This window comes from Paenarthrobacter sp. NPDC056912 (genome assembly GCF_042786555.1).
Lineage (GTDB): Bacteria > Actinomycetota > Actinomycetes > Actinomycetales > Micrococcaceae > Arthrobacter.
On sequence record NZ_JBHUCD010000003.1, the window covers coordinates 57672 to 114078 of the forward strand.

At 61.0% G+C, this 56407-nt stretch carries 56 protein-coding genes and 1 pseudogene (2 of these 57 only partly in view); 22 read left to right on the forward strand and 35 right to left on the reverse strand.

The features are described from left to right. The 3 genes from ACFRJ9_RS04280 to ACFRJ9_RS04290 form a co-directional block, all read right to left on the reverse strand. Positions 1-150: the 5' end (the start) of an SPFH domain-containing protein gene (locus ACFRJ9_RS04280; protein ID WP_377664793.1), read on the reverse strand. The gene continues 831 nt to the left of window position 1, outside the view; the window shows 150 of its 981 coding nt (coding positions 1-150); its start codon is at positions 148-150; its stop codon lies beyond the left edge, outside the window. Positions 151-243: 93 nt separating this feature from the next. Further along, positions 244-705, reverse strand: a complete 462-nt coding sequence (locus ACFRJ9_RS04285) for an NfeD family protein (protein ID WP_377665226.1) — start codon at positions 703-705, stop codon at positions 244-246. 102 nt (positions 706-807) lie between these two features. Continuing rightward, positions 808-1662, reverse strand: coding sequence for a methyltransferase domain-containing protein (locus tag ACFRJ9_RS04290; RefSeq protein ID WP_377664795.1), 855 nt, complete (start codon positions 1660-1662; stop codon positions 808-810). A 69-nt stretch (positions 1663-1731) separates the two neighbouring features. Between ACFRJ9_RS04290 and ACFRJ9_RS04295 the strand changes: the two genes are divergently transcribed. After that, complete coding sequence (locus ACFRJ9_RS04295; protein WP_377664797.1) at positions 1732-3747, forward strand: S9 family peptidase; 2016 nt, start codon at positions 1732-1734, stop codon at positions 3745-3747. Between the two features lie 25 nt (positions 3748-3772). Here ACFRJ9_RS04295 and ACFRJ9_RS04300 read toward each other — a convergent pair whose 3' ends face one another. After that, on the reverse strand, positions 3773-4447 hold the full coding sequence (locus ACFRJ9_RS04300; protein ID WP_377664798.1) for a peptide deformylase: 675 nt from the start codon (positions 4445-4447) through the stop codon (positions 3773-3775). A 51-nt stretch (positions 4448-4498) separates the two neighbouring features. Between ACFRJ9_RS04300 and ACFRJ9_RS04305 the strand changes: the two genes are divergently transcribed. After that, on the forward strand, positions 4499-4906 hold the full coding sequence (locus ACFRJ9_RS04305) for a nuclear transport factor 2 family protein (protein WP_377664800.1): 408 nt from the start codon (positions 4499-4501) through the stop codon (positions 4904-4906). On the opposite strand, the gene ACFRJ9_RS04310 is transcribed toward ACFRJ9_RS04305, so the two are convergent. The 3 genes from ACFRJ9_RS04310 to ACFRJ9_RS04320 are packed head-to-tail and all read right to left on the reverse strand — an operon-like array spanning position 4907 to position 7900. Continuing rightward, positions 4907-6037 carry an FAD-dependent oxidoreductase gene (locus tag ACFRJ9_RS04310; RefSeq protein ID WP_377665229.1) on the reverse strand — a complete coding sequence of 377 codons (1131 nt, stop codon included), beginning with the start codon at positions 6035-6037 and terminating at the stop codon, positions 4907-4909. Next, positions 6030-6716, reverse strand: a complete 687-nt coding sequence (locus tag ACFRJ9_RS04315; protein ID WP_377664801.1) for a class I SAM-dependent methyltransferase — start codon at positions 6714-6716, stop codon at positions 6030-6032. The genes ACFRJ9_RS04310 and ACFRJ9_RS04315 overlap by 8 nt, the downstream gene beginning before the upstream one ends. 47 nt (positions 6717-6763) lie before the next feature. Then, a complete protein-coding gene (locus tag ACFRJ9_RS04320) occupies positions 6764-7900 on the reverse strand; it encodes a type III polyketide synthase (protein ID WP_377664803.1) in 1137 nt (378 codons plus the stop codon). Positions 7901-8031: 131 nt separating this feature from the next. Here ACFRJ9_RS04320 and ACFRJ9_RS04325 point away from each other — a divergent pair, with 131 nt between their 5' ends. Beyond that, complete coding sequence (locus tag ACFRJ9_RS04325) at positions 8032-10425, forward strand: ATP-binding cassette domain-containing protein (RefSeq protein WP_377664805.1); 2394 nt, start codon at positions 8032-8034, stop codon at positions 10423-10425. Here ACFRJ9_RS04325 and ACFRJ9_RS04330 read toward each other — a convergent pair. Next, positions 10410-10748, reverse strand: coding sequence for a hypothetical protein (locus ACFRJ9_RS04330; protein WP_377664807.1), 339 nt, complete (start codon positions 10746-10748; stop codon positions 10410-10412). The genes ACFRJ9_RS04325 and ACFRJ9_RS04330 overlap by 16 nt on opposite strands. A 927-nt stretch (positions 10749-11675) precedes the next feature. Between ACFRJ9_RS04330 and ACFRJ9_RS04335 the strand changes: the two genes are divergently transcribed. Continuing rightward, positions 11676-11906, forward strand: a complete 231-nt coding sequence (locus ACFRJ9_RS04335; RefSeq protein WP_193590569.1) for a hypothetical protein — start codon at positions 11676-11678, stop codon at positions 11904-11906. 80 nt (positions 11907-11986) lie between these two features. Here the strand turns inward: ACFRJ9_RS04335 and ACFRJ9_RS04340 are convergent, their stop codons facing one another. Both ACFRJ9_RS04340 and ACFRJ9_RS04345 read right to left on the reverse strand, forming a co-directional pair. Beyond that, complete coding sequence (locus tag ACFRJ9_RS04340) at positions 11987-12226, reverse strand: hypothetical protein (RefSeq protein WP_377665252.1); 240 nt, start codon at positions 12224-12226, stop codon at positions 11987-11989. 126 nt (positions 12227-12352) lie between these two features. Next, a pseudogene (locus tag ACFRJ9_RS04345) lies at positions 12353-12595 on the reverse strand (DUF4304 domain-containing protein); the annotation flags it as partial. Here ACFRJ9_RS04345 and ACFRJ9_RS04350 point away from each other — a divergent pair. Next, entirely contained in the window at positions 12587-13081 is a 495-nt protein-coding gene (locus ACFRJ9_RS04350) for a hypothetical protein (protein ID WP_377664809.1), read from the forward strand. The pseudogene ACFRJ9_RS04345 and the gene ACFRJ9_RS04350 sit on opposite strands and share 9 nt — an antisense overlap. A gap of 702 nt (positions 13082-13783) precedes the next feature. Here the strand turns inward: ACFRJ9_RS04350 and ACFRJ9_RS04355 are convergent. The 3 genes from ACFRJ9_RS04355 to ACFRJ9_RS04365 all read right to left on the reverse strand — a co-directional run bounded on the left by ACFRJ9_RS04355 (position 13784) and on the right by ACFRJ9_RS04365 (position 15208). Continuing rightward, positions 13784-14212 (reverse strand): VOC family protein, encoded by a 429-nt coding sequence (locus ACFRJ9_RS04355; RefSeq protein WP_377664811.1) that lies wholly within the window; start codon positions 14210-14212, stop codon positions 13784-13786. Between the two features lie 89 nt (positions 14213-14301). Then, positions 14302-14757: a VOC family protein gene (locus ACFRJ9_RS04360; RefSeq protein WP_377664813.1), complete on the reverse strand. Its 456-nt coding sequence runs from the start codon at positions 14755-14757 to the stop codon at positions 14302-14304. A 73-nt stretch (positions 14758-14830) separates the two neighbouring features. Then, on the reverse strand, positions 14831-15208 hold the full coding sequence (locus ACFRJ9_RS04365; RefSeq protein ID WP_377664815.1) for a VOC family protein: 378 nt from the start codon (positions 15206-15208) through the stop codon (positions 14831-14833). Between the two features lie 119 nt (positions 15209-15327). Here ACFRJ9_RS04365 and ACFRJ9_RS04370 point away from each other — a divergent pair, with 119 nt between their 5' ends. After that, positions 15328-15717 (forward strand): DUF3054 domain-containing protein, encoded by a 390-nt coding sequence (locus tag ACFRJ9_RS04370; RefSeq protein ID WP_377664816.1) that lies wholly within the window; start codon positions 15328-15330, stop codon positions 15715-15717. 71 nt (positions 15718-15788) lie between these two features. Further along, complete coding sequence (locus ACFRJ9_RS04375; protein ID WP_377664818.1) at positions 15789-16070, forward strand: Lrp/AsnC family transcriptional regulator; 282 nt, start codon at positions 15789-15791, stop codon at positions 16068-16070. Positions 16071-16172: 102 nt separating this feature from the next. Here the strand turns inward: ACFRJ9_RS04375 and trpD are convergent, their stop codons facing one another. Next, on the reverse strand, positions 16173-17231 hold the full coding sequence (gene trpD / locus ACFRJ9_RS04380) for an anthranilate phosphoribosyltransferase (protein ID WP_377664820.1): 1059 nt from the start codon (positions 17229-17231) through the stop codon (positions 16173-16175). Positions 17232-17379: 148 nt separating this feature from the next. Here trpD and ACFRJ9_RS04385 point away from each other — a divergent pair, with 148 nt between their 5' ends. The 4 genes from ACFRJ9_RS04385 to ACFRJ9_RS04400 all read left to right on the forward strand — a co-directional run bounded on the left by ACFRJ9_RS04385 (position 17380) and on the right by ACFRJ9_RS04400 (position 21715). Then, on the forward strand, positions 17380-18018 hold the full coding sequence (locus ACFRJ9_RS04385) for a heme-copper oxidase subunit III (protein ID WP_377664822.1): 639 nt from the start codon (positions 17380-17382) through the stop codon (positions 18016-18018). An 88-nt stretch (positions 18019-18106) separates the two neighbouring features. Next, positions 18107-18895 (forward strand): c-type cytochrome, encoded by a 789-nt coding sequence (locus ACFRJ9_RS04390; RefSeq protein WP_377664824.1) that lies wholly within the window; start codon positions 18107-18109, stop codon positions 18893-18895. A 98-nt stretch (positions 18896-18993) separates the two neighbouring features. Continuing rightward, a complete protein-coding gene (locus tag ACFRJ9_RS04395; protein WP_377664826.1) occupies positions 18994-20064 on the forward strand; it encodes a Rieske 2Fe-2S domain-containing protein in 1071 nt (356 codons plus the stop codon). Then, positions 20042-21715, forward strand: coding sequence for a cytochrome bc complex cytochrome b subunit (locus ACFRJ9_RS04400; protein WP_377664828.1), 1674 nt, complete (start codon positions 20042-20044; stop codon positions 21713-21715). Before ACFRJ9_RS04395 ends, ACFRJ9_RS04400 begins: the two co-directional genes overlap by 23 nt. Positions 21716-21821: 106 nt before the next feature. Here the strand turns inward: ACFRJ9_RS04400 and ACFRJ9_RS04405 are convergent, their stop codons facing one another. Further along, positions 21822-22610 (reverse strand): GntR family transcriptional regulator, encoded by a 789-nt coding sequence (locus ACFRJ9_RS04405; protein WP_377664830.1) that lies wholly within the window; start codon positions 22608-22610, stop codon positions 21822-21824. 162 nt (positions 22611-22772) lie between these two features. Between ACFRJ9_RS04405 and ACFRJ9_RS04410 the strand changes: the two genes are divergently transcribed. Next, positions 22773-23066: an HPr family phosphocarrier protein gene (locus ACFRJ9_RS04410; RefSeq protein ID WP_377664832.1), complete on the forward strand. Its 294-nt coding sequence runs from the start codon at positions 22773-22775 to the stop codon at positions 23064-23066. Between the two features lie 114 nt (positions 23067-23180). Here the strand turns inward: ACFRJ9_RS04410 and ACFRJ9_RS04415 are convergent, their stop codons facing one another. The 5 genes from ACFRJ9_RS04415 to ACFRJ9_RS04435 all read right to left on the reverse strand — a co-directional run bounded on the left by ACFRJ9_RS04415 (position 23181) and on the right by ACFRJ9_RS04435 (position 28371). Further along, positions 23181-23582, reverse strand: a complete 402-nt coding sequence (locus ACFRJ9_RS04415; protein WP_377664834.1) for a cytochrome c oxidase subunit 4 — start codon at positions 23580-23582, stop codon at positions 23181-23183. After that, positions 23579-25300, reverse strand: a complete 1722-nt coding sequence (ctaD, locus tag ACFRJ9_RS04420) for a cytochrome c oxidase subunit I (RefSeq protein ID WP_377664836.1) — start codon at positions 25298-25300, stop codon at positions 23579-23581. The genes ACFRJ9_RS04415 and ctaD overlap by 4 nt, the downstream gene beginning before the upstream one ends. A 10-nt stretch (positions 25301-25310) precedes the next feature. Next, the gene (gene coxB, locus ACFRJ9_RS04425) at positions 25311-26183 is read right to left on the reverse strand and encodes a cytochrome c oxidase subunit II (RefSeq protein ID WP_377664839.1); all 873 of its coding nucleotides are present in this window, start codon (positions 26181-26183) and stop codon (positions 25311-25313) included. Between the two features lie 183 nt (positions 26184-26366). Then, positions 26367-26756: a HesB/IscA family protein gene (locus ACFRJ9_RS04430; protein WP_377664841.1), complete on the reverse strand. Its 390-nt coding sequence runs from the start codon at positions 26754-26756 to the stop codon at positions 26367-26369. 175 nt (positions 26757-26931) lie between these two features. After that, positions 26932-28371, reverse strand: a complete 1440-nt coding sequence (locus tag ACFRJ9_RS04435) for a dipeptidase (RefSeq protein WP_377664843.1) — start codon at positions 28369-28371, stop codon at positions 26932-26934. A 117-nt stretch (positions 28372-28488) separates the two neighbouring features. On the opposite strand from ACFRJ9_RS04435, the gene ACFRJ9_RS04440 reads away from it, so the two are divergent. Then, complete coding sequence (locus ACFRJ9_RS04440; RefSeq protein ID WP_377664845.1) at positions 28489-29082, forward strand: DUF3043 domain-containing protein; 594 nt, start codon at positions 28489-28491, stop codon at positions 29080-29082. A 72-nt stretch (positions 29083-29154) separates the two neighbouring features. Here ACFRJ9_RS04440 and ACFRJ9_RS04445 read toward each other — a convergent pair whose 3' ends face one another. Beyond that, on the reverse strand, positions 29155-30234 hold the full coding sequence (locus ACFRJ9_RS04445) for a quinone-dependent dihydroorotate dehydrogenase (protein ID WP_377664847.1): 1080 nt from the start codon (positions 30232-30234) through the stop codon (positions 29155-29157). A 68-nt stretch (positions 30235-30302) separates the two neighbouring features. Here ACFRJ9_RS04445 and ACFRJ9_RS04450 point away from each other — a divergent pair, with 68 nt between their 5' ends. From ACFRJ9_RS04450 to ACFRJ9_RS04460, 3 genes are read left to right on the forward strand one after another with little or no spacing between them, the layout of a single operon-like run. Then, complete coding sequence (locus ACFRJ9_RS04450) at positions 30303-31985, forward strand: FAD-binding dehydrogenase (protein WP_377664849.1); 1683 nt, start codon at positions 30303-30305, stop codon at positions 31983-31985. Between the two features lie 9 nt (positions 31986-31994). Then, positions 31995-33017, forward strand: a complete 1023-nt coding sequence (locus ACFRJ9_RS04455; RefSeq protein WP_377664852.1) for an alpha/beta hydrolase — start codon at positions 31995-31997, stop codon at positions 33015-33017. Continuing rightward, complete coding sequence (locus ACFRJ9_RS04460) at positions 33014-34087, forward strand: alpha/beta hydrolase (protein ID WP_377664854.1); 1074 nt, start codon at positions 33014-33016, stop codon at positions 34085-34087. Before ACFRJ9_RS04455 ends, ACFRJ9_RS04460 begins: the two co-directional genes overlap by 4 nt. Positions 34088-34102: 15 nt before the next feature. Here ACFRJ9_RS04460 and ACFRJ9_RS04465 read toward each other — a convergent pair whose 3' ends face one another. The 3 genes from ACFRJ9_RS04465 to leuA all read right to left on the reverse strand — a co-directional run bounded on the left by ACFRJ9_RS04465 (position 34103) and on the right by leuA (position 37506). After that, positions 34103-34927: an isoprenyl transferase gene (locus tag ACFRJ9_RS04465; protein WP_377664856.1), complete on the reverse strand. Its 825-nt coding sequence runs from the start codon at positions 34925-34927 to the stop codon at positions 34103-34105. Positions 34928-34929: 2 nt separating this feature from the next. After that, entirely contained in the window at positions 34930-35682 is a 753-nt protein-coding gene (gene recO, locus ACFRJ9_RS04470; RefSeq protein WP_377664858.1) for a DNA repair protein RecO, read from the reverse strand. 84 nt (positions 35683-35766) lie between these two features. After that, positions 35767-37506 (reverse strand): 2-isopropylmalate synthase, encoded by a 1740-nt coding sequence (gene leuA / locus ACFRJ9_RS04475; RefSeq protein WP_377664861.1) that lies wholly within the window; start codon positions 37504-37506, stop codon positions 35767-35769. Positions 37507-37755: 249 nt separating this feature from the next. Here leuA and ACFRJ9_RS04480 point away from each other — a divergent pair, with 249 nt between their 5' ends. Further along, on the forward strand, positions 37756-39708 hold the full coding sequence (locus ACFRJ9_RS04480; RefSeq protein ID WP_377664863.1) for a M13 family metallopeptidase: 1953 nt from the start codon (positions 37756-37758) through the stop codon (positions 39706-39708). A gap of 85 nt (positions 39709-39793) precedes the next feature. Here the strand turns inward: ACFRJ9_RS04480 and ACFRJ9_RS04485 are convergent, their stop codons facing one another. From ACFRJ9_RS04485 to ACFRJ9_RS04505, 5 genes are all read right to left on the reverse strand, one after another. After that, entirely contained in the window at positions 39794-41353 is a 1560-nt protein-coding gene (locus ACFRJ9_RS04485; RefSeq protein WP_377664865.1) for an LCP family protein, read from the reverse strand. Between the two features lie 105 nt (positions 41354-41458). Beyond that, positions 41459-42454, reverse strand: coding sequence for a GTPase Era (gene era / locus ACFRJ9_RS04490; RefSeq protein WP_377664867.1), 996 nt, complete (start codon positions 42452-42454; stop codon positions 41459-41461). After that, positions 42405-43739, reverse strand: a complete 1335-nt coding sequence (locus tag ACFRJ9_RS04495) for a hemolysin family protein (RefSeq protein ID WP_377664869.1) — start codon at positions 43737-43739, stop codon at positions 42405-42407. The genes era and ACFRJ9_RS04495 overlap by 50 nt, the downstream gene beginning before the upstream one ends. Then, positions 43736-44209, reverse strand: coding sequence for an rRNA maturation RNase YbeY (ybeY, locus tag ACFRJ9_RS04500; RefSeq protein WP_377664871.1), 474 nt, complete (start codon positions 44207-44209; stop codon positions 43736-43738). Before ybeY ends, ACFRJ9_RS04495 begins: the two co-directional genes overlap by 4 nt. Then, complete coding sequence (locus ACFRJ9_RS04505; RefSeq protein WP_377664873.1) at positions 44206-45285, reverse strand: PhoH family protein; 1080 nt, start codon at positions 45283-45285, stop codon at positions 44206-44208. Before ACFRJ9_RS04505 ends, ybeY begins: the two co-directional genes overlap by 4 nt. A 422-nt stretch (positions 45286-45707) precedes the next feature. Here ACFRJ9_RS04505 and ACFRJ9_RS04510 point away from each other — a divergent pair, with 422 nt between their 5' ends. Then, positions 45708-46580 carry a GerMN domain-containing protein gene (locus tag ACFRJ9_RS04510; RefSeq protein WP_377665231.1) on the forward strand — a complete coding sequence of 291 codons (873 nt, stop codon included), beginning with the start codon at positions 45708-45710 and terminating at the stop codon, positions 46578-46580. Between the two features lie 18 nt (positions 46581-46598). On the opposite strand, the gene ACFRJ9_RS04515 is transcribed toward ACFRJ9_RS04510, so the two are convergent. The 3 genes from ACFRJ9_RS04515 to hrcA are packed head-to-tail and all read right to left on the reverse strand — an operon-like array spanning position 46599 to position 49560. Beyond that, on the reverse strand, positions 46599-47372 hold the full coding sequence (locus ACFRJ9_RS04515; protein ID WP_377664875.1) for a 16S rRNA (uracil(1498)-N(3))-methyltransferase: 774 nt from the start codon (positions 47370-47372) through the stop codon (positions 46599-46601). A gap of 2 nt (positions 47373-47374) precedes the next feature. Further along, positions 47375-48502, reverse strand: a complete 1128-nt coding sequence (gene dnaJ, locus ACFRJ9_RS04520; protein ID WP_377664877.1) for a molecular chaperone DnaJ — start codon at positions 48500-48502, stop codon at positions 47375-47377. A gap of 50 nt (positions 48503-48552) precedes the next feature. Continuing rightward, complete coding sequence (gene hrcA, locus ACFRJ9_RS04525; RefSeq protein ID WP_377664879.1) at positions 48553-49560, reverse strand: heat-inducible transcriptional repressor HrcA; 1008 nt, start codon at positions 49558-49560, stop codon at positions 48553-48555. Between the two features lie 225 nt (positions 49561-49785). On the opposite strand from hrcA, the gene ACFRJ9_RS04530 reads away from it, so the two are divergent. After that, entirely contained in the window at positions 49786-50637 is an 852-nt protein-coding gene (locus ACFRJ9_RS04530) for a DUF3097 family protein (RefSeq protein ID WP_377664881.1), read from the forward strand. A 134-nt stretch (positions 50638-50771) separates the two neighbouring features. Next, positions 50772-51185, forward strand: a complete 414-nt coding sequence (locus tag ACFRJ9_RS04535) for a DUF4870 domain-containing protein (RefSeq protein ID WP_377664883.1) — start codon at positions 50772-50774, stop codon at positions 51183-51185. 30 nt (positions 51186-51215) lie between these two features. Here the strand turns inward: ACFRJ9_RS04535 and hemW are convergent, their stop codons facing one another. Together hemW and lepA are read right to left on the reverse strand one after the other, a co-directional pair. Beyond that, a complete protein-coding gene (gene hemW / locus ACFRJ9_RS04540) occupies positions 51216-52445 on the reverse strand; it encodes a radical SAM family heme chaperone HemW (RefSeq protein ID WP_377664885.1) in 1230 nt (409 codons plus the stop codon). Then, entirely contained in the window at positions 52446-54299 is a 1854-nt protein-coding gene (gene lepA, locus ACFRJ9_RS04545; protein WP_377664887.1) for a translation elongation factor 4, read from the reverse strand. A gap of 202 nt (positions 54300-54501) precedes the next feature. On the opposite strand from lepA, the gene ACFRJ9_RS04550 reads away from it, so the two are divergent. Further along, on the forward strand, positions 54502-55038 hold the full coding sequence (locus ACFRJ9_RS04550) for a type II toxin-antitoxin system PemK/MazF family toxin (protein WP_377664889.1): 537 nt from the start codon (positions 54502-54504) through the stop codon (positions 55036-55038). Between the two features lie 168 nt (positions 55039-55206). Further along, positions 55207-55467, forward strand: a complete 261-nt coding sequence (rpsT, locus tag ACFRJ9_RS04555; RefSeq protein WP_231342946.1) for a 30S ribosomal protein S20 — start codon at positions 55207-55209, stop codon at positions 55465-55467. Positions 55468-55563: 96 nt separating this feature from the next. Here rpsT and holA read toward each other — a convergent pair whose 3' ends face one another. Then, positions 55564-56407, reverse strand: the 3' portion of a protein-coding gene (gene holA, locus ACFRJ9_RS04560; RefSeq protein WP_377664892.1) for a DNA polymerase III subunit delta. The gene runs 173 nt beyond the window's last position; only the last 844 of its 1017 coding nucleotides appear in the window; its start codon lies off the right edge, out of view; it ends in the stop codon at positions 55564-55566.

Consider the following 56407-nt stretch of genomic DNA (forward strand, 5'->3'; position numbering starts at 1 on the left):
GTTGAGCGTGCGCTGGTACTTGCCGAGCCGTTCAACGACGCCGGCACGTGCCTGCGGGATGATCCTTACCGAGCGGACCAGCACGATGATGACAAAAATGACGAGAACAATCAGCACAATTGCTGCTGCTGTTCCTCCTAAGCCGTCCATACATCTCCTTCGTTCCCCAATTGCGTGGTTTGATGCGGTCTTGCACGGGCAGGCTGCCCACCCGGCAACCGCAGAAATCCTGTGGTGTGTTTCTTAGTGCGGGCTGTTGTCGGCAGACGAGGCAACTACCGCCGTCGCGCCGTCTATTTTGGTGACCTCGACCGTGGCACCGGCGTCGATGACTCCCGCGGTGCTTCGCGCGGTCCAAACGTCGCCGCCGATTTTTACCAGGCCGCTGGTGCTGCTCACGGCTTCGATGACGAGAGCGGGCTGACCTATCAGGCGGTCTATGTTGGAGCGCTGTTCCTCGGGTCCCTTGTGCAGGTGCTTCAGGGCAACTGGCCGGACGAAGGCGATCATCAGGAGGGAAACCACGCAGAAAATGACGATTTGAAGCCAAAAATCGGCGCCGGCAAAGTCGGCCACCAGTCCGGCCAGGGCACCGCCGCCCAGCATGATGAAGAAGAGATCCAGAGTGAGCATCTCCACCACTGCGAACGCGAGGAAGACCGTGAGCCAGAGGGCCCACCAGTTCTCGCCGAGCCATTCAAACATCGTTTCCCCCTTGGTCCCGGATCCCGCGAGCGGGATCACAGTCACTGTTCCTCCATCCTAGCCCGACGCACCGCCCCACGTCAGGACGCGATTTCAAGGCCGTCAGGACGTGGCGGGCGGGGCGTTGAACACGCTGATCTGGAACTTCGCAGTGGTGGCAACGGTCCCGCTGTTCTCAGCAACCCCGGCCAATTGCCCAGGCTTGAGGTGATGACCTGCCGGCCCCATGAAAGCGAGGTCTGCCACCTCTTGTCCGCTCAGCTCCAGGGCAAAGTCCATTTCCGCGCTGGTGGTCGAATCGAAGTGCTTGCCCATGGTGTCAGCGAGGCGCTCGGCTTTGCCTTCTTCAATGGCGAGCATGCCCGTCCGAGAAGCGATTTCCGCGAGGTGGCCTGGCCGTGGCGTCACCACGATCAAGGTTCCGCCAGGGCGAAGCACACGCGCGAACTCAGCAGGGTTTCGCGGAGCAAACACCACCATCACCGCGTCCACACTCTTCTCTGCCATCGGCAGTGGACGCCAGATGTCCCAGACAATGTTGGCGGCCTCCGGGTTTAGCCGGGCAGCCCTTCGAAGGGCGAACTTGGAAATGTCCAATCCAACAGCTGACGCCGGGAACTTTTCCAATACCGCCCGCAGGTAGTGCCCCGTGCCGGTACCGGCGTCGAGCACCACCGCTCCGGGCGACTGCAATGAGACAGCGGCCAGCCGGGCGATTTCCGCTGACAAGGTGTCGTAGTGTCCGGCGGCGAGGAAGCGGTGTCGTGCTGCCACCATCTCGGCCGAATCAGCCTCGAAGGCAGTGCCCTTACCTGTCAGCAGGTTGAAGTATCCCTGCCTGGCCGCATCAAAGACATGTCCTTCATCGCACACCAGAATACGCCGAGGATCTTCCTTGAGGGACAACGCGGTGTGGCATACAGGACAGCGGAGGACAGCGACGGCGTCGGACAACATGGCTTCAATCCTACGGTGGGGCGGAGTGTCAGATGCTGCTGTACCGGCGGCCGGGCTAGGCTCACCAAGGTGAAACCCGAGCAACTGACTTTGCTGAACTCCGTGTCCACCCCGGCCATGCATCCCGATGGCACCAAGGCTGTGGTATCCGTCGTTAGGCCGGACTTTGACGCTGACAATTACGTCGGCCAGCTGTGGAGCGTTCCTTTGGATTCCACCAAGCAGCCACGCCGCATTACGCGAGGCTTCAGGGACACCTCGCCAGCGTTTTCGCCGGACGGCCTTGTCCTGGCTTTCCTCCGGAGCGACCCCGACGGCAAGGCCCAGGTCTTCGTCGTGGAGGCAGCTGGCGGCGAGCCGCAACAGATCACTGATCAGCATTCCGGCGTGAACGGTTTCGTGTGGGCACCGGATTCCCACAGGCTTGCCGTTGCTGCCCGGGTGCCGGAACGCGGCCGCTACGGCACGGTGGACGGCGTGTCGCCCGGCAGTGAGGATGCGCGCCTTATCAGCGCCAACCAGTATCGGATGAACGGCGTCGGCTACACGAGTGACCAGCACCAGCAGTTGTTCGTGGTCGAGGTCCCCGAACTAGGTGGCGAACCTGCGGTTGTTCCGCGCGGCCGCGCCGCCCACGAACAGCCAGGCCGAAAAGGCATCGGCATTCCCGTCGCCCGGCAGCTGACCTTCGGCAGTTCGGACCATGAGTCGCCCTGCTTTTCATCCGACAGCGCCCACCTTTACTTCGTGGCCGCGCTCCATGACGGACACGACGACGACCTTGTCACCTCTGTGTATAGGGTCGACGTCCATGGCGGCGAGCCAGTTCCCGTCGGCCCTTCCAACCGCCCCTTGCAAACTGTCACCGACGTGCGCCTTTCCACGGATGGACGCTGGCTGTTTTACGTTGCCCGGGATTTGGGCGCGTCGGGCACCGACTTCGTCGCCCGCAACGGTGTCCTCCATGTCATGCCTATCGACGGGGGAGAGGCATCGGCCCTCACCGACATCGAGCATCTGGACGTCTCCGGGCCGCTTGAGCCGAGCGGTCCGGCCAGCGTGCTGGTGCTTAACACAGCTCTAGGCAGCGTTGAACTTCTGGACGTTTCCGCTGATGGTGCGATTACACCCCTCGTGCACGGTGCCAGGGTGGTCACTGGCGCAACAGTGGCCGCCAACGGGGAGATCGCCGTCAGCTATTCGGATGCCGCAACGGCAGGCGACCTGGCCTCACTGGACCGCGGGGAACTCCGCCTGTTGACGGACTTCTCAGCGGAGCTGCGGAACAATTCACGGGTCAGCGAACCTCTGGAATTCAAGGCAAACTCCGCGGACGGCCACCCCGTCCAGGGTTGGTTGGTGCTGCCCGACGGGCCGGGACCGCACCCTGTCTTGCTGACTATCCACGGCGGACCGTTCTCCCAGTACACCGGAGCCTACTTCGATGAAGCACAGGCCTATGCCGCAGCCGGGTACGCAGTAGTGATGTGCAATCCACGGGGCTCCTCCGGCTACGGCCAAGCCCACGGACGTGCCATCAAGGAACGCTTGGGCACAGTAGACATGCAGGACGTGCTTGCCTTCCTGGATGCCGCCGTGACGGCCTTTGATGCTTTGGATCAGGACCGGGTGGGGATCATGGGTGGATCGTACGGTGGCTACCTGACTGCCTGGACCATTGCTCACGACCACCGGTTCAAGGGGGCGATCGTCGAGCGTGGTTTCCTGGACCCGGTCAGCTTCGCGGGTTCGGCTGATATCGGCTGGTTCTTCGGAGGAGAGTACACCGGCGGCAGCCTGGAACAGATGGTGGCCCAAAGTCCCATGGCCGTGGCCGGTTCAGTCACCACACCAACTTTGGTGGTCCACAGCGAAAATGATCTTCGCTGCCCCCTGGAACAAGGGCAGCGCTACTACTCACAGCTCAAGGCCCAAGGAGTAGAGACTGCCCTCCTGGTCTTCCCCGGTGAGGACCACGAGCTGTCCCGCTCCGGAACCCCGCACCACCGCAAGCAGAGGTTCCAACACATTCTTGCCTGGTGGGCAAAGTACCTTCCGACGGCGTCGAACCGACCGAAGGAGTGACGGCCAGTCCGGCTCTCACGGTTTATCAGGGGAGGAAACCCAAGGTCCTCCGCGCCTCGTCAATGTCGGGCCCAGCCCATCGAGCGGAATGCTCGGCGTTCGTGGCCAACGATCGCAGTTCGGCCCGGTCCAGGTACAAGGTTCCGTGAAGGTGATCGGTTTCGTGCTGCACAATGCGGGCCTGCCATCCCGAGAACCACTCTTCTACGGGTGCTCCAGCCGGAGTGGTGTACCGGAGCTCGACATTCCGCTGCCGGGTCACCACGGCCTGATAGCCGCTGACCGAGAGGCATCCCTCATAGAAACCGGCCGTTTCCGTCCCTAAAGGACGGTAGCGCGGATTAATGATGGCGAAGAATTCGAGTGGCTCCCTGTGCCGGGCCGCCGCCGACGCCGGATCAACCTCATACTTGTCCTCCAGGACAGCCAACTGCAGGGGTATACCCAGCTGGGGAGCAGCCAGCCCCACGCCCGGCGCGTCATGCATTACCTGGCGCATCCGATCAATAAAGGCAGCCAACTCGAGATCGTCCAGTTGGCCGTCGTAGGGCGCAGCCAGCTGGCGCAGTACTGGGTGGCCGGCCTGCACAATGGACGGCAATTCTTCCTGATCGAGAAGTCGGCGGACAGCATCCCGGATCTGGAGGGGATTGAAATCCGTGGCACGGCTCGCGGCCCCGGAATGAGGGTGAAGGGTCATGTCTTGAGCCTAGCGCCACAAGCGTTCCTGCCCCTGGGCTAGGCTCGACGGATGAGCGATTCCACCCCTTTGGATTGTGTACTTGGGTTCGTCCGAACCGTTGAGGCCGGAGGCGGAGCGGCCGAGCTTCGCCCTTACCTGGCAGAGGACTTCAAACTCACAGAGTGGCCACATGCTTTATCCAAGTCGGGTTCCACACGGAACCTGGCTGAAACCCTGGCCGGCGCCGACCAAAGCAAGGACATCGTTGCCGATCAACGCTTTGAGGTTGTCCGCACCACCACCGAGGGCAACCGTGTGGTGCTCGAGATGAACTGGTCGGCCACGCTGCTGCTCGACCTTCCACATTGGGATCGTGGCGACACCATCCGCGCCCGGAGCACAGCGGTCTTCGAGCTGAGGGAGGGACGCATCGTCAGCCAGGACACATACGACTGCTATTACACAGCGCCCGGGTAACTACCGCATCGTAAAACGCCGCTCCACCAAGGCAGCGACCCCGGGAACCAGCAATGTACGGGCAAACAGCGAATTCCTGGCCGAGAGAACCAGAGGCTGCAGCGGCCTGCCCAAGGCCATGTTCAAGCCCGCCTGCCGTGACGCCCTGGATGCTGCCAGGCGACGGGATTTCTCGAACTCCTGAAGTTGTCTCCCCACATGGTTTCCGTCCAGGAAAGCTCCGATGATCGGCGCCAGGGCTTGTGCGTCCAGCCACCCGAGATTCATGCCCTGTCCGCCAATCGGACTGATCTCGTGGGCAGCATCACCAAGAAGAATCACCCTGCCATGCACCATTCGCTTTACCAACCGGGCCTGGACGTCGAAGGCACTCAGCATCGTGTTGGTCCCCGGATTCAGGACCTCACCGGTCCTGGCCCCAACCAAGGCAGCCAACCGGGCCGCCGTCGAACCCCGGTCCGGCTCTCCGAGCCTCACTACCCAACGACGGACACCACCGGGGAGAGGAAACGACTCCACAATCCCCTCGGTCTCCAGATACAGCACAGCGTCATTGCCATGTCCGGTGCCATCCGCAAAGTCGCCCATCAGATAGCTGTCCGGATAGGCGCGTGACGTGACGTCGGGATCAAGGCCTTGCCTGACCCTTGAGTGGGCACCGTCGGCCGCCACCGCCAAACGGGCCGTGAACTCGAGGCCCCCGGACGGCCCCGTGGCCAAAACGCGGACGGATCCACCGTCGTCGTCGATTTCCTGAACCTCGGCTCCACGGACGATCGCCCCGGCATCGAAGGTCCGTACCGTCTCTTCAAGAATCCTCTCAGTCACTGTCTGCGGTACTGCCAGGATGAACGGATGGGCGGGGTCACCCGTGAACGGGAGTTCCGCGACCTTTTGCCCTTTGCTGTAGGCAACGCCACGCCGGATCCGGACACCCTCCGAGATCAGCCGCGCGGCCACACCGGCGTCCTCCAGTGCCGCCAAAGCGGGAGGGTGGATCCCGATGGCCCGTGAACGCATACTTCTTGCAGTCCGGCGCTCCAGGATACGGACGGAGCAGCCGCGTTGCAGCAACAATGCTCCCATGAACAGTCCCACTGGACCGGCGCCAACAATGACAACGTCAGGCACCGTCACCCCGGTGGTGCAAAGACGTAGCGGGCTCATGATCATGGACCAGGAGGTGGTGCCAGGGGCCATTCCTTTCCACACGCCAAGGCCATGGCACAGCGGCTTCCAGTTCTGTTCGGGTGTAACTGCGCTTGATGGACACCAGGCCGTCACCGCAAATATATGAACCCAAGCCCAGGGGCCAGAAGCCGGCAAGGAACAAAACGTAGGAGGCGTTGCTGCGCTTCAGATCGTTGTGGAGGGCAACTCCCCGGCAGAGCAACTCCGAATCGCGCAGGACGCCGTTCAGTTGGGCGGGTTCCAAGTGGTGAACAATGTGGTTGGACATCACGACGTCGTAGCTGAGTCCCTCCGAAACCAGCTCCGAACTGTGCGCCCGGCGGTAGGTAACCCCATCGATCGCTGGTGCCCGGGCGGCGAAGGCGTAGGCTCTCTCGTCCGGGTCGATCGCCGTCACCGCGAGGAAGAAGCCGTCCGCCCGCGCCCAACGCGCCAAACTCCTGGCCACATCCCCGCTCCCGCAGCCGATATCCAGCAAGCTTGCCGTGCCCGTTTCAGCCAGCAGAGGCCGGATCCGCACCCGGTAGGTCCGGCGCCACCCCGACAGAAGCCTGTTCACTACTGGAAAGCGGGCATAGGTCTTGTTGAGTCGTTGCAAGTCACAATCAGGCCGGTCCATGTCTTCAACGCTCAGCAGGTCCCTGTTCCTAAGCGGTCCCCACGGACTCACAGGTCCGGTGACACCAGCGTAAAGAGTCCTGTTTCCACGGTCAGCCCCGGGCCGAACGCCATGGAGCAGATCCGCTCCTCAGGTTCACTTGCAGCTTGGCCCAGCATGTACTTGAGGACAAAGAGCACTGTTGCGCTGCTCATATTGCCGTATTCGCGGAGCGTTTCCCGTGCCGGAACCAACTGTTCCTGCGTCAGTTCCAGCTTGGACTCGACTTTGTCCAGGATGCTGCGGCCGCCCGGATGGATGGCCCAATGCCTGATATCCCGGTAGGGGAGTCCGGCCAGTTCCGGCTCTTTGGCGAGCAGGGGTTCAAGGGCCCCGGTGATGTGTTCCTCAATAATGTGGGGCACATACGAACCCAACACCATTTCGAAACCCTCGTCGCCGATATTCCAGGCCATGGCTTCTTCGCCCACAGGTGTCAGCACAGTTTCGAAATGGTCCAGCCTGATGATGGGCTCCGGCCCGTGCGGTTCACGGGCGGTCACCACGGCGGCAGCAGCGCCATCGCCGAAAATGGCAGAACCCATGATCGTGTCTGGATCGTTGGAGGTTCTGACATGCAGAGAGCAGAGTTCCACACAGATCACCAGGACCACGGCCTCGGGATCGGCCAGGCAGAACTGTTTGGCAGCTTTGAGGGCCGGAAAAGCTGCGTAGCACCCCATGAACCCCAGGTGATAGCGCTGGACGGCCGGGTTGAGTCCGAGGGCCCTGACCACCTTGTAGTCGGGGCCAGGATTGAAGAATCCTGTGCAGGAGACGGTGATGACATGCGTGATGTCGTCCAAATGGATACCGGACGCCGAAGCGACCGCGGCCTTTCCCGCTTCGACAAAGAGCTTGGTGGCTTCGGTGGCGAATATCTCGTTCCGCACCTTGGTGCTGGGGCTAAGGACCCTGTTCGTTTCCAGGTCGAAGAATTGGGGATTCTCTGGATGGGCGTCAAGACTGAGCTCCGCCACGGCCGTATAGCGGGTGTCTATGGCGGCTGAGTCAAAACAGGTAGTGACCAGCCGCGTTCCCAGCCGAGTGAGGCCAGGTTGGGAGGCAAAAACTTCACGAGCCTGCTGCTGGACGAGGATGGTTGGCGGAACTGCGGTTTCAAGGGACCTCATGTATACCGGCATGCTTCATTCTTAGTGAGTAAAGCCGGGAAGACAATGGCAGAATCGATCGTACTGACCGAGGTTGGTCAATGAGAACCAGGCGACGCCGACGGGGGACTGTTGGGCAGCGCCGCCTAACAGATGGAGAAATCATGACTATTGCCGCGAACACGGACACGCAGTCTCCGGCCTCCCACGTTGCGGACACGCACGATCTGATCCGGGTTCAAGGAGCGCGCGAGAACAACTTGAAGGACATCAGCATCGAGATCCCGAAGCGCAGGCTGACGGTCTTCACTGGCGTTTCAGGCTCAGGCAAGAGCTCGCTGGTCTTCGGAACCATCGCCGCAGAGTCGCAGCGGATGATCAATGAGACCTACAGTGCGTTTGTGCAAGGCTTCATGCCGTCCCTGGCCCGTCCTGACGTGGACATGCTTGAAGGACTTACCACTGCGATCATTGTGGACCAGGAGCGAATGGGCTCGAACCCGCGCTCCACTGTTGGAACGGCTACCGACGCCAACGCAATGCTTCGCATCCTCTTCAGCCGGCTTGGACAACCTCACATCGGGTCACCCAACGCGTACTCCTTCAACGTTCCTACCGTGAAGGCCAGCGGGGCCATCACCGTGGAACGCGGCGAGGGCAAAACCAAGACTGAGAAAGCGACGTTCAACCGGCTGGGCGGCATGTGCTCGCGCTGTGAGGGCATGGGATCCGTCAACGACTTCGACCTCACAGCCCTTTACGACGACACCAAGTCACTGGCCGAGGGCGCCCTGACTATCCCCGGCTACACGATGGACGGCTGGTATGGCCGCATCTTCAGCGGTTCCGGCTTCTTCAATATGGACAAGCCGATCGCCAAGTTCACCAAGAAGGAACTACACGATCTGCTCTACCGGGAACCGACCAAGATCAAGGTGGAGGGCATCAATCTCACCTACGAAGGCGTCATCCCCAAGATCCAGAAATCGATGCTCAGCAAGGACGTGGATTCCCTCCAGCCCCACATCCGGGCGTTCGTGGAGCGTGCCATCACCTTCACCACTTGTCCGGAGTGCGAGGGCACCAGGCTCAGCCCTGAGGCCCGGTCATCCAAGATCGACGGCAAGAGCATTGCCGACGTTTGCACCATGCAAATCAGCGATCTCGCTGCCTGGATCCGCACCCTTGAGGAGCCATCCGTGGCTCCCTTGCTCAAGGGACTGCAGCACCTGCTTGACTCCTTCGCGGAGATCGGCCTGGGCTATCTCTCCCTCGACCGTCCGGCCGGGACTTTGTCCGGGGGAGAGGCCCAACGTACCAAGATGATCCGCCACCTCGGTTCGTCGCTGACGGATGTGACGTACGTGTTCGATGAGCCCACCATTGGCTTGCATCCACACGACATCGAACGCATGAACCAGCTTCTGCTCCAACTGCGCGACAAAGGCAACACTGTTCTTGTCGTGGAGCACAAACCCGAGACGATCGCGATTGCCGATCACGTTGTTGACCTTGGCCCCGGCGCCGGAACCGGCGGAGGCACTGTTTGCTTCGAAGGCGATTTGGAATCGCTGCGGGGGAGCGACACCATCACGGGGCGCCACTTGGACGATCGTGCCAGCATCAAGGAAAGCGTGCGATCCGCCTCCGGCCAACTTGAGGTCCGCGGCGCGTCAACCAACAACCTGAAGGACGTCGACGTCGACATTCCGCTGGGCGTCCTATGCGTCCTTACCGGTGTGGCGGGATCGGGAAAGAGCTCGCTGATCCACGGCTCAGTGGCGAGCAGAGACGGTGTGGTGGTGATCGACCAGGGCGCCATCCGTGGCTCCCGAAGGAGCAACCCAGCCACCTACACAGGACTGTTGGAGCCGATCCGGAAAGCATTCGCCAAGTCCAACGGAGTCAAGCCGGCACTGTTCAGCTCCAACTCCGAGGGCGCCTGCCCCACGTGCAATGGCGCCGGAGTTATCTACACGGACCTGGGCGTCATGGCCACTGTGGAGTCCACTTGCGAAGAATGCGACGGCAAGCGCTTTCAGGCGTCCGTTCTGGAGTACAGGCTCGGCGGACGCAATATTGCAGAAGTGCTTGCAATGTCCGTCAACGACGCCGTGGTCTTCTTTGACGAAGGCGAGGCACGCACACCTGCAGCCCACAAGATCCTGGACCGACTGGCCGATGTTGGACTGGGCTACCTGACGCTGGGACAGCCGTTGACCACATTGTCCGGCGGCGAACGCCAGCGGCTCAAACTCGCTACCCAGATGTCCGACAAAGGTGACACCTACATCCTCGATGAGCCAACCACCGGCCTGCACCTGGCCGATGTCCAGAACCTTCTTGGAATGCTGGACCGCCTGGTCGAATCAGGCAAGTCGGTCATAGTGATCGAACACCACCAGGCCGTCATGGCTCACGCCGACTGGATTATCGACCTCGGGCCTGGTGCCGGGCACGACGGCGGCAAGATTGTCTTCTCGGGAACGCCAGCAGACCTCGTGGCTGACCGCTCGACGCTTACGGGAAAGCATTTGTCGGCCTACGTAGGCGCCTGAGCTGGCGCCCTGGCCTCAGCGGGGGATTTTGTTGCGGTTTCGCAGCCCGGGCCAAGGCCTACTCGGGCCAGGTCATGGAGCAACTGGTGATACCCGGAGAGGGCGAGGGGTGGCACTTGATGGAGGGAAGCAATGGTCGCGTGTCGGCGGTCCACGCGGTAGAGGGCGAGTATGGCCCTGTCCTCCTGTGCGTCGTCCAAAGGTCGGTACGTATCGATCGGACCGCTAGCGGTCAGCGCCTCTGCGTAAAGGTTGAGGCGCTCGACCGGCGTCAGGTTCCCGGCTCTGTGCCAAGCGTGGACGACGTCCGTGCTATTTATCATGACCATCGACTCCTTGCTTGACTTCCTGATTGGTTCGGGAGCACCCCTTACCTCGGTCACTTGAGTCTAGACCTTTAATGTTAAATGTCAACGAACATTGAGGGTTAAAGGTTTGGCAACGCGTGCATTGCGTGGGCTCGAGGCGGCGGGCGGCAGCACCGACATGCGCACAATTGGCAAGCGGCAGTCGGCTGAAGTTGCCGCGACGGACGGACTTCGGCCTGGGTTGGCTCTCCGTCGTCGATGGCCTTTCGCGGTTGGTCGATGTCATCAACTGCAGGGTCGAGGAGACGCCACTCAGGGTCACGGACGGCGGCAACATACTGGGCGTAGGCGGCGGCTGAGCCTCTGGCGTGGCGTAGCGGCAGATCACGTCAAGGTATTGGGGTCGCTGACGCGTTCCAGGGCTTGGGTGGCCCAGTTGTCGTAGCGCGTCAGGAATGCATTTCGTTGGGCCGTAGTCGTCGACGTGCAGGTTCGGGCCGAAATCTTCCAGGTCCAGCATGGTCATTTCGCGGCGGCGAAGCCCGGAGGCATAGCAGACCGAAAACGTCGGATTCGTTGATGCACGGGAGTTCTCGCAGCTCCTTCTACTCCCGTTAGTTTAACGCCGATAATCTACATTATGTAAAGTAGTTCTCTGCGTATCTCATCAGATGAATCCATTCGCCGGTCCCCTGATCCTGCCGAAACGGCCGAACGAGCAACAAACCACCTACGCGCCCTGCTTTGCGTGGCGCCCGAAATACCGCCCTCGATGAGCTCCTCACGATCACACCGCCACCGCTGGTCGCCGACGCTCTGGGTTACAGTCACCAAGTAGCATTCATCCACGTCGACAACGCCGGCGACGCATGGACCGCTACATCAGCCGGCGGACGAACCACACTCCGGAAAAGCTGAGAGACAACAAGCGAAAGGACCGGAATGGGAAAGCGTAAACCCGCCGCTTGGGGCATAGTCGTGCGCCTGGACACGGGACAGACGTTCTATTACTACCTGCATCCCAACCGGCCCGGCGACGAATGGACCCCCAGAGAAAACCAGGCACTACGGTTCAATTCCGAAGAAGAAGCCCAGTCCCGGTGCCGCACCTTCGTGACAAACAGGAAAGCAAAGGAATACTACGTCGTGCCGCTGCCCCTGCTGAGGGTCTAGGCCTTTGGCACCACGGCTCTCGCCGTTAATCGAGTTGTGGACGACCACGATTTCTGGTTGCCATGGGATCCAGCCGTGTCCTAGCGCTGGGGCAGCTCATATCCTCGGCGGCTAAGTTCTTCCCGCACCGGAACGAAAGCGAACTGAGGCTTGGCAGAAAGCAGCGGAACCAGATCGACCACAGACGGGGTACTGTCCATAAAATCTGCGACCGGGTTGATGACAACGTCAGTGAGCTGTTTGAGGAACGCATCCTCGGGGATGCGACCACCCATTTCGGCGTCGAGCAGGATGGTTCCCGGAAGGTCTCGTGCAACCAAGCCATCAGGTCGAGCAAAATCAATCGGCGGGATTACGTCAGTTGTTTCGGCTCGAAGGCTCAGGAGGCAGAAGTTTTCTGAACGGAACTCCCCACTAGGGACCGATGGGTCCCAACCAAGGTTCAGATAGTAGTCTCCGCTCCCCCACGGGGACTTCTGAAGGTTAACCACCTGATACTCGCCGGCTGATGTCGTTCGGAACCAGTTCCGGCCCCGTTTCCGGAACCCGCGCAACTTGAAAGCGCCAGCGAAGGCCGACTCGACCAATTTCGTTCTATCCACACGGGATATTCTCCAGCATGGAGGCGTCCGCATTGACGAATGTTTCGACGCAGTCGTGCCCTCTGCGAAACTCGTCCTATGACGCATACAAACGATCTCCGCGTGCTTGCCATCCGGGAAGCCCTATACGAGGAAATTGTGGGCGCCGACCTGTTGATTGCAACAGCTCTCAACGCTGTGTTGGATGGCGTAGATTCGCCATCGCTGCCGCTCCTAGCCGGTCTTACGCGACGGGAAGAGGGCGACGCGCATGATCTATTCAACGCAGTCGTAAACGAGTTGAACATTGCGCCGCCGACGCCCGCGAAGACGACGCCCAAACGCTGGAACTTGGTCAGATGGCTCTGCCAGGCGCTGGTAGACGGGGAACTAAAGCCCGACTATGCGGGTCGCCTCATCTGGTGGGAGGGGTGGGACAAACTCGCATATCCCGAATCACTCAGACCACTTGTCGGCCAAGTGAGCGAGTGGGACGATTGGACACCATCTTGGACCATTGACCGACACCAAATCGCTCAGCTGATTGTCGAAGAAGCAAAGAAGCTCCTCAACGGGCCCTGGCCGCCGAAGTAGCCGAACGGTTCATCTCACAACGAGGAATACGTCCACATCCAATCCGCAGGGACGCCACTAAGCGTTGAGAGGGGCTCTCCCTGTAGAGCTAAGCACGCACTCTCAATGGCATCCGTTTCATTCCAGAGTGAACCTCGCGAAGACCGGTCCAGCTGCCCTGCCACGCACTGCATCGCGCACGAACTTGCCAAAGTTGCTGGTGAAGTCGACGCATTTATCCGAAGTGGCATGCGTTACATGCTTTTGCAGATATGCCTGACGCAGGCCTTCCTTCGCCCTGATCCGCAACGAAGATACTCAGTTTGGGCTCAGGGCTAGATACCGGGCCGCTGCGGCAGGTTTCATCCCCTCAACCTCAATACACCAGAGAACCACCTGCCAACGCTCCGGCAGGGACCGAAAGGCCCGCAACAAGCCGGTCGCCTCGAAAGCCTTCAGGTACAAATCCCACTCCAGGACAAGCCGGCCCGCTCCCCCGGCCTGCTGGCTGCATGGCTTCGCCGCGTTGAGGACATGACCTTGTTGGAACGGCAGCTTGGCGAACGCCTGCCCTACGCCGAGATCATGGACCGTTCAATAGTCCTTCGCACGCCCAAACACATGGGCAAGCGTCTCGCCTCTGACGGCACGAGAATAGTGTCAACACAGAATGCCCCGTCCCAGTGGCCGGGGCGGGGCATTCCTTAGTAAGGTTCCGGAATTCTATTGCTCCTGCTGTTCACCGGCGATGTTCACGAGCCATGCGATGCCGAACCTATCCACGCACATTCCAAAGACGTCGCCCCACGGCGCGCTTTCGAGGGGCATCGTAACCGTGCCGCCGTCGACGAGTTTGTCCCAGTAACCACGCAGCTCGGCTTCATCGGCTGAATCGCCGCTCAGGGAAACAGATATGTTGTCACCCGGGTTGAAGTCCATCCCAGCGGGTGTGTCGGCGGCCATCAGCGTCAGGCCGCCAGGCGTATTCAATTGGGAGTGCATGACTTTGTCAGCCTCCGCAGGGTCCTGGCTCGCCTGGTAGTCGCCGAAAGTACTGATCGTCAGTTCTCCACCGAAGACGGACTCGTAGAAGTTGATCGCATCCCGCGCATTGTCGCGGAACGAAATGTATGGGTTGAGGCGGGTTGTCATTAGTCGGTTCTCCTCATTGTTGTGATCGGTGCGCTCGTCACCGTGCGGTCATGCTAGCAGCGCCCCAAGGCGGCTGTCCCCCAAAACTTTCAGTCGCCGTCGTACGCCCTCTGTAGAACGTTGATGTCCAGCTTCCGCATCTTCAGCATCGCTTCCATGGCCCTTTGGGATCCTGCCGGGTCAGCGCCGTTCAGTAGATCCACGAATCCTCTCGGGATGATCTGCCACGACACGCCGAACTTGTCCTTCAACCAACCGCATTGGCTCTCCACTCCCCCGTCAAGGAGCGCATCCCAGTAGCGGTCAACCTCCTCCTGCGAATCGCAGTTGACTACAAGCGACACGGCTTCGGTGAAGTTGCGCGCCGGTCCTCCATTCAAAGCCATGAACTGACGGCCTTCAATCTGAAAATCCGCCGTCATGACCTTTCCATCGGGTCCAGCCATCGACGGCCCCAGGGAAGAATCGTCAAAGACGGATGTGTAGAACTCTGCCGCCTCAGCGGCCTGGTCCTCGAACCATAAACACGTAGAAATCTTCTGCACTCTGCCGCCCTCCAAGATTGGGGAACAAATCGTCCCCCACCGAGGCTAGGCCCGTGAGTTCAGCCACACAACCCTAATCCCCCGGCGGCCTGGTGCGACTGACAAGCCCAACGGTATTCCCCTCGCTGTCTTCGATGAATGCCATCCATTCTTCGGATTCGGCCGGGCCCAGGAGGTCGTCAGTGTGCGCAAAGATCATGTGCGGATCGGCCAGTATCCTGACGCCGCGTTCCCGAAGGGTTGCCACAGTGCCATGGAGGTCTGCGACCTCAAAGTAGAGCAAAGATGTCGGCGCTCCCCTATCCAACAGCAAACGCACCGCACCGACATCAAAGAACAAGAGCCCCGGCGGATCGAACAGCGCCTTCGGATCAGCGCCTAGCAGCGATGTGTAAAAAGCTGCTGCCCTTTCAAGGTCCTCAGCATGTTGTGCCACTTGGATCAAATGCATATCGCCCTCCATGTACCTGCTGACTGGTCCCGTCCGATGCCTGCAATCGTGGCTCCCCGGGTCGCTCCACGCAAGGGCGGACTTCGCGCTCGGATACCTCCGCCGATATTGTCGGAAACATGTCATCACCAAAGTGGTCCCTAGCCTTGGCAGTTGTTGCCGATCTTGTCCTGATACTTCTCTTCGCTGCCATCGGGCGGGATGCACACGCCCGCGGGGACATCATCTCGGGCGTCTTCACGACAGCGTGGCCGTTCCTCGCAGGCGCCGCCGTTGGCTGGGTGGCCCTTCGAGTCTGGCGCGCGCCCCTGAACCTCTGGCCGGCGGGCGTGTCCGTATGGATTTGTGCCGTGCTTGTTGGGATGCTCCTGAGGGCCGTTACGGGCCAAACAGTGGTGCTGCCGTTTGTCGTGGTGGCACTGATCAGCCTCGGCGTCTTCCTCCTTGGATACCGGGCATTGACGGCCCTGGTTCGTCGCATTATGGACAAGCGACAACACCCGGCGTGATCGGTTGAGCGCCGTCACAAATGCACTAGGCTGGAACGGTCCGCAACGCCGCATTTCCGGAAAGGTCCCACGTGATCACCGCTTTCGTCCTGATAAAGACAGACGCCTCACGAATCCCGGAAACCGCCGAGCAAATTTCGGCCATACAGGGCATCAGCGAGGTCTACTCGGTCACTGGCGAGTGGGACCTCATTGCGGTGGCACGGGTCGCAAAGCACGAGGAACTGGCTGACGTCATTGCGGACCGCCTGTCCAAAGTCGCGTCAGTGGTCCACACGACCACGCATATCGCTTTCCGCGCCTATTCCCAGCACGACCTGGACGCGGCCTTCGCCTTGGGTTTCGAACAATAGCCGTGACAATGGCCACCTGAAGGACCATTTACAACTATGACCCGCGGGGCATCCTGCGGGTCATAGTTGTTTGCTTCATGAACTAAGGCCCGGAGTCGAGCGTCAGCTTTGGCTAAGTGAAGTCCACTTCGCGAGAACTTCTGCGGCCCGCCCCGAATCGATGGATTCGGCGGCGCGTCCGAATGCTGCGCGCATGCGTTCCACGAGGCTTCCCTCTGCGTTGAGGTCTATCGCGACCAAACCGGCCGCAGCGTTCAGGAGCACAGCATCACGGATCGGACCGGATTTCCCGTCAAGAACCTCGCGGACAACGGCGGCGTTGGCGGCGGCATCGCCACCCCTAAGATCTGCGACCGTGGAAGGCCTGACCCCAAGCTCCATGGGAGAAAAGACCTGCTCAACGACTGTCCCTCCCCTGATTTCCCACACCGTGGACGGTCCGGTGGGCGTCAGCTCATCCAGACCGTCATCGCCACGGAATACCAAGCCGCGACTCCCTCTTCTTGCCAGCACTCCGGCCACGAGCGGTGCCATGCGGGCATTGGCAACACCCACGGCTGACGCTTGCACATGGGCGGGGTTCGTCATTGGACCCAGGAAGTTGAAGGCTGTGGGTACAGCCAACTCGCGTCGCGGGACGGCGGTGTGACGGAACGAAGGGTGGAAGACCTGGGCAAAGCAGAAGGTTATTCCCGCCTCTTCGGCGTTCCTGGCAACGCTCTCGATGGAGAGGTCCAGGCGGACGCCCAGTGCTTCGAGAACGTCGGCGGAACCTGATGCGGAGGACGCCGCCCTGTTCCCGTGTTTGACCACCTTGGCACCCGCCCCGGCAGCAACAAGGGCCGCCATCGTGGAGATGTTCACGGTGTTAAGGCGATCGCCTCCGGTACCTACGATGTCCAGCTTCTCACCGGAAATCTCGATTGGATTGGCATTCTGGACCATGGCCTCAACGAGCCCCGCCAATTCCTCAACGGTTTCCCCCTTCGACCGAAGCGCCACCAGGAAGCCTGCAATCTGGGCCGGGGTCGCTTCCCCGGCCATGATCGTGTTCATGGCCCACTCTGTGTTGCCCACCGCAAGGTCGTCGCCGTTGATCAGTGCTGAGATAAGCCCTGGCCAGGTGTTGCTGGCTGCAGGTGCCGATGCCGGAGAAGTCACACCCTGATGCTATCGAGGGAGCCACGCCCATGACCAATGTGAACCGCGTCGGGAACTTTTCCGCGCGATTTCGCGTCTTTGTAGAAAAAGTCTCCCGAATCGGTGGTTTGCATTGGGAAGTCTGGACTTTTACAGACATAATGTCCTTGTGACATCTGCGACCCATGCCCCCAGTACCCCGGCGCACCCGACGCTGAACCGCCCCAACCTGGTTTCTGTTGGAACCGTTGTTTGGCTGTCCAGTGAGTTGATGTTCTTCGCCGGCCTCTTTGCCATGTACTTCACCCTGCGCTCCACATCCGGATTGATGTGGGCCGAGGAGACGGCCAAGCTCAACTTCCCGTTTGCGCTCGTCAACACCATTGTCCTTGTGGCGAGTTCCTTTACTTGCCAGATGGGCGTCTTCGCCGCCGAGCGGCTTGAACCGCGCCGCACTGGCGGCGTGCTGCAGTTCACGCGCTGGGGCATGACCGAATGGTTTGTTCTCACCTTCATCATGGGTGCCTTCTTCGTAGCCGGCCAGACCACGGAATACGCCATGCTCGTTTCAGAGCACGTGTCCCTGTCGTCCAACGCCTACGGCTCCGCCTTCTACATGACCACGGGCTTCCACGGCTTGCACGTCATCGGCGGCCTGATCGCGTTCCTGTTCATCATCGGCCGCGCCTTTGCGGCCAAGAAGTTCGGGCACTTCGAAGCGACGTCGGCGATCGTCACCTCGTACTACTGGCACTTTGTTGACGTTGTGTGGATCGGCCTCTTCCTGGTCATCTACGTCCTCAAGTAAGCCCGGCTTTGACTCTTTTTCTACAAGAGGCAGAATTTCAAGAAGCGGCTCCAGGAGCCGACGCAGGATCGAATAAAGGAACCACCACGTGAAGGCACTATCGCAGAAGCGACGTCACCCACTGGCAGCCATTGCGCTGTTGCTGATGGGCCTCCTCCTCACTGGTGGGCTCTACGCCGTCGCCACATCTGTCAACCAGGCCAAGGCCGACACCACAAGCTTCAGCGCAAGTGACGTAGAAGAAGGCGGCAAGCTCTTTGCCGCCAACTGCGCCACTTGCCACGGCATGGGTGCAAGCGGAACCCAGGACGGCCCCTCGCTGGTCGGCGTGGGCGCTGCAGCTGTTGACTTCCAGGTTGGCACCGGACGTATGCCCATGCAGATGAGTGGCCCGCAGGCCCAGAAGAAGCCCGTTCAGTTCAACGAGCAGCAGACCACGCAGCTCTCTGCTTACGTTGCATCGCTTGGCGCCGGACCGGCCATTCCCGAAGAAAACCTCCTCGACGGGAAGGGAGATGCAGCCAATGGTGGCGAACTCTTCCGCGTCAACTGCGCGATGTGCCACAACGCCGCAGCAGCTGGTGGAGCACTGACCCGCGGCAAGTTCGCTCCCGGGTTGTCTGATGTCACCAGCAAGCACATCTACGAGGCCATGGCCACGGGCCCGCAGAACATGCCCGTGTTCAACGACTCCAATGTCTCCCCCGAAGGTAAGCGCGACATCATCACCTTCCTGAAGACCATCGAAGCCAACGGTTCACCGGGCGGCGCCGATCTCGGCTCTCTCGGCCCCGTATCCGAAGGCCTCTTTGTTTGGGTAGCAGGTCTCGGCGTCATCATCGCCTTCACGATCTGGCTGACTTCCCGAACGTCCTAGCCAGGACGCGACAAAAACTTCTGCTGCACGTTCAGCAGTTTGGAACTGAAAATTAACTCGGCTCAGGCCGGGACAACGAGAGAAGGATGAGGCGAATTATGGGCAACCATAGTGACGGCAGTCCGAACCACTCGGGCACCGTAGCTACGGCTGGTCAGAATGAGGTGGAGAAGTTCCAGGATCCTGGGCTTCCTCCGCATCGTTTGCGCCTGGCTGACACGGACCCGGTAGCCGCAAAGCGCGCCGAGCGTCAGGTAGCCATTCTGTTTGGCACCTCCGTCATCGGTACGCTGATCTTCCTGGTGGCGTACTTCGCCATCGATTTGGGCGACGATTCCACGATTGCGACCATCCGTACGCAGAACCTCCTCCTGGGGCTCGGCACGGCATTCGCGATGCTTGGAATCGGCACCGGCATCGTGCACTGGGCCAAGGCCCTCATGCCCGATCACGAAGTGTCAGAAGAGCGCCACGCTATCCGTACCGAAGAAGATCGCCTGGCAGCGGTCCGGATCGTTGACGACATCGTCGACGAGACCGGAATCAAGCGCCGCCCGCTGATCCGGAACACCCTCCTTGGTGCCGTCGCACTTGCACCGCTCCCGGCACTCGCCATCTTCGGCGACCTCGGACCGCGCCCGGACGACGCCCTGGCGCACACCATGTGGGCACCTGAAGGCGGCAAGCTCAAGCGCTTGACCCGCGACCCCGACGGCACCCCCATCAAGGCTTCGGATGTGACCATCGGCTCCGCCTTCCACGTCATCCCCGAGGGCCTCAACGAACTCCACGAAGGCAAGCTGAACGAAAAGGCCAAGGCAGTCGTTCTCCTGATGCGCCTGGACCCCAACTCGTTGAACCCTTCCGAGGGACGCGAAAGCTGGAGCTACAACGGCATCGTTGCTTACTCGAAGATCTGCACGCACGTCGGTTGCCCTGTTGCCCTCTACGAGCAGCAGACCCACCACCTTCTGTGCCCGTGCCACCAGTCCACATTCGACCTGACGCGGGAATGCAAGGTCATCTTTGGGCCGGCCAGCCGTCCGCTCCCCCAGCTGCCCATCGCAGTTGACGCAGAGGGCTACCTCGTCGCTACCAGCGACTTCAGAGAACCTGTAGGACCGAGTTACTGGGAGCGTGACGAGCATGAGCGCCTCATCAACAGCTGAAGCCCCCTTCGTAGCGAAGACCAACGTTGGACGTTTCACTAACTTTGTGGACGAGCGTGTAGGCGGCTCCGGCATCCTGCGCGAATTCGGTCGCAAGGTTTTCCCCGACCACTGGTCATTCATGTTTGGCGAGGTGGCGCTGTACTCCTTCGTCATCCTGCTGATGTCAGGTACCTTCCTGACGTTCTTCTTTGACCCATCCATGGCTGAGACCCACTACCAGGGTTCGTACACGCCCTTGTACAACGTCGAAATGTCCGTCGCTTACAGCTCTTCGTTGAACATCTCGTTCGACGTCCGCGGCGGCCTCTTCATGCGTCAGGTTCACCACTGGGCAGCTCTGCTGTTCGTTGCCTCGCTCGGTGTCCACATGCTGCGTGTCTTCTTCACGGGTGCTTTCCGCAAGCCCCGCGAAATGAACTGGGTTGTGGGTGGCGTTCTGCTCATCCTTGCCATGGCTGCAGGCTTCACCGGCTACTCCCTCCCCGATGACCTCCTCTCCGGCAACGGCCTGCGAATCATCGACGGCGTGATCAAGTCCATCCCGGTCATTGGTACGTATATCTCGTTCTTCCTCTTCGGCGGAGAATTCCCGGGTACGGCAATCATTGGCCGCCTGTATGTCCTCCACATCCTGCTGGTACCGGCTCTTATCCTGCTGATGATCGTCATCCACCTCTTCATGGTGGTCGTCCACAAGCACACCCAGTACCCCGGCCCGGGCCGCAACGATGGCAACGTCGTCGGCTACCCGCTCGGCCCGGTCTACGCTGCAAAGGCCGGTGGATTCTTCTTCATCGTGTTCGGTGTGCTGGCCCTCATGGCCGCTGCGTTCACCATCAACCCGATCTGGAACTACGGACCGTACGACCCCTCGCCGGTGTCGGCCGGCACCCAGCCTGACTGGTACATCGGATTCGTCGATGGCGCCCTTCGTCTCATGCCGGGTGTCATCAACGATTTCCACTTCGAGTGGGTCATCTTCGGACGAACGTTGACCTTGAACGTGTTGCTGCCGGCCCTGGTTCCAGCTGGAATCATCTTCACCGTGCTCTTCACCTACCCGTGGATCGAACGGTGGGTCACCAAGGACAACCGTGAACACCACGTTCTTGACCGTCCCCGCAATGCTCCTACCCGTACGGCGATCGGCGTGGCAGGCTTCACCTGGTACTGCGTCATGTGGGCCGCTGCAGGTTCCGACCTCATCGCGACGCACTTCCATGTGTCCCTGAACGACGTAACCTACTGGCTGAGGACCTTGTTCTTCATCGGCCCGGTTATCGCGTTCATCGTGACCAAGCGCATCGCACTTGCGCTTCAGCGCAAGGACCGCGAAATTGCACTCCACGGCCGCGAAACAGGCCGTATCGTACGACTCCCCCACGGTGAGTTCATCGAAGTCCACGCCCCGCTGGACGAGTACAAGCGCTACAAGCTCGTTGGATTCGAATCGCCTGCACCATTGCCGGCCGAGCCCAACGAACACGGTGTGGTTACCCGCAAGGAGAAGCGCCGCGCAGCTCTCTCCAAGTGGTTCTTCGAAGACCGGGTTGCACCTGCAACTCCGGCCGAGCTCGAAGCGGCCCACTCGCATGGCCACCACGACGCCATCGAAGCTGGAGAAGACCAGAAGAGCCTGAGCCACTAGTCTCAGCTCGTATCAAGAGGAAGGGCACGGTCCATACGGACCGTGCCCTTCCTCGTTTTGTTGTCCGGCAGTTTGTTGTCCGGTGACTGTTGCATCGCAGCTGACGCTACTGGGTACGGTACCCCGAAGAGTAGTTCCTCGTCGGACGAACGCCAGGGCGTTGCAAAGGTACCCACAGTTTGTAGCGATCCGCCCGATAGTACGAAACAGAGTAGTCGACCATTGCGCGGGCAACGAACGCATGGCGTTGGATCTTCAGCAAGGGAGAACCGACGTCGACGTTTAGTAGACGCGCGGTTGAGGGCGAGGCCGCAGTGGCCTCGATCATGTCCTCACCCCACTCCATCACCAAGCCGAAACGTTCGCTCAGGACGTTGTACAGCGACGTTGGTGGAGCCTCATCCAACAAACCCGGAACACGATGGGCAGGAATGAAATTCTCATCTACGCTCATGGGCTCGTTGTCAGCCAGCAGAAGGCGTCGGAACCTGACCAACGCCGTACCCTCATCCAGCTGAAGTTCACGTGCCAAAAATGCGCTGGCGGCGATCTGTTCAAAACTGAGCACTTTAGCGGCCGGGACCATGCCGCGACGCTGCATTTCCTCACTGTAGGACGTGAGCTTGACCTGGAGATCCAGTTTTGGCTTCTTCACGAACGTTCCGAGACCGACAACCCGTTCAATGACTTCCTCACCTACGAGGGCATCAATCGCCTGGCGAACAGTCATCCGGGCAAGGCTGAAGCGTTCCGAGAGATCTCGCTCTGAAGGAAGGGCAGATCCTGGCGGACAGGATTGCGTGATGAACGCCCGTAAGATCTCCCGAAGTTGGACGTAGATAGGGGTACTACTGGTGCGATCGATCTCACCCGCGATGCTCGCAGCGTTAGCCACGGCACACGCCGCCCATGAATTTACTCATATAGCAAGGGTAGTTCAATCGCACTTCAGGTCTAGACCACCAACATGCTAAGTACGGGACTACCCCATCTGGACGCTACGCTTGTATGGAGAATTTTCCAGGACGGGTGATCCGTCATAGCAAAGGAGCTGGCTTTGCCGGAGCAGAAATCCTTCGTGGCAGCCAACATCGGGCTGCACGCTCGGGCCGCCGCAGTATTCGTCCGTGCCGTTACTGCTACAGGGTTACCCGTCACGATCAGGAAGCAGAACGGCCCTGCGGTGGATGCCCGCTCCCTGCTGGAAGTTATGACAGAGGACTTCGGCCATGGATGCGAGGTTTTCCTTGAGGTGGCGCCAGACGCCCTGGCGGAAGGCCAAACCGTGTCCAGCGCCTCGAATGCACTGAAAGCTCTTTCGACCGTCCTAGAGGGCACTGACGCCCACTGACGGCAGTTCCTGAGTCACGAACGGACTCAACCTCGATCCACGTAATCTGCCCATGCGGATACGACAATGGGCCCCACCAAAAGGTGGGGCCCATCGTTGTGTCGCTACTTAGTGCTAGTGGGCGTGATCGCCACGGCTGTACTCGAACACCCAACCGACCAGTGCCACAAGGGCAAGGCCACCGGCGATGTAAGTCACCCAGAAGCCAATGGCCAGGCCGAGGAATCCGCCAGCGCACGCAAGGCCGAGGACCAGCGGCCACCAGCTCCAAGGGCTGAAGTGCCCCTGCTCGCCGGCGCCCTCGTGGACTTCGGCGTCGGGACGGTCCTCAGGACGCAGCCCAATACGCTTGCCGGTGAAACCAAGGTAGGCACCGATCATGCCTGCGAGGCCGCCTACCAAGAGAATGCCCAGAACACCGACCCACTCAGACCAATTGGTCAAGAAACCGTAGGCGATGGCGACGGGGACGAAGAAGAAGACTCCTGCTCCGAAAAGCCACGATTCAATTTTCACTTGCGGACGTCCTTCTGGTCAGCGTTGCCCAGCACAGCTGCTGCGGGCGACGGGGCCTCTGCGGTGTGGACCTGGGCCAACTCCGGGTGGTGGAGGTCCAAGGCCGGGCGCTCCGAACGAATGCGGGGCAGGGAAGTGAAGTTGTGCCGCGGCGGCGGGCAAGACGTTGCCCATTCAAGCGATGCGCCGAAGCCCCAGGGATCGTCGACTTCAACCTTCTTGTCGCTGCGCCACGTGATGTAGACGTTCCAGAAGAACGGCAGCAGCGAGGCACCCAGGACGAAGGATGAAATCGTTGAGAACTGGTTCATCCAAGTGAAGTTGTCCTGCGGCATGTAGTCGGCGTACCGGCGAGGCATGCCTTCTACACCCAGCCAGTGCTGGATGAGGAATGTTCCGTGGAAACCGAGGAACAGCAACCAGAAGTGGATCTTGCCCAGGCGCTCATTGAGCATCTTGCCGGTCCACTTGGGCCACCAGAAGTAGAACCCTGCGAACATCGCGAACACAACAGTTCCGAAGACCACGTAGTGGAAGTGCGCAACCACGAAGTAGGAGTCCGAGACGTGGAAGTCCAGCGGCGGCGAGGCCAGGATGATGCCGGTGAGGCCGCCGAAGAGGAATGTCACCAGGAAGCCGATGCTCCATAGCATCGGTGTCTCAAAGGTGATGGAGCCCTGCCAGAGGGTACCGATCCAGTTGAAGAACTTCACGCCGGTGGGTACCGCGATCAACATGGTCATGAAGGCGAAGAACGGCAGCAGCACTGAACCCGTTACGTACATGTGGTGAGCCCACACAGTGACGGACAGGGCGGCGATGGCAATGGTTGCGTACACGAGACCCTTGTAGCCAAAGATCGGTTTGCGACTGAAGACCGGGAAGATCTCGGAAACGATGCCGAAGAACGGCAGCGCGATGATGTACACCTCGGGGTGGCCGAAGAACCAGAACAGGTGCTGCCAAAGGACTGCCCCACCGTTTTCCGGATCAAAGATGTGCGCACCGAAGCGGCGGTCTGCACCAAGTGCGAACAGGGCGGCCGCGAGAGGCGGGAACGCCATCAGAACCAGGATGGCCGTCACCAGGGTGTTCCAGGTGAAGATCGGCATGCGCCACATGGTCATGCCGGGAGCACGCATGCAGATGATGGTGGTGATGAAGTTGACAGCACCAAGGATGGTTCCGAAGCCTGAGAGGGCAAGGCCGAAGACCCAGAGGTCTCCACCGACACCCGGACTGAACGTCGTGTTGGACAGAGGCGCATAGGCAAACCAACCGAACGAAGCTGCGCCCTGCGGAGTAATGAAGCCGGACACTGCGATGGTGGAGCCGAAGAGGAAGAACCAGAAGGCCAGCGCGTTCAAACGCGGGAAGGCCACATCGGGAGCACCGATCTGCAGCGGCATGATCACATTGGCGAAACCAGCGAACAGCGGGGTTGCAAACATCAGAAGCATCACGGTGCCGTGCATCGTGAACATCTGGTTGTACTGCTCTTTGGTCTGCAGGATCTGCATGCCGGGCTCAAACAGTTCAGCACGGATCAGCAGCGCCATGACGCCGCCGAGGCAGAAGAACACGAACGATGCAATCAGGTACATGTACCCGATGGTCTTGTGGTCCGTGGAGGTGATCCAGTTGACGACGATGCGTCCCTTGGATTTAGGAACTACGGGAGCCTCTAGGACCCCGGCGGATTGAGTGTACGTAGCCACGTCGCTCCCCTTACTTGGTTTCGATCAGGTCCGGGTTGCGGTCGTATTCCGCACCGAGGAGGCCCGTGTTGCCTTCCTGGCGAAGCTTGTCCATGTGGGCCTGGAATTCAGACTCGGAGACAACCTTGACGCGGAAGAGCATTTCGGAGTGGTATTCACCGCAGAGTTCAGCGCACTTGCCATCGAAAGTGCCCTCCTTGGTGGGGGTGAACCTGATGTAGTTCGTCTTGCCCGGGATCATGTCGCGCTTCTGAAGGAAGGCGGGGACCCAGAACGAGTGGATGACGTCGCGTGAGTTGAGCTCCAGGTCCACGGACTTGCCAACGGGCAAGTACAACGTGGGGAGGAGGTCCTTGTTGACCTCGTTACCGGTCAGGTGGGCCTGAACGCCGGCCTCGTGGAGGTCTTCATTGATGACCTCGCCCTTTTTGTAGTTGAAGTCCCATGCCCACTGCTTGCCACGGACGTCCACTACGACGTCAGCAGGCTGTGAGCGGTCATCGATCGCGCGCTGGTCCTGGTCGGTGAAGTAGAAGAACACCAACACCATGAACAGCGGGATGGTCAAGTAGAAGACCTCAAGCGGCAAGTTGTAGCTGAGCTGCTTGGGGAACCCCGTGGTGCCCTTGCGGCGACGGTAGGCGATGATGCACCAGACCAGAAGGCCCCACGTGATAATACCGACTGCCAATGCGGCGATCCATGAGTTGACCCAGAGGTCCATGATCCGGTCAGTGTGGTTGGTCGTGCCGCGCTCAGTTGGCAGCCAACCCTTCTCTACCTCTGGTGAACATCCGGTCAAAACCAACGCGCCGGCGAGTGCCAAGCCAGTGATCGATGTGATCTTTATGCGTCGGCTGCCGGTACGGTTCTGCGAACTCACAGACGGCCCTTCCTCTTGTTGCTGTCTCCCGGCAAGCCAAAGGCCCACCGGGCACACTAAAAGTTTTACTACCCGATGTAGAGCTTACCGCTATGAAGCGGTTTTCGCGCACATGTCGGCGCCGTGGCTCCGAACGCGTTGGAACTCGTTCGGAGGGGCGCCGACATGGGGCGATGTCTCACATCAGTGGAACGAATCACCACAGGCGCAAGACCCGCCGGCATTCGGGTTGTCAATGGTGAAACCTTGCTTCGAGATGGTGTCTTCGAAGTCGATGCTGGCGCCGCTGAGGTAGGGCACGCTCATCTTGTCGACGACTACCTCAACGCCGTCGTAATCACGCACAGCGTCACCGTCGAGCATGCGCTCGTCAAAGTAGAGCTGGTAGATCAGGCCGGAGCAGCCGCCGGGCTGGACTGCAACGCGAAGCCGCAAGTCCGTGCGCCCTTCCTGCTCAAGGAGGCTGCGGACTTTGCCTGCAGCGACATCGGTCAGATTGACCTCGTGCGTGGGGAGTTCGTCGTTGGTGACGACCTGCGCTCCGGTGCTGTTTTCGTTGGTTGCAGTGCTCATTGGCCTACCTTCTTATGAAGCTCCTGGCGGCGGCGCCGGAACGCTGCCTGCCCTTACCCACTAACGTACGGGTTATAGCTATATGCTACGTCGCGCAGACGCTTAGCTATAACTCCTGACGTAACCACAGACAGCATTTGGTTGTTCCCGGCGCGCCGCGCGGATTCATGGCGTCCTAGGCCTGGCTCGCCAATCCCTCTGCGTTAAGCCGGGCAAGCATCAAGGCTTCCGCCAGCACCGCGTGCCGAAAGTCTCCGATGTGCAGCGACTCATTGGCACTGTGGGCCCGCGAGTCCGGGTCCTCGACGCCAGTCACCAGGATCTGGACATCCGGATACATTTCCAGGAGGTCGGCGATGAACGGGATGGAACCGCCAATTCCCATCTCCACAGGCTGGACTCCCCAGGACTCTGCCAAGGCCCAGAGCGCCACACGTGCGGCAGCCGAGGTGGTGTCCGTGGAAAAAGCGTTCCCGCTCTCCCCCGGAGTGAACGTGACCTTGGCGCCAAACGGCGCGTTGGATTCGACGTGCTCCTTGAGGGCATCCATTGCTGCTGCAGGATCCTGCCCAGGAGCCAATCGCATACTGAACTTCGCCCTCGCGGCAGGAATCAGAGTGTTTGACGCTACGTCCACGGCGGGTACATCCATGCCAATGATGGAAAGTGCCGGCTTGGTCCACAAACGTGAACCGATGGTTCCGTTGCCGGCCAGCTTCACGCCCTCAAGAACTGATGCATCCAAGCGGTAGTCGGCTTCGGCGAGGTCCACCGCCACTTCGTCACGGCCCACGAGGCCGGCAACAGCGACATTGCCGTCGTCATCATGAAGGGTCGCAATGAGCCGCGACAACAAGGTGGGGGCGTCCAGGACCGGACCGCCAAACATTCCGGAATGCACAGCGTGTTCAAGGACACGGACTTCGAAGGTGCCGTCCACGAGTCCACGGAGGCTGGTGGTGAGGGCGGGAACACCCACCTTCCAGTTACTGGAGTCAGCTACCACGATGACATCGGCCCGCAGCAATTCCTGGTGTTCCTCCAGGAAAGTGCGGAAAGTGGGCGAGCCGGCTTCTTCCTCGCCCTCGAAGAAAAAGGTGACACCTAGGCCGAAATCATCACCCAGCACCTTGGTCGTGGCTGCAAAGGCCGCCAAGTGGGCCATGATGCCTGCCTTGTCATCGGCAGCGCCGCGGCCAAACAACCTGCCGTCCCGTTCTTCAGCCTCAAACGGCGAGGAAGTCCACAGGGACCTGTCCCCCGGCGGCTGAACGTCATGATGCGCGTAGAGGAGGATGGTGGGTTTGCCCTCACGGGCAGCTCGACGTGCGACGACGGCAGGACCACCGGGGGTTCCGTCCTCTTTGTCGCAACGGAGGATCCGGACGTCGTCCATACCGACGGCTTTGACCAGAGTGGAAACTGCCTCGGCGCTCCGATCGAGCTCTTTCGGGTCGAAGCTGGGCCACGCAATCCCGGGGATGCCGACGAGGTCCTTGAGGCTGGCCAGTGTGGTCTCGAACGAATCGTTGACGGCCTGCGTCAGCGCGTCGACAGGGATGTCGCCGGAGTTCCTATGCTTGTTCTGCGGGATCTCCGCATGTGCTGAAGTCATGAGCCACACTTTACCGTCGGGCTTTCTTTCGCCGGGCAAGGCGCACCCTGGCGGCACCCCCTGGCCGACCGCTGGTCACGTAACCTGCGCCACCTGCCTGCGGGGTATTCTGTATGGGTGTTCGGACGCAAAAAGGAAGAGCCCAGCGCTCAATCAGTAGTAGACCAGGCCCACGCCGTCGCCCCTGAGCCGGGTGCCAGCAAGGGCGCCCCTACGCCTAAGCGGAAGGACCAGGAAGCGGCCCGCAAGCGCCCTCTGGTGCCTAATGACCGCAAGGCATCGAAAGAAGCTGAAAAGGTCGCGATCCAGGATCAGCGGCAGAAGATGCGGCAGGCATTGGATACCGGCGACGAAAAGTTCCTCCCGTTGCGGGACAAGGGACCTCAGAAGCGCTACACCCGAGACTACGTTGACGCACGATTCAGCCTGGGTGAGTACCTTATGTTCGGCGCTTTGCTGTTCGTAGTGATTTCACTCATCATTCCAACCACCAGCGCTGGTATCAGCTACGTACTCGTGGGCTTCTGGATCATGTTCCTCGCCGTGTTCGTTGATGTGTTCATCCTCTCGCGCAAGCTGCGGAAACGGCTCACCGAAAAGTTCGGCGAGGTGGAGCGCGGCTCCGTCTGGTACGGCTGCATGCGTGCCCTGCAGTTCCGGAAGCTCCGTCTCCCCAAGCCTCAGGTCAAGCGCGGCCAATACCCGGCCTAGTGCCGGACCAACCCTCAGCAATACGAAGACCCCGGACCAACTGGTCCGGGGTCTTCGCAGTTAAGTCGTTCTTTAGCGGTTGCTGTGTCGACGAGCCTTCACGAGGCCTTTGTTGATGTGGGAAGCCCAAAACGGACCCTCATAGAGGAATGCTGTGTAGCCCTGGACAAGCGTCGCCCCTGCGTCCAAGCGGTCTTGAACGTCCTGGGGTGTTTCGACGCCACCAACGGCAATAAGCACGAGCTGATCCCCTACGGCATCTTTGAGCCGCCGCAACACTTCCAAGGACCGCTGCTTCAAAGGCGCACCGGACAACCCGCCCGCTCCGATTGACTCGACCTTCGTTGCATCCGAGGAGAGCCCCTCGCGGGAAATGGTGGTGTTCGTTGCGATGATTCCATCAAGTTTGAGGTCCAGCGCCAGCAGCGCGACGTCGTCGATGTCTTCGTTGCCGAGGTCCGGAGCGATCTTTACCAGCAGCGGAACATGTCGACCAGCAGCCTCATCGGCCGCATCTCCCACGGAGCGCAGGAGCGGCCGCAGGGTTTCCACATTCTGGAGGAGCCGAAGCCCGGGCGTGTTCGGAGAACTGACATTGACCACCAGATAGTCCGCGGCCGGGGCGAGGCTGCGAGCACTCACCAGGTAATCCTCGATAGCGTCTTCGAGTTCCACCACCTTGGTCTTGCCGATGTTGACCCCGATAATCGGGCGCACATCCGGGTGCAGACGCTGCAAAGCAGCCCGTGCCGACGCAAGTCGGGGCGCTACCGCCGCGGCGCCGTCGTTGTTAAATCCCATGCGGTTGATGACTGCACGGTCTTCTACCAGTCGGAACAACCGGGGCTTATCATTGCCGGGCTGCGCTTGGCCGGTGATGGTCCCCACTTCGATGTGACCGAAACCCAGTTCCGCCAGCGCTTGGATGCCATGGCCTTCTTTGTCGAAGCCTGCCGCCAATCCGAAGGGTGACGGGAAGGTAAGCCCCAGTGCCTCGGTACGCAGTGACTTGTCCGGGGTAGTCATCCTGGCAAGGATCCGGCCGGCACCCGTGCGGTGGGCCGCCCGGATGGCCTGGAAGCCGATCTTGTGGGCTTTTTCGGCATCCATCCAGGAGAAGGCCAACTTGAAGAATGTGGGGTAAACGCGCATGGTCCTAGTTTTCCGGTTTATGGACGTCTCACCAAACCCGTGACCGCTGCGGCCGCTAGCATGTACGCATGCCGCTGGATAATCGTGACGGAGATCATGGAATGACGGAGATCAATACCGACGTCCTGGTGGTGGGGGCTGGATTGTCGGGGTTGGTCGCTGCAGCCACGGCATTCGCCGCCGGAAAGCGTGTGGCCGTGGTGGACCAAGAGCCCGCCGCATCGGTGGGAGGACAGGCCCACTGGTCCTTTGGCGGTCTCTTCATGGTCAACACGCCGGAGCAACGACGCCTTGGCGTCAAAGACAACGCAGAACTCGCGTTGTCGGACTGGCTGGCTTCGGCGGCCTTCGACCGACCCGGGGATTCAACGGCCCGGAGCTGGGCCGAGTCCTACGTAAACTTCGCCGCGGGCGAGAAACGTGCGTGGCTGAAGAGCCTTGGCGTGGGCATCTTCCCACTGGTGCAGTGGGCAGAACGAGGCGGGTATGGTCCACAAGGACACGGCAACACAGTCCCCCGCTTCCATGTCACGTGGGGAACCGGTCCTGCTCTGGTCAGGCCGTTCCTGGCGAAGGTGCAGGAGGGCGTTGAATCCGGCCGGGTAACCCTGCACTTCCGGCACCGGGCGTCGGGACTTACCACTTTGGCCGGCCGTGTCACCGGTGTTTCAGGCGAAGTTCTCGAACCGTCGACGGCGGTGCGCGGCCAGGCCACTTCAAGGGTCGCCGTCGGAAGTTTCCAAGCCAATGCGGGAGCCGTCGTGGTGACGACAGGCGGCATCGGCGGCAACCACGAGACTGTTCGCCGTCAATGGCCGGGAGGATTCGCCCCCAACGACATGCTCAGCGGCGTGCCTGCTTCTGTGGATGGCGACTTCCTGCAGGCAGTCCAATCAGTGGGCGCAGCCCTGGTCAATGGGGACCGCATGTGGCATTACCCGGAAGGAATCCGCAACTACGATCCCGTGTGGCCTAAGCACGGCATCCGCATTCTCCCCGGGCCATCGTCGCTCTGGCTCGATGCCACCGGCCACCAGCTGCCAGCTCCGTTGTTCCCCGGTTTCGATTCCCTGGGCGCCCTCCGGCACATCGTGGCAACAGGCCACGGATATTCATGGTTTGTCTTGAACCGGACCATCGCGCTCAAGGAGCTCGCCCTTTCCGGATCCGAACAGAACCCCGACCTCACCGGGAAGGACGTGCCCCTCCTGCTCTCCCGGCTGAAACCGGGAACTGACACGCCCATCCAACGCTTCATGGACAAAGGGGTGGACTTCATTCAAGCATCCTCACCCACTGATCTTGCCTCGAAGATGAACGGATTGACGGGTCATCACCTGATCGACGCTGAATCCTTGAACTCCCTGATCCGAGCCCGTGACCTTCAAGTGGCCAGCGGTTTCGGCAAGGACGCTCAGCTCGCGGCCATCCGGGCCGCGCGTCGCTTTGCCACTGACAAATTGATGAGGGTCGCTCCCCCTCACCGACTGACGGACCCCGCTCACGGGCCGCTGATGGCCATCAGGCTCTCGGTACTGACGAGGAAGAGCCTGGGCGGACTTCAAACGGATCTGGCTTCCCGCGTCCTGGACAGGGAAGGACTGGCCATTCCCGGTCTGTTCGCAGCAGGAGAAGCAGCCGGTTTCGGGGGCGGTGGCGTCCACGGGTATCGGGCTTTGGAAGGCACCTTTTTGGGCGGATGCCTCCTTACCGGACGAACCGCAGGTAAACACGCCGCTTCCAGTGTCTAAGCTAAAGCCATGGACTGGTCAGCTGACATCCTGGGGACAGACTTCCAATCCTGTGGCATTGATGCCGCTGGATCTGATGGCGTAGTGCGTCAGGCCACTCTGATCAGGCACCGGACGGCGCGCGACCAGGGCACGGACGCTCCTCCAACCCCCACGGAGCGGAACGGTGCCGTGTTGTTCCTGCATGGTTGGAGCGACTACTTCTTCAACGCAGAACTGGCCACTTTTTGGACCGGGCTCGGCTACGACTTCTATGCCTTGGACATGCACAATCACGGCAGGAGCCTGCAATCCGGCACACCGGGTGGCTATGTGGCGAACCTGGCTGACTACGATGCGGAAATCAATCGGGCCCTTGAAGTCATCCACCACGATCGTGCTGCCCCTCCGGCGGTGACCATGACACTGATGGGTCATTCCACTGGAGGCTTGGTGGCAGCCCTGTGGGCGGCCCGGCATCCAGGCAAAGTGGACTTCCTGGTCCTGGACAGCCCCTGGTTGGAAATGCATGGCAGTTCACTGGTCCGACGCGCGGCCCATGCCATGGTGGCGCCCATCGCCAAGGTCCGCCCGGAGACCGTCCTCAGGTTGCCCGAACGAGGCTTCTATTTCCGAAGCATCAGCAGCACCGCGGAAGGTGAGTGGCTACTGGATGAGAAGTACCGCCCTCCGCTGGCGTTCCCCGTCAGGGCTGGTTGGCTGAGCGCAGTGTTCGCTGGCCATTCGCAGGTTGCCCGGGGGCTGGGACTGGACATACCCGTCCTGGTTTTGACGTCCTCCGCCAGTGCAAACGGGATGGCGTGGCAGGAGTCCATGCGGCGCTCTGACGCAGTGCTCGACGTTGGCGTCATTGCCCTGCGAGCCATGGCGTTGGGGCGAACAGTAACCTTGGAGCGCATCGACGGCGGCCTGCACGATGTCTTCCTTTCTGCACCCGATGTACGGCAGGACGCCTATTCGCGGCTGGCCCGATGGGTTCACGGGTACATGCAAGCCACCATGCCGGCGCACCGGCGGGAAGGAGACACATGACCACCACTGAGGAATCGTTATCGCTGTGGCAACCAGACATTCTTGGCCACGGCTATGAGTGCATGGACCTCCCGCTAAAAGCCGACGACGAGGGGCCTGTCAAAGCAACGCTGGTCCGTCATGCACCACCCGTTCACCTTCCGCCGCCACAAGGCATCCTGGACTTCTTGACGTCCTTCACCAAACGCAGGCGTCGCGCTACGCCCGCGGATCCTGGCGGGGCTCCCAGGGTTGTGCTCTATTTGCACGGTTGGGCGGATTACTTCCTCCAAACCGAGTTGGCGGAGTACCTTACGGCGTCGGGCTTCCAGTTCTATGCCTTGGACCTCCGGAAGTTCGGGCGCAGCCTGTTGCCGGGGCAGACTCCCGGCTACACCACGGACCTCACCGTTTACGACGAAGACCTTGCGGCAGCATTGCTGGCAATCGAACGCGACGTGGCCTCCCGGACCGGCAACTCCACGCCACCCACGGTCCACATGATCGGACATTCTTTGGGTGGCCTCATCGCCGCCCTGTGGGCCGATCGCCATCCGGGCAGGATCGGAACTTTGGTTCTGAACTCACCCTGGCTGGAACTTCAGGGCAGCAGTCTGGTCCGCAGCATTGCCATGCATCTGGTAGAGCCATTTGCCCGGACTGACCCGAAACGCCCCTTCAGGTTTCCCGAGATGCCCGCTTACTGGGAAAGTGTCAGCATCGAAGCCCATGGAGAATGGATGCTCGACCCCGTATGGCGCCCCCGGACTTCGTTCCCCATCCGGGCTGGTTGGACGAAGGCCGTCCTGGCGGGCCACGCTGCAGTGGAGCGCAAACTCAACATCGATGCACCGGTCCTGGTTCTCCTGTCAGGCCGCACGAGGATCCAAGCGGAGTGGACAGCGGACCTTATGCGCGCCGATGCGGTCATCGACGTTGAGGAAACGTCGCGTCGGGCGTTGGGGCTGGCGAGGCGCACTGCTGTTTTCCGATACCCCGGCGCCCTCCACGATGTCTTTCTTTCACGACGCACCGTACGCCAGCAGGCATATCGCGACGTGGCCGTCTGGCTTGCCGCCTACCCCTATTGAGTTAGCCCGGGCGTGCTACTTACCTGTAGGAGCAGCGTCCACGGCGCCGCCGTACCGGCGGTCACGCTGGGCGTAGATTTCGACGGCGTCCCAAAGGGTTCGCCTGTCGACGTCGGGCCATAAGGTGTCCATGAACACAAACTCGGCGTAGGCAGACTGCCACAGGAGAAAGTTGGAGAGCCGCTGCTCCCCCGAACTACGCAGGAAGAGGTCAACGTCCGGAAGGTCGGGCTCGTCCAGGTATTTCTGGATCGTCTTCTCGGACACCGAGCCGGGCTTGAGCCGGCCGGCGGCAACGTCATGGGCTATCGCGGACACGGCATCCGCAATTTCAGCGCGGCCACCGTAGTTAACACACATGGTCAAAGTGCAGGTGTCATTGGCGCGGGTGTATTCCTCGGCCTCTTCCAGCTCCTTGATGACCGAGCCCCACAAACGTGGCCTGCGGCCGGCCCAGCGGATGCGGACTCCCCATTCGTCGAGCTGGTTGCGTTGCCTTCGTAGTACATCCTTGTTAAAACCCATGAGAAAGCGGACTTCCTCTGGTGACCGCCGCCAATTCTCGGTGGAAAAGGCGTAGACGCTGACATACTTGATTCCGAGTTCGATGGCCCCCGCCATCACATCCAGCAACGCCGGCTCTCCCGCCTTGTGGCCTTCGATGCGCGGCAGGCCACGCTGATTCGCCCAGCGCCCGTTGCCGTCCATGACGATCGCCACATGTTGCGGGATGAACTCACTTGGAATGGTCGGCGGCACCGCCCCGGAGGGGTGTCCGTAAGGCGGCACCACGGGAGCCGTCCTTGCCGCGGTTGTCTTACCCTTTTTTCCAAGTACCACTGTCAGCTTCGCTCCACGTGTTTGAGTGATTTCAAGGCCCGTTCCAAATGCCATTGCAGGAAACTGGCCACGAGTCCCGCCGCTTCACGCCGATGCCGCGGGTCCGAATCGTCAGCCACAGCCCAATTACCCGTCAACAGGGCGCCGAGCAGCACAACAGTCTCCGGTGCCGGCGCCGGCGACCCTGGTGGCCTGCAGTCTCCACAGATCATTCCGCCCAATGGCGCAGCGAAAGCTGTATGCGGACCCGGACGGCCGCAGCGGGCGCAGTCGGTGAAACTCGGTGCCCAACCGCCTGTGGCCAGTGCGCGCAATAAATACGAATCGAGGATGAGCTCGGGAGGATGGTCGGACCGGCTCAGGGCTGCCAAAGCTCCAACCAGCAGGTTGTATTGGGCGGTCCCCGATTCGGCGTCAGCGTCCGTAAGCTTCTCGGCGGTTTCGGTCATGGCCGCGGCCACCGTGAACCGCCCGTAGTCCGCAGCAATACTGCTGCCGTAGGCGCCCTTCGCAACAGCCTGTGTCACGATGTCCAGCGTGCGGCCTGAAACGAGTTGCAGATCCGCCACCATGAATGGTTCGAGGCGGGCGCCAAATCGACTGCTGGTTCGACGAACTCCCTTGGCCACGGCCCGAACCTGACCGTGGTGCTTGGTCAACAAGGTGATGATGCGGTCCGCCTCGCCCAGCTTGTGGGTGCGGAGCACGACGGCATCGTCCCTGTAGGACCGTGCTGCAAACGACGGATTGGCCACAACTAATCTTCCCACTATGCCTGCGGTGGACGGGACCGCCGGACCGTGTGGTGACGGATTTTCCCGTCACCACACGGACAGGCCCTAGGCCTGGGCGTCCCGGACGGCCCGGTTGACGGCAGAGATCAAGGCCTTGAGGGACGATGTGGTGGTGCTGGGGTCAATCCCCACGCCCCACAAGACGCGCTCTCCAACCGCACATTCAACATAGGCAGCCGCGCTGGCACTGCCGCCCTCGGACAGGGCATGTTCGCTGTAGTCGAGTACGCGGACGTCGACGCCGTCGTGGTGCAGGATATCCAGAAGTGCGGCAATGGGCCCATTGCCGTGTCCGGTCCTGCGCACTTCCACGCCGTCGATCCGGAGATTCGCATTCATGGTCATGGCTCCGGACTCGTCGGTCTCGGTGCTCACACTGCCCAGCGTGTAGCGGCCCCATTGAGCCTGCTCTTCGTCGGAGGGCAAGTACTCGTCCTGGAAGATCTGCCAGAGCTGCGAGCCGCTGACCTCGCCACCCACTGCGTCCGTGCGGCGCTGGATGACGCCGGAGAACTCAATCTGGGCCCTGCGGGGGAGATCTAGGTTGTGCTCGTTCTTCAGCAGATAGGCCACGCCGCCCTTACCGGACTGCGAATTTACGCGGATCACAGCTTCGTAGCTCCGACCCAGGTCCTTGGGGTCGATGGGCAGGTACGGAACCTGCCACTGGAAGTCGTCCACTGACTTACCTGCAGCGGCCGCATCCTTCTCGAGCGCCTCGAAGCCCTTCTTGATTGCGTCCTGGTGCGATCCGGAGAAGGCCGTGAAGACGAGGTCGCCACCATAGGGCGAACGCTCCGGGACCGGCAGCTGGTTGCAGTACTCCACGGTGCGCCGGACTTCATCAATATCCGAGAAATCAATCATTGGGTCAACGCCCTGCACGAACATGTTCAGGCCCAGCGTGACGAGGTCGACGTTGCCGGTACGCTCGCCGTTGCCGAAGAGGCAGCCTTCGATCCTGTCAGCGCCGGCCAAGTAGCCGAGCTCAGCGGCGGCAACGCCTGTCCCGCGGTCGTTGTGCGGGTGCAGGGAAATGATGATGCCCTCGCGCGGGTGCAGGTTACGGTGCATCCACTCGATCGAGTCGGCGTACACGTTCGGTGTTGCCATCTCGACGGTGGCCGGCAAATTGATGATGACTTGCTTGTCAGCGGAAGCCTCGAAAACATCGGCAATGGCGTTGCAGACACGGGCCGCGTACTCGAGTTCGGTGCCCGTGAAGGACTCGGGCGAGTATTCGTACGTGATGTGGGTGTCTGCCAAGGTTTCTTCGTACTTCTTGCACAGTCGGGCACCCTGCAAAGCGATATCCAGGATGCCGTCTTCGTCCTGGTTGAAAACGACACGGCGCTGCAGGACCGAGGTGGAGTTGTAGAGGTGCACGATGGCCTGCTTGGCACCCACCAGGGACTCGTAGGTCCTCTCGATCAGGTGTTCGCGGGCCTGCGTCAGAACCTGGATGCTGACATCGTCCGGAATGTGGCCGCCCTCAATGAGTTGACGGACGAAGTCGAAGTCAGTCTGCGACGCCGAAGGGAAGCCGACCTCAATTTCCTTGTAGCCCATCTTGACGAGCAGCTGGAACATCTTGAGTTTTCGCGCCGGACTCATCGGATCGATCAGCGCCTGGTTGCCATCTCGAAGGTCCACGGCGCACCAGCGAGGTGCTTTGGTGATGACCTTGTCCGGCCAAGTGCGGTCCGGGACGTCGACGGTGATCAGGTCCTGGAACGGCAGGTAGCGGTGAATCGGCATACCGGAGGGCTTTTGTGCATTACGCATGACGTGTGGCCTTTTCTCTAAGAACTAAGTGAAAGCTTAGCCGGACACAACGGAACTCCGCGGCGAGGATGGCCCAGCTTCAGATAGCTTTCAGGCCTCGCCGCGGCAGCTAAGAAGAAGCATCGCCGTACGCACAAATTCACAGTAACACGATGCGTATGATGACAGTGCAACACCTCATGCAACGTCCACTATGCAGACGCCGCGACGGTGGCAACGCCGGCTGCAGTGTCCACACAAGGAGCCACAGTGCCACAGTCGGGGATCACTCTTTCCAATATCGATCACAGCGTCCGGCCCCAGGACGACCTCTACCAACACGTCAACGGCGCTTGGCTCAACAGCACTACGATTCCTGACGACAGGCCATTGGAAGGCACATTTACTGCGCTGCGTGATGGCGCGGAGCTGGCCGTCAGGGCGATCATCGAAGAGGCCGCCGACAAGGGTGGGGCCGCGACCGGCATCGAACAGAAAGTTGGCGGGCTGTACGCCAGCTTCATGAACGAGGCCGCAGCCGAAGCGAAGGGGCTGGAACCCGTGCGGGAACGCCTCGAGCAGGTCCGTTCAGTCGAATCCGCCGACGAGTTGGCCGCCCTGATAGGACGCCTGTTTCGTTCCGATGTCTCCGGCCTCTTCTCAATCTATCCGGCGCCGGATGCGGGCAACCCGGAACGTATCCTCCTGTATATCGGCCAAGGCGGCTTGGGACTGCCGGACGAATCCTATTATCGGGACGAGAAATTCTCCCCGATTGTGGCCGCCTACGGCGAGTACATTGCCAAGCTGTTGAGCCTCGCCGGAATCGCCGATGCACAAGGTGCCGCTGACCGTATCGTCGCTCTCGAGACTGCCCTGGCATCGCACCATTGGGACAACGTGACCCTCCGTGATCCGCAAAAGACCTACAACCTCAAGACCGCCGACGAAGCCGCTGCCCTTTTCCCGTTGCTGGACACTTGGTTTGAAGCTGCCCGTGTCGATTCCGCCAAACGTTCCGAAATTGTGGTCAGCACTCCGGACTTCTTCTCCGGCGCCGCAGGCCTGTTGGTCTCTGAGCCCTTGGGCACCTGGAAAGAATGGCTGACACTCCGAGTCCTCAGCTCCGCAGCCCCCTATCTGTCGTCCGAGTTCGTGGAAACCAACTTTGACTTTTACGGCACCACCCTGAGCGGTACACCCCGGAATAAAGAACGTTGGAAGCGTGGAGTGGCAGTGGTTGAGGCTGCACTCGGTGAAGCTGTCGGGCAGATCTATGTTGAACGCCACTTTCCCGCTGGCCACAAGGCCAGAATGGAAACCTTGGTGGCCAACTTGATCGAGTCATACCGTGACAGCATCGCTTCCCTGGAGTGGATGGGCGAGGCCACGAAGGCGGAGGCACTCAAGAAGCTGGAGGCATTCCGTCCCAAGATCGGGTTCCCCGAAAAATGGATCGACTACTCCGCCGTCACCCTTGATCCCGAAGACCTCCTCGGCAACGTGGAACGGGCCCACGACGCCGACGTCGACCGGCACCTTGACGAGATCGGCAAGCCGGTTGATCTGGATAAGTGGCTCATGACACCGCAAACGGTGAACGCCTACTACCACCCTATGCTCAATGAGATCGTTTTCCCTGCGGCCATCCTTCAGCCGCCCTTCTTCAACGCAGACGCCGACGATGCCGTGAATTACGGTGGAATTGGAGCCGTGATCGGGCACGAGATCGGCCACGGATTCGATGACCAAGGATCCCAGTTCGACGGAAGTGGAGCACTGCGGAACTGGTGGTCGGATGATGACCGCACTGCTTTTGAGTCCCGCACCTCAAAGTTGGTGGCTCAATACGATGCCCTGTCCCCCTACGCTGCGCCTGATCACAACGTGAACGGAAAATTGACCCTGGGCGAGAATATCGGCGACCTCGGCGGCCTGACGATTGCCTACAAGGCATATCTTCTCAGCCTCAAAGGCTCCGAGCCTGAGGTCATCGACGGCTTCACGGGACAACAGCGTTTCTTCATGTCATGGGCGGCAGGCTGGCGTCAGGTGATCCGGGCCGAAGAAGCAGTTCGACGCCTCGCCACCGACCCCCACTCCCCCAACGAGTTCCGCACCAACGCCATTGCCCGAAACCTCGATGCCTTCCACCAAGCGTTCACTGTGACGGACACTGATGGTATGTGGATGGAGCCTGAGGAACGCGTGAGCATCTGGTAGGTCCAGCGAAAGGCGAAGGCCGGGCCCGGTTCAATGAACTGGTCCCGGCCTTCAGCTTTGCCTGAATGGGCCATACGCCCAAGCGCTACTGAGTGATGTAGAGCGGATTCACCTGCTGGCACACGGCATCGTTCGCCGTCTGGTTGACAACATCGGAAGGCACGGAGGCTGCCCCGTACGCTGTCCCGGTTCCGAAATCCGTACCCATGTAAAGCTGCACTCCTGCAACTCCCGGCGCCTCTTGGACCTGGGCTGCCGGGATGCCAAACAGCGTAGCTACGTCAGCCGCCACGTCCGCGAAGCCAGAACCGTAATACACCACCGTCTGATCCACGGGATTCGCCAAATACGACACAGACTGGGCAAATCCGTTACCCGTGAGCACGGCCATGATTTCCTGGGCCCTGGTGCCGACTCCGGTGCCGTTGGCCACCGCCACCGGTTGGATCGCTTTGTTGTATGCCGGGACAGCCGGGGTTGTCGGTGTGGGCTGCGCGGAAGGGCTCTCGGTGGCGGCAGGGCTAGATGTTGCACCGGGCGTAGTGAGATCCAGGTCCGCACGGAGTGCTGAGAAAAGCTGCGAGGCCTGGGGCTCTACGAGCTCGAGCCTGTTTGGATCAACGGCCGCCGGTTGGGTGGGCACCGCAACAAAGGCAACTTTGGAGACGTCGATGTCCTTCAGCCGGCCACCAATTGTCAGCAATGACGGTACGGAAGCCAGGCCTTCGTCAACGGTAAGGTTCTGCGTCACCACGTCTGCGATCTGCAGAAGCCTTTGCGGGTTGCCCAGCGTGCCATCGGCCTTGAGTTTGCGTGTCAATGATGAGAGGAAAGCTTGTTGTCCCTTGATGCGGCCGAGGTCTCCGCCATCCCCGAAGGCATGCCTTGTCCGGAGGAACGACAACGCCTGTTCACCTTCCACAAGCGAGTTGCCCTTTGCCAGGCGAAGGCCTGAGTCAGGATCGAAAACAGGGTCACTCACACAGACATCAACTCCGCCCACAGCCTTGGAAAGTTCCTTGACGGCGTTAAAGTCCGCCATCATGAAGTGATCGATTTCCAACCCGGTGAGTTTGTTGATGGTGTCCACTGCGCAACCGATGCCAGCCTCTGCCATGGCCTCGTTGATCATGGCTCCGCTCCGCGCCTGGAACGTTTGGTTGTTGGTGTGGTCAGTGCACTGTGGCACGTCAACCAGCAGGTCGCGAGGGAAACTCATGACGCTGACGCGTTTGTTGTCCGCGGAGATATCCAACAGCATCATGACGTCCGAGTGGCCGTAGCCGGTGGAGTCCTCGCTGCTGCCGTACTGCGCGTTCTTACCGTCACGGGTGTCAGAGCCAAGAATGAGGATTTGAAGGCGATCGGATTTGTCGTTGACGACTGCGTCACCGGTATCGCGGGTTTCCCCAGCGCTCAACGGTGCCTTGGTGATGTTGGACTGCAGCCGGACAAACCAAAAGGCGGCGAAAGCAAAGCCGGCAACCAGTGCCACGGAAACGACGCCGGTTACGATCTTCAACCAGAGCGGAAGTCCCTTGGGCACTTTCATGTGGCGGGGGGTGCCCTCGGCATCCTCTCCATGGCGTCCCGCAACGGGGCCAGCGGTGCCGGTGCCCTGCGGGCGGGCGTCACGACGTCGCACTATTCGGTTTACCTTTCCTCAAACACGTGGATCTCCGCCATCATAGTTGTCGATTCTGAGAAGTTCCTTATCGAACCGAAGCCACGCCGGACGCAATAGCGCCGATCAGAAGCCGAGCTTGACCAATTGCTTGGGATCCCTCTGCCAATCCTTGGCCACCTTGACGTGGAGATCGAGGTAAATTCTCGTTCCAAGCAGCGTTTCAATGCCCTTACGCGCGTTGGTACCAACCTCGCGCAACCGGCTGCCGCCCTTACCGATGATGATGGCCTTCTGCGAGGGGCGTTCGACGTAGAGGTTGACCCGAACATCAAGAAGCGGGTTGTCCTCGGTCCGGCCTTCGCGGGGGACGATCTCTTCCACTACTACGGCCAGTGAGTGCGGGAGCTCGTCCCTGACGCCTTCAAGGGCGGCCTCGCGGATAAGCTCCGCAATCATGACAGCCTCGGGCTCGTCTGTCAGCTCGCCGTCGGGGTACAACGGCGGCGAGGACGGCATGTGGCCGATCAAGACATCTGCAACAGTGCTGACCTGGAAACCGTCGGCCGCAGAAACCGGCACGATGTCCGCCCAGCCCTGCTCACCCAGGACCTCACGTCCCAAGACCGCTACCGCGAGCAGTTGCTCGGTCAACGCCTGACGGTCCACGAGGTCCGTTTTGGTCACGAGCGCCACGATGGGCTTCCGGCCTACTGCCGCCAGCTGAGCGGCAATGTATTTGTCACCCGGGCCGATTTTTTCGTTGGCAGGCAGGCAGAATCCGATGGCATCGACTTCTGCGAGCGTGTCGGCGACCAGTTCGTTCAATCGCTTTCCAAGCAAAGTACGTGGCCTGTGCAGCCCAGGGGTGTCCACAAGGATCAACTGGGCGTCATCGCGGTGGACGATGCCCCGGATCGTGTGCCGCGTGGTTTGCGGTTTGGCCGAGGTGATCGCGACTTTTTGGCCGACCAAGGCGTTGGTCAGCGTGGATTTGCCCGCATTCGGCCGGCCCACCAACACCGAGAAGCCTGCGTGGAAGCCGCCGAAGTCGTCATCGGCATCGAATTTCTTATTTTGCTTGCTCACGTGGAACTCCCTGTTGCGTTGAGTCGGCCTCATCAAGAAGGCCTTCAAAGTCAGTGTCTTCCTTTGGCATGGCTGCCGCAATGATGTGGCTGACCCTGTTTCGGCGACCCTCCAGCCTATCTGCCCTGAGCGACACCCCGTTCACTTCAACGGAGCTGCCAACGATGGGTACCTGGCCAAGGGCCTTCGCCAGGAGGCCGCCCACGGTGTCAACCTCGTCGTCGTCGAGGTCGATATCGAACAGCTCCCCCAAATCATCGATGCTCATCCGGGCGCTCACCCGGTAGGTACCGTCACCGAGGTCTACGGCTTCTTCTGCGGCGGCGTCGTACTCGTCCACGATTTCACCCACGATTTCCTCGATGAGATCCTCCAGCGTGACCAATCCCGCAGTCCCGCCGTACTCATCGATGACAATTGCAACGTGCGTGGACTCCTGCTGAAGCTCCCTCAGAAGATCGCTCACGAGTTTCGATTCAGGGACGTAGCGGACATCGCGGGCGAGCGAGTCGACATCATGTGGCTGGAGGCCGGCCTCGCCGCCGCGATGCATGGCAGCTGCAACATCCTTGAGGTAAAGAATGCCGCGGATCTGATCCGTGTTTTCGCCAATAACGGGAATTCTTGAATAGCCGGAACGAAGGAAGAGCCCCATGGCTGTTTCGAGGTCCGAGCCGGTGCCGATGCTGACGATGTCCGTGCGGGGCACCATGACGGAACGAACCAAGGTGTCCCCGAAGTCAAAGACCGAGTGGATGAGTTCAGCCTCATTGTCTTCGATCATGTCCGACTCTGCGGCGCGATCCACGAATTCACGGAACTCTTCTTCGCTGACAAAGGCGTCGTCACCACCCGGAGCCCCGGGGGCAACAGCCTGGCCGAGAGCTACCAACCAGCCGGGAATCGGGCCGAGTATCCAGCACAAGAACCTGATCAGCGGCGCTGTGAATCGCACTACGGGGCCTGAGTGTGCGCGTCCCAGTTGCCGGGGCGAAACGCCCACCAGCACGAAGCCGATCACGGCCATGATACCAGTGGCCGCCAATCCTGCCAGCCACACGTTGTCCAACAAGCTGTGCAGAACCACCGCGACGGCCACCGCGGCTGCCATCTCGAACCACACGCGCCAAAAGCGCAGGGCGCGCATGTGTGCGGTGGGATTTTTGAGGATGCTGCCCAAGGCCTTGCCTTTGCCCCGGCCAATCGATTGTTCGGCCTCGTGCCGGGGCAGGAAATTGAAAGCGGCCTCGGCTGCGGTGAGCAATGCGACGAAGCTGAGGAAGACCAGGGCCATCCCGACAAGGATGATCGAGGTCACTGCATGGTCTCCATGGGGGCGTCCTTGCCCAGGAATTCAGACAGCAGTTCCCGCTGCAAACCGAACATTTCTTCCTTCTCCTCCGGCTCGGCATGATCGAAGCCAAGCAGGTGGAGGATGCCGTGGGTCGTCAACAGCAGCATTTCGTCCTGGGTGGGGTGTCCGGCGTTTCGTGCCTGAACCTCAGCCACCTGGGGGCAGATCGCTATATCTCCCAGCATTCCTTGCGGAGTTGGTTTGTCGGGAGTGCCCGGGGAGAGTTCATCCATGGGCACGGAGAGGACGTCAGTAGCCCCGGGCTCGTCCATCAGCTCAATGTGGAGCTTCTCCATGGCGGGTTCATCCACCAGGAGAATAGACAGCTCGGCCTGGGGGTGGATGTACAAACGCTCGAAGATGAAGCGTGACAACGTCACTAACTGGGCTTCGTCCACCGCCACGCCGGACTCGTTGTTGACTTCAATGCTCATTTTCGTTCTCCACGTTTGTGCTGTGCGGCTGTGTCGGTGCGATGTGCGTCATCCCAGTTGCTGTAGGCGGAAACAATATCGGCCACGAGCCGATGCCTCACGACGTCTGCGGCGTCAAGGATCGAGAAGTTGACGTCATCTATTCCGTTCAGGATTTCCCGGACAATCCTCAGCCCGGACGTGGCGCCGAACGGCAGGTCGATCTGCGTTACGTCGCCTGTGACCACCATCTTCGAGCCGAATCCGAGGCGGGTGAGGAACATCTTCATCTGTTCCGGTGTGGTGTTCTGCGCTTCGTCAAGAATGATGAAGGCATCGTTCAGCGTGCGCCCGCGCATGTAAGCCAACGGGGCGACTTCGATGGTTCCTGCAGCCATAAGCCGCGGGATTGATTCCGGATCCATCATGTCGTGCAAAGCGTCGTAGAGGGGCCGGAGGTAGGGATCGATTTTGTCGCTCAGGGTGCCCGGAAGGAAGCCCAGCCGCTCCCCCGCCTCGACGGCCGGCCTCGTCAAAATGATCCGGCTGACTTCCTTCAGCTGAAGAGCCTGGACGGCTTTCGCCATGGCAAGGTAGGTCTTTCCGGTACCCGCGGGGCCGATGCCGAAAATCACCGTATTGGCGTCGATGGCATCCACATAGTTCTTCTGGTTCAGCGTCTTGGGCCGGATGGTGCGCCCCCTGCTGGACAGAATGTTGTGCGTCAGGACGTCGGCAGGGTTTTGGACAGACTGTGTCCTCAGCAGCGATACGAGTTGCTTGAGGATATCCGGCGTCACCACCGTGCCCTTGGCCACGATCCCACGCACTTCCTCAAGAAGGCGCATGATACGGGGAATGACCGTAGAGGGGCCGGTCATGGAGAGCTCGTTGCCCCGCACATGGAAGTTCACGTCGGGAAACTGTTCCTCGATGTACCGCAAGGCTTCGTCGTGGCTGCCCAGTGAGTGAACCATCTGGTCGGAGTTGTCGAACGTAACAATTTCCGTGCGCGTGCCCGGTAAAGTGTGCGGGAACTCGGTGGGCGCCGGGTTGCCGTTTCCGGTCCTCAGCCGCCCGTTCAAAGATTCACTCATAGTGCTGGCCGTTCGGCCTGTTCTCCTCCGGTTGATTCACGTTAGCCGTCGATTCCTGATAAGCCGCCGCCTGCGCACCGGTCCTTATGCGGGAATGTCTCCAATCCTACGCCAGCATGCCGTCGGCGGACCTCCTGCGGCTGACCGTGCAGGCGTTCCCCTGATTGTCGACTTTTTGTCTCAACTCGGCATCAAGCCGGTATCAATCATGTTTCAGTTGGCGCCCTTCCCCGCAATCCCGGCCGAGCGCCGTCGACGGTGTGCCAAGCTGGCATAGCGAGTGGAAACAGCACCACCTAGAACAGGTCAGGCGGCTACAGCTGCCAAAGATGCACAGCAAGGCGGGAACCCCCATCACGACGTCAGCACGCAACGGGAATAGCGCGCGCAAGCGGACAAAGTCCGCCATTGCCGCGCCCGCGATGCTCGCTGTGCTCCTGCTGACCGGTTGCATCGCCAATGGCGGCGGCAGCCAGGTGGCTTCCAGTTCACCGGCCGTTACCCTCCAGGAGGCTCCGGCCAGCAATGCGCCTTTGGAAACCACACAGGCCTCCACCAAGATTCCCGTCTACTGGATCGGCCGGAGCAAGGAAGAGGTCTACCTCTACCGCGAGTTCAGGGACATTCCCGGAGACGGAAATCCCGTCACCACAGCACTGCGGATCATGATGGCCGAGAAGCCCTTGGACCACGATTTCTTCACGCCGTGGCAGGATCCGGGCAGCCTCGCCACCTCTATCTCCGGCAAGAACGTCATCACCGTTGATATTTCCCGTGACGCCTTCAACTCCAACCTCGACGCCGGGATGGCACAGCGGGCGGTACAGCAGTTGGTGTACACAGCCACGGCGGCGGCCTCGTCCTCGGGGCTCATCAACTCCGGCCAGCAGATCCAGGTAGTGATCCTGGTTGACGGCCATAAGGACTACATGGCTTTCGGGCAGGTGAAACTCGGCGAACCCATGGCACGTGATGCTTCGCTGGTGGCACCCCTGTGGATCATCGATCCACAGGAAGAGACCTCACTACCTCCGGGTTTGGTGAAATTCAACGGCCGAAGCACGGATAGCTCCAAACCCATCAGCTGGCAACTCCTGCAGGACAACGGCAAGGGTGACAAGTCGAGCCTGCTGACGGGCCAGGCAAAGGCCGCTGGCGAACCCGGGCAGTACGGGCTCTTCACGTTCAGCGCCACGCTGAAGGCCGGCAAGTACGAGCTTCGCGTGTCCCAGGTTGACGACTCCGGCAAGACCATCGAAACAAGTACCGACACCCGGTTGTTCAACGTCGGCTAGTTTGACGCGTATCGCCGCCTACCAGCGACCCAAAACGTCGCTGGCGAGAACGACGGCGGCCGGACCCGCCGTCGACGACCGCAACACGTGGTGACCCAAGAGTGCCGTCACAGCGCCGGCGTCGCTCAGGCGCGTCACTTCGCGTGGTGAGATTCCGCCCTCCGGGCCAACTATCAGGAGAACCTCGCGAGCTTCTCCGGCTTCAGCACCTTGCAGAACCTCAGACTCCTCCAAGACCTTCCGCAAGGACGTCTTGGCGTCTTCGTGCAAAATGATGGCGAGGTCAGCAGCCGCCACAGCTTGCGCCAGGGCACCGGACTCGACGATCGATCGCACTTCAGGAATCCAGGCCCGGCGTGCCTGCTTGGCAGCAGCGGTGACAACGGACTGCCATTTGGCATGTGCCTTGGCGGCGCGGTCGCCTTTCCAGCGCACGATGGAGCGTTCCGACTGCCAGGGAATCACCGCATCTATTCCCAGTTCGGTGGAGGTCTCGATGGCCAGCTCATCGCGATCGCCCTTGGCCAGGGCCTGGACCAGCACCAACCGCACGGCCGAAGGCTGTTCAAAGACTACCTCCGAGGCCGTCACGGTCAATGTACCGGGGCCGATCTCGGAAACCGTTCCGGTCAGTCGCCCACCGGCGCCGTCGGCAATGTCCACGGACTCGCCCACGGTAAGCCTCTTGACGGTCACCGCATGTCGCGCTTCGGGACCGTCGAGGACAAAGCGGGAACCGGGCTCAACCGGGGCAAGGCTGCCGGCCGGCGCGAAAAAAACGGGGTTGCTCACCGCTACAGGTTACCGAGCTTGTCCCGGAGCTTGGCGAACATGCCCCCGCTCGCCACGAGCTTCCCTTCAGTGAACTGCTCGCCGCGAAGCTTCGCCAACTGCTGCAGCAGCTCTTCCTGGGCGGGGTCGAGCTTGCTCGGAGTCTCAACATGCAAGTGGACTTTGAGGTCGCCTCGGCCGTAGCCACGGAGGTGGTTCACACCCAGGCCGCGGAGCGTAATGATCTCGCCGGACTGGGTGCCGGCCTTCACATCAATGTCCTGGGCTCCATCAAAGGTTTCCAGCTGAAGCTCGGTCCCCAAGGCTGCGGCGGTCATAGGCACGCTCAACGTGGCGTGGAGGTCATCGCCTTCACGCATGAACATGGAATCGTTGTTGACGCGGATCTCAACGTACAAGTCACCTGCGGGTCCGCCGGCAGGACCAGCCTCCCCCTGTCCGGACAACTGGATACGCGTACCGGTGGCGACACCAGCGGGAACCTTGATGGTCAGGGAACGGCGGCTGCGGATCCGGCCCTGGCCGCTGCATTCATTGCACGGATCCTTGATGACTGTGCCGAAACCCTCACAGGAGCCGCAGGGGGCGGTTGTCATGACCTGACCAAGAATGGAACGGACAGCGCGCTGGACCTGGCCGCTGCCACCACAGATGTCGCAACGTTCCGGGTGGGTGCCCGGGCGGCAGCAGCTGCCATCGCAAGTGGGGCAGACCACGGCCGTGTCCACTTCAAGCTTTTTGTTGACGCCGAAGACGGCATCTTTGAGGTCGATCCGGACGCTGATGAGGGCGTCCTGCCCACGCCGAACCCTGGAGGCCGGTCCGCCGTGGCCGCCACCGCCCCCGAAGAACGTGTCGAAGATGTCCTGGAAGGCGAACCCTTGGCCTGAATAGCCTCCGCCGAACCCGTTGTCAGTGCCGTTCTCATTGCCTGTGGCGTCGTAGACGCGGCGCTTCTGGGGGTCGGACAGCACCTCGTACGCATGGGTCACGGCCTTGAACTGCTCCGCGACATCGTCACCCGGGTTCACATCCGGGTGAAGTTTCCGCGCCAACTTGCGGTACGCCTTTTTGATCTCTTCCCCGGTGGCTTCCGGAGAGACTCCCAAAACGTCATAGTGGCTGCTCAAAGTCGGTATCTCTTCCTTGTTGTACTGCGGTTATTTCTTCGGGCCGGTCTTCAGCCGCCGAGAATGCGTGAAAGGTAGCGGGCCACGGCCCGAACTGCGGCCATGGTGGTTGGATAGTCCATCCGTGTGGGACCGAGAATCCCCACCTTGGCGCCGGAGCCATAATCCGTTGCCACGACGGATGCCTCTGCCAAGCCGTCGTAGGGGTTCTCCCGGCCGATACTTACAGTCACGCCACGGGGGTCATCGCCCATATCCGACAACAACCGGAGCATGACAACTTGTTCCTCCAAGGCCTCAAGCACAGGCCCGATGCTCAACGGGAAGTCCACGTTGGAGCGGGCAAGGTTGGCTGTACCGGCCATCAGGATGCGTTCCTCACGGCTGTTGTCGCTGAGCGCTTGCAGCCCATGCCCCAGGACCTGCGCCAGGCTTCGAAGCTCCGGCGGGCAAAGTGCCACCACCGAAGGAAGAACTTGGGGCAACAGCGCGAGTTGCGTACCCGCGATGCTGCCAAGGAACCGGGACCTCAGAAGCATCAGTGCCTCGTTGCTCACGTCCGATCCTGCATCAAGGACCTTCTGGCCAACGCTGCCGGTGTCCGCGATCAGAACAACCAGGACCTGCTTGGGAGCCAGGAGCACGAACTCGACATGGCGGACCAAAGCGCGGTTTGAATGCGGGTACTGCACGACGGCGACCTGGTTGGTCAGCTGCGAGAGGAGCCTTGCGGTGCGCTCCAGGATGTCATCAAGATCATCCGGTCCCTCTAGGAGCGAATGGATAGCACGACGCTCCGCGGCCGACAGCGGCTTGACCTGCGAGATGCGGTCCACGAACAGGCGGTAGCCCTTGTCTGTGGGAATCCTGCCGGCACTTGTGTGGGGCGCAGCGATGAGGCCTTCCTCTTCGAGGACAGCCATGTCATTCCGGATAGTGGCACTTGAAACACCAAGATGGTGACGCTCAACGAGGGCCTTGGATCCGACAGGCTCGCGGGAATGCACGTAATCCTCAACGATGGCACGCAGCACTTCCAGCTTGCGTGGCTCACTCATTGCTCCACCTCCTGACGGGTATCAAGGTCCTTCGACCGGACGCCGCGGGGACTCGACGACTCCCCGCACTTAGCACTCAACATGCCCAAGTGCTAACAAGTCTAGTATGAGCCAGTGCGTTGCTAGCATTGAAACCGGCCGCCGAGTTAACAGGCGGACAGCGCCGGCATCAGTTGCGCCCGGTACGAATTCCAGCACCACCCAGCATGAAGAGGTAGGAATCCCTTGGCTTTCGACAATTGGGGCCCGCAGGACATGACTGCTCCGGCTAAACGCCAACTTCCTGAGGTAGCTGTCCAGAGGGGAATGGTCCTCGAAGACGTGCAGTCGGGATGGGTGGGCGAAGTAACCCGCGTTGAAAAGTCCGGCGGAATGCATGTGGTGTCCCTGGAGGACCGGCGCGGGAAAACGAAGTCGTTCCAGCTTGGATTCGGTTTTCTCCTGGAGGGGCAGGCGATCCGCCTCATGCCACCGGCCGCGCGCGCCGCTGCCGCAACCACCCCGGCGGCACGTACCGCGTCCGGATCAGTGAGAGTGCAAGGCCACCGCGCCCAGGTAGCGAAAGCCAGCCGGATCTGGGTGGAAGGTAAACACGACGCCGAACTGGTAGAAAAAGTCTGGGGTGACGACCTCCGGGTGGAGGGCATAGTCGTGGAACCTCTGCACGGCGTAGACGACCTCAAATCGGCCATCGCCGCTTTTAGCCCCGGCCCCGGCCGACGACTCGGCATTCTGGTGGACCACCTTGTCCCGGGCTCCAAGGAGTCACGCATCGCCGCAGAAGCCATGACAGTACCCGGTGCTGCCGGAAACGTGCTGATTGTGGGCCATCCCTACGTTGACGTCTGGCAAGCCATCCGGCCGAAGGTCCTGGGCATTGAGCAGTGGCCTGCAGTGCCGCGCGGCATCGACTGGAAGACCGGAATACTCAGCGCGTTTGGTTGGCCTCACGAAACCGCCGAGGACATTGGCCTGGGTTGGCAAAGGCTCCTCGGTGCCGTGCGCAGTTACGCAGACCTCGAAGCCTCGTTGTTGGGCAGGGTGGAAGAAGTCATCGACTTCCTCACTGTTCCCTGATGAACACCGCTTGAGGACACGGTCCCGGCAGGACAACCTTGGCGCCCGGCGGGGCGTTGGTCCCGGGAAGTCCCCGCGACAACGTATTCTGGGACAGCAACACCGCAGCATCTTTACAGCAAAAGGAAGACACCGTGTCAGAGAACGCTCCTGAAGAACCGGGCAGCGCCGCAGGCCAGCCCCAGTACCATGGCGCGCCTGCCAACGCTCTCCCGCTGACGGCCAGCGAGGACCGGCAGTGGGCTACCTTGGCGCACTTCGGCGGCATCCTGGGATGCCTGCCGTCCCTCCTGATCTACCTGATCTTCCGGGACCGTGGACCGTTTACGGCCCAGGAATCAAAGGAAGCACTGAACTTCACGCTTCCCCCCACCATTGCCGCAGTACTGGCCAACATTCTTGTGCTGCTCCCTGTTGTGGGCAACATCTTCGCCGTGATCGCCACCGGAATCTGGGTTGCCCTGACGTGCTTCTCGGTTTCCGCCGGTATCCGCGTCAATCACGGGCAACCGCACCGCTATCGCCTCAACCTGCGCTGGATCAAGTAGCCAGCCCGGCCGGCGGCCGCGCGATGGCCGTCAGTCCGGCAGGATGCGTCTGACCACAGCGTCCGCGAGAAGCCTGCCCTTCAGGGTGAGAACCAGGCGTCCTTTGAACGCTGCTACAGGATCCACCAACTGATCCGCAATGAGTCCGGCCATGGCATGCCTGCCCACTTTGTCCAAGGCATCCACTGACAAACCAGTCCCGAGCCGCGCCTCAAGCATGATGCGCTCAACTTCCCGGGTGTCGGCGTCGAGCGTTTCCCGCCCAGCGGCCGGCGACGTTCCGGCAGCCAACCGTGATGCGTAGGCGGTGGGGTGCTTGACGTTCCACCATCGGACGCCGCCGACGTGCGAATGCGCTCCGGGACCAATGCCCCACCAGTCATCGCCCCGCCAATAGGCGAGGTTATGCCGGCAAGCCTGCTCGGGAGTAAGCGACCAATTGCTGACCTCGTACCACGTCAGGCCCGCTTCGGAGATCATCTGGTCGGCGAGCTCGTACTTGGCAGCGTGGTCGTCATCGTCGATTCCGGGGACTTCGCCACGACGTATCTGGGCCGCAAGCTTGGTGCCCTCCTCCACTATCAGGGCATATGCGCTGATGTGGTCCGGACCATAGGACAAGGCCGTCTCCAGGGACAGTCGCCAGTCCTCCATGGACTCGCCCGGTGTTCCATAAATAAGATCCAGGCTGACAGCCAGGCCGGCCTCACGTGCCCACTGCACTACAAGAGGCACGCGGCTTGGAGTGTGCGTTCGATCCAGTACCTTCAAGACGTGCGGCACTGCCGATTGCATGCCAAAAGACACTCGCGTGAAACCGGCATCAGCCAGCAATTGCAGGGATTCGCGGGTCACGGAATCCGGATTGGCTTCAGTGGTGACCTCGGCTCCAGGCTCCAGCCCCCAATGCCCGATAGCGGCGCGCAGTATCCGCGCCAGGTCTTCGGCGGGGAGCAGGGTTGGCGTGCCCCCACCGAAGAAGACGGTACTCAGGGACCGGCGCGGGACACCTGAAGCATCAAGGGCAAGCGCCGCGAAGTCGAGCTCCGAAACGGCCGTGCCGGCGTATGCGTCCTGGGACGCACCGCCGCCGAGCTCCGTGGCCGTGTAGGTGTTGAAGTCGCAGTAGCCGCAACGGACCGCGCAAAAAGGGATATGGACGTAGAGCCCGAACTTGCGGTACTCGACGCCAGCCAGCACCTGCGGGGGCAACATGCCGTCCGCAGGCGCCGGATCGCCCAAAGGAAGGACGCTGGGCATCTACTTCTTGGCCTTGTCCTTGGACTCGTCGGTGGTCAGGGCAGCAATGAACGCTTCCTGGGGGACCTCGACGCGGCCCACCATCTTCATGCGCTTCTTGCCTTCCTTCTGCTTCTCCAGCAGCTTGCGCTTACGGGTGATGTCACCGCCGTAGCACTTGGCAAGGACATCCTTGCGGATGGCCCGGATGCTCTCGCGGGCAATGATGCGGGAACCGATGGCAGCCTGGATCGGAACTTCGAACTGCTGGCGCGGAATGAGTTCGCGGAGCTTGCCGGTCATCATGACACCGTAGGCGTAAGCCTTGTCCCGGTGGGTGATGGCACTGAAAGCGTCCACTTGTTCGCCTTGGAGCATGATGTCCACCTTGACCAGGTCGGCAACCTGCTCGCCATCGGCTTTCCAGTCAAGCGAACCATAACCGCGCGTCTTGGACTTGAGGATGTCGAAGAAATCGAACACGATCTCAGCCAACGGCAGGCGGTACCTGATCTCCACGCGGTCCTCGGAGAGGTAGTCCATTCCGCCCATGACGCCACGACGACTCTGGCAGAGTTCCATGATGGCGCCCACGAACTCGTTCGGCGCCAAAATCGTAGCTGACACCATTGGTTCGCGGACTTCGGAAATCTTGCCGGTGGGATACTCGCTGGGGTTGGTGACGTGGATGACCTTTTTGTCCTCGAGCGTGACCTCGTACTCCACGTTGGGTGCGGTGGAGATCAGATCCAGGTTGTACTCACGTTCGAGGCGCTCACGGGTGATCTCCAGGTGGAGCAATCCCAGGAAGCCCACGCGGAAGCCGAAGCCCAGGGCCGCTGACGTCTCGGGTTCGTAGACCAGAGCGGCGTCGTTGAGCATGAGTTTCTCCAGGGCATCGCGGAGCACCGGATAGTCCGTGCCGTCCAGCGGATACAGGCCGGAGAAGACCATCGGCTTGGCGTCGGCGTAGCCGCTCAACGACTCTGACGCAGGCTTGGCAAGGTTGGTGACGGTATCGCCGACCTTGGACTGGCGGACGTCTTTTACGCCTGTGATCAGGTACCCGACTTCGCCAACACCCAGTCCCTTGGACGGCGTGGGCTCCGGGGAGCTGACGCCAATTTCAAGGAGTTCGTGGGTGGCGCGGGTCGACATCATCTGGATACGCTCACGCGGGTGCAGCATGCCGTCCACTACACGGACGTAGGTGACGACGCCACGGTAGGTGTCATAGACGGAGTCGAAGATCATGGCCCGGGCGGGAGCATCGGGATCCCCCACCGGGGATGGAAGGTCGCGGACAATCTTGTCCAGCAGCGCTTCGACACCAACACCGGTTTTACCGGAAACCTTGAGAACGTCCTCGGGATCGCCGCCAATGAGGTTGGCCAGCTCCGCCGCGTATTTCTCGGGCTGGGCGGCCGGGAGGTCGATCTTGTTTAGCACAGGAATGATGGTGAGGTTGTTTTCCATCGCCAGGTACAAGTTGGCAAGGGTCTGGGCCTCGATGCCCTGTGCAGCGTCGACCAGGAGGACAGCACCTTCGCAGGCGGCCAAGGACCGTGAGACCTCGTAGGTGAAGTCGACGTGACCCGGAGTGTCGATCATGTTCAGGGCGTAGCTTGTGCCGTCCAGTTCCCAAGGCATACGCACTGCCTGGGACTTGATGGTGATGCCGCGCTCACGTTCGATATCCATACGGTCCAGATACTGGGCCTTCATGTCGCGTGATTGAACGACGCCGGTGTACTGCAGCATGCGGTCGGCCAAGGTGGATTTGCCGTGGTCGATGTGGGCAATGATGCAGAAGTTCCGGATGATGGCCGGATCTGTTGCGGCGGGCACCGGTGCGGTGCGGGCCATGGGAGACACGCAGGATCCTAACTGTCGACACTCACACGGCAATTATGCCGCCTGGCTATGGCCAACCGGATCGTGCCGCGCATCTGATCCTCTAGTGTCCCATGAACAGACGCTTCGCCGTGCATTGCCCGCGGTGCTCGCTGCGGCGCCGACGCTCATCGGCGACCACCCCAGGGCACGCCCGGGTCCTCCCTGGTTGTAGCGTTGTCCCATGGCTTTGGACTTGCGCCCACTCGGCAAACTCATCCTGCGGTCGCTCAAGGCATTGGGGGGCAGCAGCACAAAAGCCGCCTCCCCCTCAGGCACCCGAACGCAACAGACCCGGCGTCCCGGCGTCGGACTTCAACCGGGCGCCTATCCCGGCGACTTCCGGGGAACGGCCAAGCTGCACTACTCCCCCAAACCGGACGGGCTCCCGGATCCCGGCGAAATCGTGTGGAGTTGGGTGCCCTATGAGGAGGACCACTCACAAGGCAAAGACCGTCCAGTGCTGCTTGTTGGCCGGGACGGCAAATGGCTTCTGGGCCTCATGCTGACGTCCAAGGACCACAACAACGGCTCCAGGGCTGACGACTACGTTGATATCGGAGCCGGGCCCTGGGACCGGCAGGGGCGTCCCAGCGAGGTAAAGGTAGACCGCGTCATTCGGCTTGACCCCCAAGGTGTCCGGCGCGAAGGCGCCGTGCTCGGAAAGAAGCAGTTTCAGGACGTTTCCAAGGCCGTGCGCGCGCGGCACGGTTGGACCTAGCCACACGAATCTTGCTTTGTGCCGATTTCTGCTATCCTTTATAGCTGTGTGTCCGTGCAGGTCGACGGCCACACATGGTTGGCTGCCATAGGCATCCCCACGCCGCTCAGTCGATGGCCAACCTGACAACCCTCTAGACCATTTCCGCATTAAAAAGAGAGTTCATACGTGGCTAATATCAAGTCCCAGAAGAAGCGCATCCTCACCAACGAGAAGGCTCGCCTGCGTAACAACGCTGTCAAGTCCGAGCTGAAGACGGCCATCCGCGCCGTTGCCACCGCCGTTGAGTCTGCTGACAAGGATGCTGCTGGAACTGCACTTGTTGCTGCCAGCCGCAAGCTGGACAAGGCTGTCAGCAAGGGCGTTATTCACAAGAACAACGCTGCAAACCGCAAGTCGGCGATCTCCAAAAAGGTCAACGCACTCTAAGGTTTTCCAGTTCGACTGAGCTGATCAAAAGGCCGGCACCCTCGGGTGCCGGCCTTTGGGTTTAACCGCGAAGCCGGGTTGGCTGATGCTTCCGCCTCAGCGCCGGCTGGAGGCCATGGCTATCACGGTGACGGCATGCTCCACGGCGTAGACAGGGTCACGCGACTCACCCTTCACCTGGGCATCCGCTTCTGCGATGACCTGAATCGAACGAATGAGCCCCTCCGGCGTCCATCGCCGGACGTCCCGTTGCGCCTGCTCAACCAGCCATGGTTGCATTCCCAGATTCTTGGCGATGCTGGCTGAGGACCCGTTCGCTCCTGCCACTTTGGCCAAGGTCCGCAACTTGGCCGCGAGGGCGGCCACCAAGGGAACCGGGTCCACCCCTGTGGCCAGGGCGTGCCGGAGAGTGGACAATGCCAAAGGTGCGTTGCCGGCCATCGCCGCATCGGCAACCTTGAATGCCGTAGCCTCTACCCGGCCGCCGTAGTAGCGCTCCACCGTGGCTGCGTCCACAGCGGTGCCGGCATCGGCGATCAATTGGTTGCAGGCCGCGGCGAGCTCCGAAAGATTGGCCCCGACTGCGTTGACCAGGGCTTGGACCGCCTCGCCGTCGATCCGACGACCCCCTGCCTTGAACTCTGAGACGACAAAGGCAGTCTTATCCGCGTCCTTCTTCAGGGGCTGGCAATCGATGACCGGCCACCCCGCCGATTTTACGGCGTCCAGCAACTTCTTTCCTCGCACGCCACCGGAGTGCCGCAGCACCAGCACGACGTCCTGTTCCGGATGGGAAAGGTAGGCAAGGGCATCGGAAAGGAAAGCATCGTTCATAGCTTCCAAGCCCTCGACCTCAATAAGCTTGCCCTCGCCGAAGAGGGAAGGCGTAACGGTCATTGCCAGGGAACCGGACTCGTAGGATCCTGCGTTGAGCCGGCTG

What these genes read in the sequence shown, in the direction of transcription:
- era (WP_377664867.1), bottom strand. Translation starts at nt 42,454, where the DNA reads ATGAGGCCGACTCAACGCAACAGGGAGTTCCACGTGAGCAAGCAAAAT.
- ACFRJ9_RS04305 (WP_377664800.1), top strand. Translation starts at nt 4,499, where the DNA reads ATGAGCGATTCCACCCCTTTGGATTGTGTACTTGGGTTCGTCCGAACC.
- ACFRJ9_RS04430 (WP_377664841.1), bottom strand. Translation starts at nt 26,756, where the DNA reads ATGAGCACTGCAACCAACGAAAACAGCACCGGAGCGCAGGTCGTCACC.
- ACFRJ9_RS04550 (WP_377664889.1), top strand. Translation starts at nt 54,502, where the DNA reads ATGGCTTTGGACTTGCGCCCACTCGGCAAACTCATCCTGCGGTCGCTC.
- ACFRJ9_RS04435 (WP_377664843.1), bottom strand. Translation starts at nt 28,371, where the DNA reads ATGACTTCAGCACATGCGGAGATCCCGCAGAACAAGCATAGGAACTCC.
- ACFRJ9_RS04330 (WP_377664807.1), bottom strand. Translation starts at nt 10,748, where the DNA reads ATGATAAATAGCACGGACGTCGTCCACGCTTGGCACAGAGCCGGGAAC.
- ybeY (WP_377664871.1), bottom strand. Translation starts at nt 44,209, where the DNA reads ATGAGCATTGAAGTCAACAACGAGTCCGGCGTGGCGGTGGACGAAGCC.
- ACFRJ9_RS04370 (WP_377664816.1), top strand. Translation starts at nt 15,328, where the DNA reads ATGTCATCACCAAAGTGGTCCCTAGCCTTGGCAGTTGTTGCCGATCTT.
- ACFRJ9_RS04460 (WP_377664854.1), top strand. Translation starts at nt 33,014, where the DNA reads ATGACCACCACTGAGGAATCGTTATCGCTGTGGCAACCAGACATTCTT.
- ACFRJ9_RS04505 (WP_377664873.1), bottom strand. Translation starts at nt 45,285, where the DNA reads ATGAGTGAATCTTTGAACGGGCGGCTGAGGACCGGAAACGGCAACCCG.
- ACFRJ9_RS04400 (WP_377664828.1), top strand. Translation starts at nt 20,042, where the DNA reads ATGAGCGCCTCATCAACAGCTGAAGCCCCCTTCGTAGCGAAGACCAAC.
- ACFRJ9_RS04320 (WP_377664803.1), bottom strand. Translation starts at nt 7,900, where the DNA reads ATGCCGGTATACATGAGGTCCCTTGAAACCGCAGTTCCGCCAACCATC.
- ACFRJ9_RS04365 (WP_377664815.1), bottom strand. Translation starts at nt 15,208, where the DNA reads ATGCATTTGATCCAAGTGGCACAACATGCTGAGGACCTTGAAAGGGCA.
- ACFRJ9_RS04335 (WP_193590569.1), top strand. Translation starts at nt 11,676, where the DNA reads ATGGGAAAGCGTAAACCCGCCGCTTGGGGCATAGTCGTGCGCCTGGAC.
- ACFRJ9_RS04445 (WP_377664847.1), bottom strand. Translation starts at nt 30,234, where the DNA reads ATGCGCGTTTACCCCACATTCTTCAAGTTGGCCTTCTCCTGGATGGAT.
- ACFRJ9_RS04285 (WP_377665226.1), bottom strand. Translation starts at nt 705, where the DNA reads ATGTTTGAATGGCTCGGCGAGAACTGGTGGGCCCTCTGGCTCACGGTC.
- leuA (WP_377664861.1), bottom strand. Translation starts at nt 37,506, where the DNA reads ATGCGTAATGCACAAAAGCCCTCCGGTATGCCGATTCACCGCTACCTG.
- ACFRJ9_RS04290 (WP_377664795.1), bottom strand. Translation starts at nt 1,662, where the DNA reads ATGTTGTCCGACGCCGTCGCTGTCCTCCGCTGTCCTGTATGCCACACC.
- ACFRJ9_RS04315 (WP_377664801.1), bottom strand. Translation starts at nt 6,716, where the DNA reads ATGGACCGGCCTGATTGTGACTTGCAACGACTCAACAAGACCTATGCC.
- ACFRJ9_RS04450 (WP_377664849.1), top strand. Translation starts at nt 30,303, where the DNA reads ATGCCGCTGGATAATCGTGACGGAGATCATGGAATGACGGAGATCAAT.
- ACFRJ9_RS04395 (WP_377664826.1), top strand. Translation starts at nt 18,994, where the DNA reads ATGGGCAACCATAGTGACGGCAGTCCGAACCACTCGGGCACCGTAGCT.
- hrcA (WP_377664879.1), bottom strand. Translation starts at nt 49,560, where the DNA reads ATGAGTGAGCCACGCAAGCTGGAAGTGCTGCGTGCCATCGTTGAGGAT.
- ACFRJ9_RS04300 (WP_377664798.1), bottom strand. Translation starts at nt 4,447, where the DNA reads ATGACCCTTCACCCTCATTCCGGGGCCGCGAGCCGTGCCACGGATTTC.
- hemW (WP_377664885.1), bottom strand. Translation starts at nt 52,445, where the DNA reads ATGCCCAGCGTCCTTCCTTTGGGCGATCCGGCGCCTGCGGACGGCATG.
- ACFRJ9_RS04455 (WP_377664852.1), top strand. Translation starts at nt 31,995, where the DNA reads ATGGACTGGTCAGCTGACATCCTGGGGACAGACTTCCAATCCTGTGGC.
- ACFRJ9_RS04325 (WP_377664805.1), top strand. Translation starts at nt 8,032, where the DNA reads ATGACTATTGCCGCGAACACGGACACGCAGTCTCCGGCCTCCCACGTT.
- ACFRJ9_RS04350 (WP_377664809.1), top strand. Translation starts at nt 12,587, where the DNA reads ATGACGCATACAAACGATCTCCGCGTGCTTGCCATCCGGGAAGCCCTA.
- ACFRJ9_RS04510 (WP_377665231.1), top strand. Translation starts at nt 45,708, where the DNA reads ATGCTCGCTGTGCTCCTGCTGACCGGTTGCATCGCCAATGGCGGCGGC.
- ACFRJ9_RS04355 (WP_377664811.1), bottom strand. Translation starts at nt 14,212, where the DNA reads ATGACAACCCGCCTCAACCCATACATTTCGTTCCGCGACAATGCGCGG.